Annotated in this window: 45 protein-coding genes and 2 tRNA genes (2 of these 47 cut by a window edge); 13 read left to right on the top strand and 34 right to left on the bottom strand. The window is 38.6% G+C overall.

The genetic code is table 11. The annotated features are described in order from the left end of the window. The 3 genes in view from ispD to LLF28_06120 are tightly spaced (at most 41 nt apart) and all read right to left on the bottom strand, a layout consistent with a single transcriptional unit that may run on beyond the window. Nucleotides 1-424, bottom strand: partial view of a 2-C-methyl-D-erythritol 4-phosphate cytidylyltransferase gene (gene ispD / locus LLF28_06130; protein MCE5195017.1) — the 5' portion only. Its footprint begins 284 nt before the window's first position; 424 of the gene's 708 nt are visible here — the first part of the coding sequence; the start codon lies at nt 422-424; its stop codon lies off the left edge, out of view. 41 nt (nt 425-465) lie between these two features. Continuing rightward, on the bottom strand, nt 466-1,452 hold the full coding sequence (locus tag LLF28_06125) for a TRAM domain-containing protein (protein MCE5195016.1): 987 nt from the start codon (nt 1,450-1,452) through the stop codon (nt 466-468). Between the two features lie 24 nt (nt 1,453-1,476). Then, the gene (locus LLF28_06120) at nt 1,477-2,940 is read right to left on the bottom strand and encodes a DegQ family serine endoprotease (protein MCE5195015.1); all 1,464 of its coding nucleotides are present in this window, start codon (nt 2,938-2,940) and stop codon (nt 1,477-1,479) included. 173 nt (nt 2,941-3,113) lie between these two features. Between LLF28_06120 and LLF28_06115 the strand changes: the two genes are divergently transcribed. The 3 genes from LLF28_06115 to LLF28_06105 all read left to right on the top strand — a co-directional run bounded on the left by LLF28_06115 (nt 3,114) and on the right by LLF28_06105 (nt 7,637). Continuing rightward, nucleotides 3,114-6,518, top strand: coding sequence for a DNA polymerase III subunit alpha (locus LLF28_06115; GenBank protein MCE5195014.1), 3,405 nt, complete (start codon nt 3,114-3,116; stop codon nt 6,516-6,518). A gap of 47 nt (nt 6,519-6,565) precedes the next feature. Further along, entirely contained in the window at nt 6,566-7,540 is a 975-nt protein-coding gene (locus LLF28_06110; protein ID MCE5195013.1) for an acetyl-CoA carboxylase carboxyltransferase subunit alpha, read from the top strand. A 10-nt stretch (nt 7,541-7,550) separates the two neighbouring features. Further along, nucleotides 7,551-7,637: transfer RNA gene (locus tag LLF28_06105), tRNA-Leu, on the top strand. A gap of 14 nt (nt 7,638-7,651) precedes the next feature. Here LLF28_06105 and LLF28_06100 read toward each other — a convergent pair. From LLF28_06100 to LLF28_06075, 6 genes are all read right to left on the bottom strand, one after another. Next, complete coding sequence (locus tag LLF28_06100; GenBank protein MCE5195012.1) at nt 7,652-7,873, bottom strand: hypothetical protein; 222 nt, start codon at nt 7,871-7,873, stop codon at nt 7,652-7,654. A 64-nt stretch (nt 7,874-7,937) separates the two neighbouring features. Next, the gene (locus LLF28_06095) at nt 7,938-9,185 is read right to left on the bottom strand and encodes an HD domain-containing protein (GenBank protein MCE5195011.1); all 1,248 of its coding nucleotides are present in this window, start codon (nt 9,183-9,185) and stop codon (nt 7,938-7,940) included. Between the two features lies 1 nt (nt 9,186). Then, nucleotides 9,187-9,537, bottom strand: coding sequence for an STAS domain-containing protein (locus LLF28_06090; protein MCE5195010.1), 351 nt, complete (start codon nt 9,535-9,537; stop codon nt 9,187-9,189). Beyond that, the gene (locus LLF28_06085; protein MCE5195009.1) at nt 9,530-11,206 is read right to left on the bottom strand and encodes an ATP-binding protein; all 1,677 of its coding nucleotides are present in this window, start codon (nt 11,204-11,206) and stop codon (nt 9,530-9,532) included. Before LLF28_06085 ends, LLF28_06090 begins: the two co-directional genes overlap by 8 nt. A gap of 4 nt (nt 11,207-11,210) precedes the next feature. After that, nucleotides 11,211-13,211 (bottom strand): diguanylate cyclase, encoded by a 2,001-nt coding sequence (locus LLF28_06080; protein ID MCE5195008.1) that lies wholly within the window; start codon nt 13,209-13,211, stop codon nt 11,211-11,213. Between the two features lie 53 nt (nt 13,212-13,264). Continuing rightward, a complete protein-coding gene (locus tag LLF28_06075) occupies nt 13,265-14,041 on the bottom strand; it encodes a DsbC family protein (GenBank protein MCE5195007.1) in 777 nt (258 codons plus the stop codon). Between the two features lie 91 nt (nt 14,042-14,132). Between LLF28_06075 and LLF28_06070 the strand changes: the two genes are divergently transcribed. Next, nucleotides 14,133-15,362: a GGDEF domain-containing protein gene (locus LLF28_06070; protein ID MCE5195006.1), complete on the top strand. Its 1,230-nt coding sequence runs from the start codon at nt 14,133-14,135 to the stop codon at nt 15,360-15,362. A 92-nt stretch (nt 15,363-15,454) separates the two neighbouring features. Here the strand turns inward: LLF28_06070 and LLF28_06065 are convergent. Then, nucleotides 15,455-15,530, bottom strand: a tRNA-Phe gene (locus LLF28_06065). 43 nt (nt 15,531-15,573) lie between these two features. Between LLF28_06065 and lnt the strand changes: the two genes are divergently transcribed. From lnt to gyrB, 5 genes are all read left to right on the top strand, one after another. Beyond that, the gene (lnt, locus tag LLF28_06060) at nt 15,574-17,124 is read left to right on the top strand and encodes an apolipoprotein N-acyltransferase (GenBank protein ID MCE5195005.1); all 1,551 of its coding nucleotides are present in this window, start codon (nt 15,574-15,576) and stop codon (nt 17,122-17,124) included. 1 nt (nt 17,125) lies between these two features. Continuing rightward, nucleotides 17,126-18,236 (top strand): peptide chain release factor 2 gene (gene prfB / locus LLF28_06055; GenBank protein ID MCE5195004.1). Its coding sequence is split into 2 segments (ribosomal slippage): nt 17,126-17,188 and nt 17,190-18,236, totalling 1,110 coding nucleotides; the frame shifts between segments, so codons are not numbered across the junction. 293 nt (nt 18,237-18,529) lie between these two features. Continuing rightward, a complete protein-coding gene (gene dnaA, locus LLF28_06050; protein ID MCE5195003.1) occupies nt 18,530-19,885 on the top strand; it encodes a chromosomal replication initiator protein DnaA in 1,356 nt (451 codons plus the stop codon). A 9-nt stretch (nt 19,886-19,894) separates the two neighbouring features. Further along, nucleotides 19,895-20,998: a DNA polymerase III subunit beta gene (gene dnaN / locus LLF28_06045; GenBank protein ID MCE5195002.1), complete on the top strand. Its 1,104-nt coding sequence runs from the start codon at nt 19,895-19,897 to the stop codon at nt 20,996-20,998. A gap of 34 nt (nt 20,999-21,032) precedes the next feature. Next, nucleotides 21,033-23,465: a DNA topoisomerase (ATP-hydrolyzing) subunit B gene (gyrB, locus tag LLF28_06040; GenBank protein MCE5195001.1), complete on the top strand. Its 2,433-nt coding sequence runs from the start codon at nt 21,033-21,035 to the stop codon at nt 23,463-23,465. 76 nt (nt 23,466-23,541) lie between these two features. Here gyrB and LLF28_06035 read toward each other — a convergent pair whose 3' ends face one another. From LLF28_06035 to tig, 11 genes are all read right to left on the bottom strand, one after another. Continuing rightward, a complete protein-coding gene (locus LLF28_06035; GenBank protein MCE5195000.1) occupies nt 23,542-25,776 on the bottom strand; it encodes a response regulator in 2,235 nt (744 codons plus the stop codon). Then, on the bottom strand, nt 25,773-26,606 hold the full coding sequence (locus tag LLF28_06030) for a hypothetical protein (GenBank protein MCE5194999.1): 834 nt from the start codon (nt 26,604-26,606) through the stop codon (nt 25,773-25,775). The genes LLF28_06035 and LLF28_06030 overlap by 4 nt, the downstream gene beginning before the upstream one ends. A gap of 52 nt (nt 26,607-26,658) precedes the next feature. Next, nucleotides 26,659-28,356, bottom strand: coding sequence for a thiamine pyrophosphate-binding protein (locus LLF28_06025; GenBank protein MCE5194998.1), 1,698 nt, complete (start codon nt 28,354-28,356; stop codon nt 26,659-26,661). 68 nt (nt 28,357-28,424) lie between these two features. After that, entirely contained in the window at nt 28,425-29,288 is an 864-nt protein-coding gene (locus LLF28_06020; protein ID MCE5194997.1) for a hypothetical protein, read from the bottom strand. 2 nt (nt 29,289-29,290) lie between these two features. After that, nucleotides 29,291-30,121 carry a hypothetical protein gene (locus LLF28_06015; protein ID MCE5194996.1) on the bottom strand — a complete coding sequence of 277 codons (831 nt, stop codon included), beginning with the start codon at nt 30,119-30,121 and terminating at the stop codon, nt 29,291-29,293. Beyond that, the gene (locus LLF28_06010; protein MCE5194995.1) at nt 30,121-32,229 is read right to left on the bottom strand and encodes a TonB-dependent receptor; all 2,109 of its coding nucleotides are present in this window, start codon (nt 32,227-32,229) and stop codon (nt 30,121-30,123) included. The genes LLF28_06015 and LLF28_06010 overlap by 1 nt, the downstream gene beginning before the upstream one ends. Nucleotides 32,230-32,325: 96 nt before the next feature. Then, nucleotides 32,326-33,858, bottom strand: coding sequence for a YifB family Mg chelatase-like AAA ATPase (locus LLF28_06005; GenBank protein MCE5194994.1), 1,533 nt, complete (start codon nt 33,856-33,858; stop codon nt 32,326-32,328). Nucleotides 33,859-33,950: 92 nt separating this feature from the next. After that, nucleotides 33,951-35,411, bottom strand: coding sequence for a DegQ family serine endoprotease (locus LLF28_06000; protein ID MCE5194993.1), 1,461 nt, complete (start codon nt 35,409-35,411; stop codon nt 33,951-33,953). 29 nt (nt 35,412-35,440) lie between these two features. Beyond that, entirely contained in the window at nt 35,441-36,682 is a 1,242-nt protein-coding gene (gene clpX / locus LLF28_05995) for an ATP-dependent Clp protease ATP-binding subunit ClpX (protein MCE5194992.1), read from the bottom strand. Between the two features lie 97 nt (nt 36,683-36,779). Continuing rightward, complete coding sequence (gene clpP, locus LLF28_05990; GenBank protein MCE5194991.1) at nt 36,780-37,373, bottom strand: ATP-dependent Clp endopeptidase proteolytic subunit ClpP; 594 nt, start codon at nt 37,371-37,373, stop codon at nt 36,780-36,782. After that, a complete protein-coding gene (gene tig, locus LLF28_05985) occupies nt 37,369-38,631 on the bottom strand; it encodes a trigger factor (protein MCE5194990.1) in 1,263 nt (420 codons plus the stop codon). The genes clpP and tig overlap by 5 nt, the downstream gene beginning before the upstream one ends. Nucleotides 38,632-38,786: 155 nt before the next feature. Between tig and polA the strand changes: the two genes are divergently transcribed. The 4 genes from polA to LLF28_05965 all read left to right on the top strand — a co-directional run bounded on the left by polA (nt 38,787) and on the right by LLF28_05965 (nt 45,303). Next, nucleotides 38,787-41,438, top strand: coding sequence for a DNA polymerase I (gene polA / locus LLF28_05980; GenBank protein MCE5194989.1), 2,652 nt, complete (start codon nt 38,787-38,789; stop codon nt 41,436-41,438). A gap of 71 nt (nt 41,439-41,509) precedes the next feature. Further along, a complete protein-coding gene (locus LLF28_05975) occupies nt 41,510-42,070 on the top strand; it encodes a DUF4912 domain-containing protein (protein ID MCE5194988.1) in 561 nt (186 codons plus the stop codon). A 54-nt stretch (nt 42,071-42,124) separates the two neighbouring features. Next, nucleotides 42,125-44,215, top strand: coding sequence for an acetate--CoA ligase family protein (locus LLF28_05970; protein MCE5194987.1), 2,091 nt, complete (start codon nt 42,125-42,127; stop codon nt 44,213-44,215). Between the two features lie 26 nt (nt 44,216-44,241). Further along, complete coding sequence (locus LLF28_05965) at nt 44,242-45,303, top strand: phosphotransacetylase family protein (protein ID MCE5194986.1); 1,062 nt, start codon at nt 44,242-44,244, stop codon at nt 45,301-45,303. 3 nt (nt 45,304-45,306) lie between these two features. On the opposite strand, the gene LLF28_05960 is transcribed toward LLF28_05965, so the two are convergent. From LLF28_05960 to kdsB, 13 genes are all read right to left on the bottom strand, one after another. After that, the gene (locus LLF28_05960) at nt 45,307-45,711 is read right to left on the bottom strand and encodes a DUF192 domain-containing protein (GenBank protein MCE5194985.1); all 405 of its coding nucleotides are present in this window, start codon (nt 45,709-45,711) and stop codon (nt 45,307-45,309) included. Continuing rightward, nucleotides 45,712-47,607 (bottom strand): GNAT family N-acetyltransferase, encoded by a 1,896-nt coding sequence (locus tag LLF28_05955; protein ID MCE5194984.1) that lies wholly within the window; start codon nt 47,605-47,607, stop codon nt 45,712-45,714. Between the two features lie 65 nt (nt 47,608-47,672). Beyond that, the gene (locus LLF28_05950; protein MCE5194983.1) at nt 47,673-49,016 is read right to left on the bottom strand and encodes a thymidine phosphorylase; all 1,344 of its coding nucleotides are present in this window, start codon (nt 49,014-49,016) and stop codon (nt 47,673-47,675) included. Between the two features lie 2 nt (nt 49,017-49,018). Then, nucleotides 49,019-49,756 (bottom strand): 7-cyano-7-deazaguanine synthase QueC, encoded by a 738-nt coding sequence (queC, locus tag LLF28_05945; protein MCE5194982.1) that lies wholly within the window; start codon nt 49,754-49,756, stop codon nt 49,019-49,021. After that, nucleotides 49,722-50,795, bottom strand: a complete 1,074-nt coding sequence (locus tag LLF28_05940) for a DUF4388 domain-containing protein (protein ID MCE5194981.1) — start codon at nt 50,793-50,795, stop codon at nt 49,722-49,724. The genes queC and LLF28_05940 overlap by 35 nt, the downstream gene beginning before the upstream one ends. Continuing rightward, a complete protein-coding gene (locus LLF28_05935; protein MCE5194980.1) occupies nt 50,786-52,465 on the bottom strand; it encodes a tetratricopeptide repeat protein in 1,680 nt (559 codons plus the stop codon). The genes LLF28_05940 and LLF28_05935 overlap by 10 nt, the downstream gene beginning before the upstream one ends. Then, the gene (gene plsY, locus LLF28_05930) at nt 52,462-53,052 is read right to left on the bottom strand and encodes a glycerol-3-phosphate 1-O-acyltransferase PlsY (protein ID MCE5194979.1); all 591 of its coding nucleotides are present in this window, start codon (nt 53,050-53,052) and stop codon (nt 52,462-52,464) included. Before plsY ends, LLF28_05935 begins: the two co-directional genes overlap by 4 nt. Continuing rightward, nucleotides 53,049-53,597, bottom strand: coding sequence for a CDP-diacylglycerol--glycerol-3-phosphate 3-phosphatidyltransferase (pgsA, locus tag LLF28_05925; protein MCE5194978.1), 549 nt, complete (start codon nt 53,595-53,597; stop codon nt 53,049-53,051). The genes plsY and pgsA overlap by 4 nt, the downstream gene beginning before the upstream one ends. Further along, entirely contained in the window at nt 53,578-54,135 is a 558-nt protein-coding gene (locus LLF28_05920) for an HAD-IIIA family hydrolase (GenBank protein ID MCE5194977.1), read from the bottom strand. The genes pgsA and LLF28_05920 overlap by 20 nt, the downstream gene beginning before the upstream one ends. Beyond that, nucleotides 54,132-55,112: a KpsF/GutQ family sugar-phosphate isomerase gene (locus LLF28_05915; protein MCE5194976.1), complete on the bottom strand. Its 981-nt coding sequence runs from the start codon at nt 55,110-55,112 to the stop codon at nt 54,132-54,134. Before LLF28_05915 ends, LLF28_05920 begins: the two co-directional genes overlap by 4 nt. Before the next feature lie 12 nt (nt 55,113-55,124). Continuing rightward, a complete protein-coding gene (kdsA, locus tag LLF28_05910; GenBank protein ID MCE5194975.1) occupies nt 55,125-55,946 on the bottom strand; it encodes a 3-deoxy-8-phosphooctulonate synthase in 822 nt (273 codons plus the stop codon). 10 nt (nt 55,947-55,956) lie between these two features. Continuing rightward, entirely contained in the window at nt 55,957-57,624 is a 1,668-nt protein-coding gene (locus tag LLF28_05905) for a CTP synthase (protein MCE5194974.1), read from the bottom strand. Beyond that, nucleotides 57,603-57,671 carry the end of a 3-deoxy-manno-octulosonate cytidylyltransferase gene (gene kdsB / locus LLF28_05900; GenBank protein MCE5194973.1) on the bottom strand. The gene runs 693 nt beyond the window's last position, so the window shows 69 of its 762 coding nt (coding positions 694-762); the start codon falls outside the window, past its right edge — the gene reads right to left on this strand; the stop codon is at nt 57,603-57,605. The genes LLF28_05905 and kdsB overlap by 22 nt, the downstream gene beginning before the upstream one ends.

The following is a 57,671-nucleotide window of genomic DNA, read 5'->3' as shown; positions in this document are numbered from 1 at the left end:
TGGTGTCTTTCAAGGGAACTCCTAAAACAGCTCCGTCGCAATCAGAAAATTCTTTCATTAAATTTTTAATTATTGATTCATCTGCCAACGGTCTTGCTCCGTCGTGTATCAATACAATGTCTGTATTGCCTTCAATTAATGTGAGGCCGTTAAAAACAGAATCCTGTCTTTCTTTTCCGCCAAGGGCAGCTCTCTTTACTTTAGTTAGAGCAGATCCCTTAATTATTCTCAATCCGTCTTCCACATCTTCTTTTTTGAAAACCGGGATCACCTCCGATATCTCATGAATATTCTCAAAAACCATTAGTGTAGTTAGTATCAGAGGTTGACCATTAAATTCATTAAATGTCTTGTTTATGCCAGCCCCAAACCTTTGTCCTAGTCCGGCAGCTGGCACAATCGCTATTATTTTTTTTCCACTCATCAGAAAAATTTTAATTAAATTTTTTATAGGGATTTATATCCCTACTCCCTATCATACTCCTCTTTAAGTTTTGCAAAAATCATTCTGCCTGCTGTTGTCTGCAGTACGCTTGTCACAGTCACATCAACATTTTTGCCAATAAGTCTCTTTGCGTTTTCTATGACTATCATTGTTCCGTCGTCCAGATATGCTACTCCCTGATTGTGCTCTTTCCCCTCTTTAATGATAAAGACCTTTATTGTTTCTCCGGGCAGCACAACAGGCTTCAACGCGTTGGCGAGTTCATGTATGTTAAGCACAGAAACTCCCTGCAGCTCAGCAATCTTGTTGAGATTGAAATCATTAGTAATGACCTTTGCATCAAGCAGTCTTCCGAGTGCAACAAGTTTTGCATCAACCTCTTTTATCTTTGGAAAATCCTCATCAACAATTCTTACGTTAACATTTGACATCTTCTGGAGTTTATGGAGGACATCAAGTCCTCTCCTTCCCCTTGCCCTTTTAAGCACATCAGGCGAGTCTGCAATATACTGAAGCTCCTGAAGTATGAATTGCGGAAGGATAAATGTCCCTTCAATAAATCCTGCTTCACACACATCTGCAATTCTGCCGTCTATGATCACACTGGTATCAAGGAGCTTAAGATTTTCGTCAAATCCTTGTCCCTTGAACATCTTTATTATTCCGTAGACCGTAAGCCCCTTGCCGCGTTTCAGTCCTACAAGCAGTCCAGCATATCCAAATAATGCATTAAGTACAAATGTTAAAGCCGTAATATTCTGTGAAACAAGAATGCTCAAGGGAAATAACAAAAGATTTGCGAACAGTATTCCAATTGTTAACCCTAATATCCCGCCAATAATCATTCCCAGTGAAACTTTTCTTAGTATCTCTTCGATAAAAAACGCCAGCCCGCCTACAAGCGCACCCCATGCCGCGCCTGTCATTTCTGCATTGTATTTGCTGCCTAGTAAATAACCTCCGGATATAAAAACAAGGAAAATTGCAACTCTAATAATAAAAAACATATAAATACCCCCTTTAAAAAATTATTATGATGCTTTGATTACAGCATAAAATTTATGACCTCCTCTGTTAATAAAAAGTAGAACTGTGTCTCCAGATTTTATGTTTGATGCTGCCTTTTTATAATCAGAAGTGTTGTTTATTTTCTTATTGTCTATTTCCTGAATCACATCTCCTCTTTTCAGCTTTGCCTCATCCGCAGCGCTTCCTGCAGCAACTTTTTCTATAACAACTCCTTTTTCATCTCTTTTTATTCCTAACTGCTGCGCAATGTCTTTTGTGAGATCGGCTACTTCAAGCCCTGCTAATGCCTCGCGCTTTGCAACTGCATCTGAAGGCTCAGCTGCCGAATCACTCGGTTCTTTTGGGTATTCAGTGACTGAAACTGCAATATCATATTCTTTGCCTTTTCTCAAAATCTTGGCCTGCACTTTTGAGCCCGCCTTGCTCTGTGCAACTATGTTTTTTAACGCATCAGCATTATTAACTTTTTTACCATTATATTCAATAATTATATCCCCTCGCATAATCCCAGCCTTTTCAGCAGGGCTTTCTTTTAGAACCTCGCCAACTAAAGCGCCTGTCATATCTTTAAGCCCAAATTTCTGCGAAAGCTCCGGTGTAAGTTTCTGAATCGATACACCAAGCCATCCCCTTATAACTCTTCCATACTTAATAAGTTCATCGATTACAAAACGCACAAGGTTGCTTGGTACTGCAAACCCTATTCCTTGATAGCCGCCTGTTTTTGAAAATATTGCCGTATTGATGCCAATAATTTCACCCTTTATATTTACAAGAGGGCCTCCTGAATTGCCCGGGTTGATTGCTGCATCTGTCTGGATAAAATCTTCATAATCTGCAATTCCAACGCTCACCCTTCCGATAGCGCTTATGATTCCCATTGTAACAGTATGGCTGAGCCCGAATGGACTGCCTATCGCAAGCACAAATTCGCCGACCTCTAATTTCTCCGAATTTCCCCATCTTGCAGTTATAAGGTCTTTTGCATTGATTTTTACCAATGCAATATCAGTCTTTGGGTCTGAGCCAACGACTTTACCGGTAAAACTTCTCTTGTCAAAAAGAAGCACTTTTATCTCATCAGCTTTTTCGACAACATGATTATTAGTAACAATATAGCCGTCTTCTGACACTATTACTCCAGAGCCCAGACTTTGCTCTCTCCATTTTTTTGGCGCACCAGGCTCATTTAAAGAAGGATCAAAGAGATTATAGAAAGGATCTTCAAATTGATAATTTTTTTTTACAACCTTTGTTGTTGAAATATTAACAACAACAGGAGATACTGCATTTGCTATCTCTGAAAATGCCTTTGATGTTTCTATTATCTGGCTTGGCACGCGCGGCGCTACCATAACAGATGAGCGGCCTATGCCTGCGGTTATGCCTAACAGAGAAAATATAAGCCAGCCAAGAAAAAAACCTATGAATAATATAAAAAATCCAATAAGAATGCGCTTTTTCATCTTCTAATTATAATCTCGAATTTCTGCATTGTAAAGGCTCATAACTAAAGTTAAAACAAATTTCTTATCTAACCTTTATCTTTGATTAATTTTCTTAGCTTTTGTTTTTTTCTAAAAAAAAGGCTTAAAATAACTTTGTTGACTTGCCTTGATTCATAGGGTTAAAATTTTCTATGCATTCACATTCAGATTATGTTCCCCTGCATCTTCATACTGAATACAGCCTTTTAGACGGGGCGCTGAAGATAAATGAGTTGATCGAACTGGCATCGGCTTACAGGATGCCTGCGCTTGCTATTACTGACCACGGCAACCTTTTTGGAGCAGTTGAATTCTACAAAAAGGTGTCCAAGGCAGGGATAAAGCCAATAATCGGCTGCGAGGTCTATGTTGCTCCTAACAGCAGGTTGGAAAAAGAGAAATCAGCCGACCAAGAGTCTTCTTTTCATCTTATTCTTCTTGCAAAAGACAATAACGGCTATAAAAATCTTGTGACTCTTGTAACAAAGGCATACCTCGAAGGATTTTATTACAAACCAAGAATAGACAAGGAACTGCTTAAACAGCACAGCGCTGGATTGATCGGTCTTACATCATGCCTCAAAGGCGAGGTTCCGTATTACATCCAGAAAAATATGCCTGAGAGAGCTAAAGAAATCGCAATAGAATATAAGAATATTTTGGGTCCTGAAAATTTTTACATAGAGATCCAAAACAATGATCTTTCTGAGCAGGAGAATGTGAATATAAAGCTTGTTGCGCTTGCCAAAGAACTTAATATCGGAGTGGTTGCAACAAATGACTGCCATTATCTTAAAAAAGAGGATTCAAGGGCTCATGACATACTAATATGCATCCAGACAGGTAAAACAGTCACTGAGATTAACAGATTAAAATTCAGTTCAGAAGGTTTTTATTTCAAATCCCCCGATGAAATGAAAAAATACTTTAAGGATATTCCAGAGGCGGTCACAAATACACGCCTGATCGCGGAAAAATGCAATGTTGATTTTAAGCTTGGAACAACACTTCTGCCGGAATATACGATCGAAACAGGTAAAACTCCTGATGCCTTTCTTGAAGAACTTGCCAGAAAAGGCTTAAAGAAAAAAATAGGGATTGATATACCAGATATATATGAGGAACGACTTAATCTGGAACTGGATGTTATAAAAAGAATGGGTTATTCGTCTTATTTTCTTATAGTCTGGGATTTTATAAGTCATGCCAGAGAAAAAGGCATTCCTGTAGGCCCGGGCAGAGGCTCTGCCGCAGGAAGTCTTGTTTCTTATGCGCTGGACATAACAGCCTTAGACCCTCTTAAATATGGTCTTCTTTTCGAGAGATTTTTGAATCCGGAAAGAATAAACATGCCTGATATTGATGTCGACTTCTGCAAGGACAGACGGCCGGAGGTCATATCATATGTTTCAGAAAGATATGGTAAAGAACATGTTGCGCAGATCATAACCTTTGGCACCATGGCTGCAAAGGCAGCAATCAGGGACGTTGGCAGAGCGCTGGACATGCCTTATGCTGAAGTTGATAAGATTGCCAAACTTGTTCCCAATACAATAAATATCACGATAGATGATGCTCTAAAAGCAGAACCGCAGCTGAAAATTCTCTATGACAATAATCCTCCTATAAAAGATCTTATTGATGTAGCAAAGAGGCTTGAAGGTCTTTGCAGACACGCCTCAACCCACGCTGCAGGCGTGGTAATATCGCCTGCTCCGCTCACAAATTACACTCCACTGTATAAAAACCCTACTGACGAAAGCATCACAACGCAGTTTGACATGAATGCAGTTGAGAACATTGGTCTGCTTAAATTCGATTTCCTTGGTCTGAAAACACTAACCGTAATAGATAAAACACTCAAGTACATTAAAGAAAGCGGCAAAGATTTATCTTTAAGCACTATTCCGCTTGAAGATAAGGAAACTTATAAACTTCTTTCTTCCGGCCAGACAACAGGAATATTCCAGCTTGAAAGTTCAGGGATGAAAGATATTCTTGTAAAAATGGAGCCTAACAGGTTTGAAGATCTGATAGCTTTAGTCGCTCTCTACAGACCCGGCCCTATTGGAAGCGGAATGATAGACGACTTTATTAAAGGGAAAAAAGGTCAGATAAAAGTTAAGTATGAGCTCCCTCAGTTAAAAGAAATGCTTGATGAAACATACGGAGTAATACTCTATCAGGAACAGGTTATGCGCATTGCCAATAAACTTGCTAATTTCAGTCTCGGGCAGGCGGATATTCTCAGAAAAGCAATGGGTAAGAAAAAACCTGAAGAGATGGAAAAACTTAAAGAAGCATTTATCAAAGGCGCTGTGTCAAATAATATTTCAGAGAAAAAGGCAACAAGACTTTTTGACCTTATGGCGCTTTTTGCAGAATACGGATTTAACAAATCACACTCCGCTGCATATGCATATGTTGCATATCAGACCGCTTATCTAAAAACTCATTTCCCTGTTGAGTTCATGGCAGCAACCCTGAGCGCTGACATGGATAATATAGACAAGATAGTTCATATGATAAACGAATGCAGGAACATGTCCATCGAAATCCTGCCGCCTGATATTAATGAAAGCGGAAGAGAGTTCAAAGTCATCGGCCATTCCATAAGATTCGGACTTGAGGCAGTAAAAGGCGTAGGCTCCGCTGCCATAGAGTCAATTCTGGAATCAAAAGAAAAGTTTGGTTCATTTACATCAATAGAAGATTTCTGCAAAAAAATAGATGCGCGAAAAGTTAATAAAAAAGTTATGGAAAACCTTATCAAGGCTGGAGCTTTTGATTCTATTGGAACAACAAGAGCTAAGACAATGTCAGTTGTGCAGGATGTATTGAACAACGGGAATTCAAAAGGATTTGGACAACAGACAATCTTTGGCAGTTCAGAAGAAGAGGGAACATTTAAAGAATGGGATGAACTGGAACTATTGAGCAACGAAAAAGATGCTCTTGGATTTTATATCACAGGCCACCCTTTGACTAAATACAGAAAGAGTTTATCTTCATTGAATATAAAAAAAGTTTCAGAGCTGATTGATCTTTCTGACAGGCAGGAAGTGCAGATAGCCGGCGTTATAACAAGCATAAAAAAATTTCAGAAAAGAGGCACAAAAGATACAATGGCATATTTAACCATTGAGGATGAAATGGGGCATATAGAGGGCATCGTATTTTCCGATCTATATAAAAACAATATCGGACTTCTGAAAAAAGACCTCCCGCTGATCTTCAAGGGGAGTATTGATAAAACAGAAAAAGGGATAAAGCTTATCCTCAAGGAAGTCTCAGAAATAGAAAAACTCTATGCAAGAAATGGCTTAAAATGTGAGATTAGTATAAAATATCCTGTTGCTGAAAGATTGAATCTTGAACAGATTAAAGGACTTCTTTCACAAAATCGAGGAACATGTCCTTTGTATCTGAAATTGGACAGCAATAATTCTCAGATCTTAGTAGCAACAGAATTCCAGATCGATCCCAGCAAGGTATTTATAAGTAAACTTGAAGGGATTCTCGGGAAAGGAGCTGTCAAAATAGTAAATGGTTTTTAAACCAGAGCGCTGGCTGTTCTGGTTATTGAGCACCAAAATTTTTTTCTATGAAATACTATCTAGAATTTGAAAAACCAATAGAAGAGCTTGAACTGAAGATAGAAGAGCTCAGGCATCTATCTGCAAAAAAAGATATCAATATAGCCTCTGCTGTAAGAAAGCTTGAACAAAAAGCAGAGGAGATGCGCACAGAAATTTTTTCAAGGCTCACTCCATGGCAGAAAACCCTTATTGCAAGACATCCTGACCGCCCCTACACTTTTGACTATATAAATTCTTTCTGCGAAGACTTTGTAGAGCTTCATGGTGATAAAAGATTTTATGATGATCCAGCAATAGTCGGTGGAATTGCAAAAATAAAAGGGATGTCTGTAATGATTATCGGCCATCAAAAAGGAAGGGGCACAACAAAGGAAAGAATCTACAGAAATTTCGGACAGCCCAATCCTGAAGGATACAGAAAAGCCCTGCGCCTTATGCAGCTTGCCGAAAGATTCAAAAAACCTGTTATAACGCTGATTGATACTCCGGGCGCTTATCCCGGTATTGGCGCTGAAGAAAGAGGACAGTCTGAGGCAATTGCAACTAATTTAATGGAAATGTCAAAGCTGAAGACCCCTGTTGTTTCGTTCGTAATCGGCGAAGGAGGAAGCGGCGGAGCAATAGCGCTTGGAGTCGCTGACAGGCTTTATATGCTGGAACACTCTGTATATTCTGTTATATCCCCTGAGGGCTGTGCAGCGATATTGTGGAAAAAGAACGGAGATCTGAAAACAGAGTCGTATTCAAAAGCTGCTGATGCCTTAAAACTTACTGCTCAGGATCTGCTTAAATTTAATATCATTGACAGTATAATTCCCGAGCCTCTTGGCGGAGCGCATAAAGACCCTGCTATAGTCGCGAAAAATATATCAGATATAATCATTAATTCAATCGGAGAATTAAGCGCAAAATCCGCAGAAGATTTAATTGAAGACCGTTATAAACGCATTCGCAGAATTGGTTTTTTTGAAAATTCTTAGTTAATAAACAGCCGGTGTGGTGGAACTGGCAGACGCGCCGGACTCAAAATCCGGTGGGGGCAACCCCGTGGGAGTTCGATTCTCCCCACCGGCACCATATTTATCATTTTGCTATCTGCGTCCCTCTTTCCAGAGCATAAACGCAAGTCCGCCTGCAATTATGAATCCCAGGGCGCTGAGCCATACAGGGATATTGATGCTATTGACCGTTATTTCCCAACAGAAAATAAATCTTATCAGATGTAGAATAGAAATAACCGAGAAAACTGCGATTGCGATTGAAGTGAAAACTCCGATGGTTTTTTTCCTTTTAAAGATGTTAAATATGCTCATCTTTCCCTCCTAACTGTTTCGAATATTTCTGTGCATCCATATTTATATCTCTGGAATCTGTTCATCATAACTTTTCAGGTAATGGCATTCTTAACTGCTCAATAAGGCTTTCAAGAAGCGCTGTAATGACCTTTGGATCAAAGTTCTTATCAAGATGCGGAATAATTTGAGCCTCTTTTGCGTGTCCGTTTAATTCTTTTTGGAGCACCTTGAAAAAAACCTTTGATATTTTTCTATCGAACTGTGTTCCAAGACAATTTTTTACTTCTTCCAGTGTCTCCAAAAGCGTTAGTTTTTTTCTATATGGTCTGTCAGTTGTCATTGCATCAAACGCATCAGCAAGCGCCAATATTTTCATCCCATCATTCAGCCCTGCGCCATTCAGGTGATCAGGATATCCGTTGCCGTCAATCCTTTCATGATGATGTTTAACAAAATATATCACATCCTCCCACGGCAGTTTGATCTTTGAGAGAATATCAAAAGAAAACCCAGGGTGTTTTTTAATCTCCTCTATTTCGAATTCAGTAAGATTGTGATCCTTGTTTATTACTTTCTTATCAATTACTATTTTGCCAATGTCATGAAGAAGTCCAGCAATATATATCCCTTCCACATCTCTTTCTTTCCATCTAAGTTCTTTTGCCACTGCAACTGAATATGTTGCGACTCTGTATGAGTGATTTCTCGTATATGGATCTTTTGCATCAATTGCAGCTGCAAATGCCTGTATTGTGTCATGGTATATCAGGCGCATGTTTTCATACATTTTTTCGTTTTCCTGCACTTTGACGGTGAGTTTCTTGAAAAGAGATAAATTATACAGCGCTATTGCCATCTGGTTCACAACAACCTTAAGAGCAGTTTTTTCACTCTTAAGAAATGTTGTTCTTGAAAGTCTCTTGCCAAGGCTTAGTGCTCCGACAAATTCGCCTTTTGCGAAAAGAGGTATGAATATTTTTGTTTTAAGTTTTTTAAAGTTATTTTCATTCTCTTTATAAAATCCGTTTCCAGAATAACCGTTTAAATTTACTGCCTCATTCTTCGCAAATTTCTTTATCTGCCCTAGTTTTATTTTTAAAAAAACGTTTTTTGCCTCTTTTAATCCTTTTGATGAATGCAGTTCCAGATCGCTTTTATTCGCATTATAAACCAGAAGCGCTGCCTCAGGCACTGAAAACATGCCTGTCACTACATAGAGAGAGCTTTTCATTTTGTCATCAAACCCCTTGGATGACGTAACCTCCTGACTAAGATCAACTAAAGATGATATGTTGAAAAAAAGCCTTTGTAGTCCTAGTTTTTCGAGCACTTTAGTCTCCGTTCAAAAAATTAATTGCTTCATGTTCATCCTTGAACACTTTTACATGTTTTGTTATTCCAAGCATATGAAAAACATCATTATGTATTTTTTTCATATTGGTAAAACAAATCTTTATATTGTTATCCAAAGTTTTTTTTATTATTCCTGTAAATATTGATGCGCCAATACTGTTAATAAATTGCATTTCTGAAAAATTTATAATAATCCTGTTAATTCCTTTCTCCAGATATCTATCACATGTGTCTTCTAGTCGTTCGGCTCCAAGATCATTCACATAGCCTTTTGGCAGAATAATCACTGCGTTTTTGAGGTTTTTTACAACTACTGAAAAATTATTCACCTGATTTATCCGCCTCCTGATTGATATTGATTTTTATCCCGCTTGGAAGATTTTTTACGAGCACAACTTTGGTGCCTCTGTCAGTTTTCTCAAACCGCACTGAATCTGCAAAATTCTTCATTAATTTTATTCCCCACCCCCTTTCTGTTTTTCCAGTCGGCGGCTTGCCGCTGAATGGCTCTCCAGTTTCTTGGGATATAAAATCTCTTCCAGAGCTTTCTATCCCCATCTCGAGATAACGTTCATACATGTCAAAAGTAATAAATATCTTTTTCTCTTGTCCTTTACTGTGTTCGATTGCATTGATGCACGCCTCTATTACGGCTAATTGTAGCTGCCCTATGAGTTCCTGATCCAAAAGCAGGTTCTTTCCTATCTGCTCAAGGCACTGGGCAGCAACGAGTTCTGCCTCTTTTTGCATGGGAATCGTTATCTCATAGGATAATTTTTTTGCTTCTCCGTCAATTGCTTTTAATAATAATTGTGTTTCGATGTCATTATAGGTTTTCCCTGTTATCTCTCTTTTGTAGATGCAGTCGACGAAATCTATGAGAACTCTGTCATCTGGTACTTTGAGAACGCCAAATTCCCCGTTTACAAATCCTGAGAGATACAGCTGTCTCATTATTGTGTCTATTTCCCTATTATCAAGAGAAAAGGCCTTTGCCAAACGCAGAGAATTAAGCTGTTCTCCTGTATGATAAATTTTGTTTATTATTTCGAGCGCTCTTTTCCTGTCATCTAGTTCTGGAAAATAGTTTTTCAAAACAGCTTCCCAATAACGACAGATACTGCCTTTTGTTATTTCAGTTATGTACGCCTTCCATAAATCCTTGCTCCCGGATTTTTTGCTGAATCCTGCTTCTCTGGCAACACATTTTATGTAAAAAGGATTTCCGCCAAGATGATTCAAAAGATTGCCCGGCAAGGAATCAGATCTTAGCTCATATTCTGAAAGAATCGAGGCAAACATTGCCTGTGTATCTCTTAACATAAGCGGACGCACATTGATCCTGGATTGACTGCTTATTACAGGCATTTCTTGTATCTCAGCCTGTCTTCCTGTAACAACGTATAGTGTTTTTCCAAAAGACATTTGAGGCTCAAATAGCGACACCAGCATTGGTTCGGCATGAGCATCGATGTGAAGGTTTCTGAATCTCTGAAATTCATCGAGCATAACAACAGCAGAAACACCTGTTGCAAGAGCTGCATATAGAGGAGCTCCTAATGCTACCCTGAGAAGATCAACAGGCTCCTTACACTGGCTGTACCTGTCAATAATCTCGACTGCCCAAGTTGCTTTTTTTCTTTCTAAAACCGACGTAAGACCTTCAAACGAAAGTCCTTCAATATTTATTAATTCTGATTCCTTGTCTTCAAAGGCAATTCGCTGGCATATGAAACGCATCAGATAATCGCGTGAAAAATCTGAAACTGCTAAGAGTGCATTATTTACCGCATAATAAAATGGAGCTATTCTGTCCTGTTTCCAAAACAAATAATTAAAAAGCTGTTTTAGTATCTCTGTCTTGCCTGTTCCGCTGTATCCGGAAAGGCATATACTCTGAGCCTTGCCTTTTTCAGTATCAAGCGCTTTACGGTATAAGGCTGACAGCTCGTTTTCTCTGCCAAAAAAATCTTTTTCCTGAAGTATCCTCAATGGCATACTGTTATGAGCTCAACTCTACTCTATTCCCTCCTTTCCCTTTAGAACGATAAAGAGCTTTATCTGCATTTTTAAGAAGCTGGTCTGCAGTATTATTATTTTCTGAGAAAGATGCGATCCCAATACTTACTGTCAGCGATAAATTTTCCGGCTCTATTTTTGTTTCTGCAACATCACTTCTTATTCTCTCTCCTATTGTTAGCGCCAGCGCACTGTCTGTCTCAGGTAGTATTACAACAAATTCATCGCCCCCATATCTGGCTACGATATCCATCGTTCTTACATTGTTGCAGAGTATATCCGAAATACCCTTAAGTACCATATCGCCAATATAATGTCCAAGTTTATCATTATAATCTTTAAAGCCGTCAATATCCAATAGCAATATGCTTAACGGCCGTTTGTATCTATTGGCGCGTGATAGTTCTTCTTCAAGTCTTTCATCCAGATATCTGCGATTTAACAGTCCTGTCAGAGAATCTGTTATCGCAAGTGTCTTGAGCTCCTCTGTCTGCTTGTAGAAAACATTCCGTTCAATAACAATAGCAGCATGAGATGTGAAAGACTGTATTAATTCAAGATCTTCTTCATTAAACACTTCACCTGTTGTCTTGTCAGAAAGATTAAGCACGCCGATTATGCGATTGCCTACTTTAATAGGCACGCTTATGAATGATTTTGTTTTGTAATTGTCTCTGTTTTTTTGCATTATGCGCGGGTCATTCTCAAGATCTCTTACAAGAAAAGGCTCCCCGTACTGAGCAACTCTTCCTGCTATCCCCTTTCCCTTTGGAATACTGTGCTGCACTGGAATTCCATTTTTAAAACCTTTATTTGATATTAACAAAAGATTTTCGGTCTCACGCTCTACCAGCATTAATGATCCCTGCTCTGCCTTAAGAAGTTCTGCTGATTTATCCAGCAGGATTTCCAGAAGTTTTTCATAACTAAGAACTAATTCTATATCTTTTTTTGCAGTTGAAATACTGGTGAATTTCGCAAGCTTGCTGTTAAGCTCGCCTCGCAATTTGTGATTTTCTATCCGCAGCGCGGCCTGTCTGCAAAAGCCGGTTATAATGTTAATGTCGCTCTCTTTCAAATGCAAATCAAAAATTCCAAGAATTGCTTCGAGCCTGTGACCTATAGTTATCGGAAAAAAATAGTATGTTTTTATTCCTTTAAGGAAATGTATTCTTGCAGCGATTGAAGCTTCTGTTGAGGAAATATGTGTCTTACCTCTTTTGAATTCTTGAACTATAATATCATTGCTTTTTATATGGAAAATCTCTGTTTTTTTATCTTTTTTAATAGTATGCTGGCTAATAAATTCTCCCCTTTCATAATCGAGGAGGAAAATAGTAGCATGCTCTAAGTCAAGCAGAGAAAAAAGATTGGTTACTATGTGTTTAAAAATTGTTTCTGATTTATCTTTTAAGCCCGTGTCCCACATCCCAAGGACTTCTTTTAGAACATCTATCTTTTTTTTCAAAATAATAGTTTCCTGGCTGCTCTTAAGAAGATGGTTTATAGAGCTGTCCACCAGTTTGCATACATTTGTAGCATGCTCGGAGCTGGTGAATTTTATAGGACCAACTATCGGCATTTCATTGACAAAAGATGAGAGTTGCTTTGTAAATTCCTTAAAATCTTCGTAATCAGAAAATGATCCCTGACCGAGAATTACTGCCCGCTCCTGCATATATTCCAGAGGAAGAACAAAACTCATCACTCCTGCATAACACTTATAAATTATACTGCTGTTTTTGCTGATTGCCTCAGATACATTGCTGTTGCAGTAAGAATTACATTTTGTTCTAAAACCATCATTTGCAAGCAATGCCCTGCATATTGAGGGATGACCTTCTGTGGAAAAAATAGATGTGCCTTGTTCTGACATGATGCTGAGATTAAAACCAGTAGTATCGGTAAGTGTTTTGAAGCGCCCCTTCCAGCGCGCTGAAAGAAATAAATTTTGGAGATAATCTAGCTTATCGGCTCCAAACATTTTGCCCTTGGTGGGTAAAGTTTATTAAAATCGCTTGAATGTTTTAAGTTCAATCAGATTTTACTGTCAATAATTTTTATTAATGTTTCTGCGTCTTTATACCCTGGGAGAATCCCGCCGTCAGGAAGAATTATAGCTGGAGTGCCTGTTATTCCGTATTGTTCTGCAAGCTTTATATTGTCATCTACCTCACTAGTATTACATTCTTTTTCAGGGATGCTTTTGCCTTCAAAATTATCTTCAAGAAGCGCTATTGATTTCTGGCATATAATTGTTTTTGATTTCTTATATGAGTCAGGATGTATTTTTACCAAAGGATAAAGCTTTAGATAAAACGCAATGTCCTTTCTTTTCTCTATAACTTTTTTTATTTCCTGATGAAGTTTTCCGCAAAAAGGACAATCAGGATCAGTAAAAACAATTATTTTATTTTTGGCATTCTTTTGCCCCATCACAAGCGCTTTATTAAGAGGGATTTTCGACATATCGATCTTATTCAGCTGATAATTTCTCTCTGCTGTCAGATTAGTTCCTGCTTTCAAATCATATATTGCAGGGGTTGCCAGCATCTTTGAATAATCAAGGTAGATTAATCCTTTTTTCCCGTTAGACTCGAAATCAACCTCCCAAACGCCTTTTATTGGAGACGCCAAAACTTCGATTATCTTTGCATCCGGGAATGGATTTTTCAGAGCATTTTTTGCTTCTTCTTTGGTTAAAACATGGCACTTTGTGCATTCATGTCCTGCGATTTCGGCGCTGAATGCATACGAGATTACTGCAAGATTTAACAATACAGCCAGCGTTATAATTATTCTAGTTTTTCGCATTTTGTAACTATAGCATTTTTGTCTTTATTTTTCTATCAAAATAAAAGTTGAATTATTTGTTTAATATTATATAATTTTTTAGGGGATAAATATGAACGAACTGGACTTTGAACTTTTACTTGTTTTCATCGGAATCTTAGCAGTAATCGCTTCGATAGCTTTTTTCTCAGGTAAAAAAATCGGTTCTTTTATTGAAAAAGAAAGTTTTGCTTCAGACCAAAAACGGATGCAGCGCGAGCTAATGCTTTCTGAACACCACAGAAAAGGTCTCCAGAGAGAAGTCGAGGACCTAAAGCAGAAAGCAGAAAAATATCTGGATTTTCTTATTAAACTTCCCGAGGCTGTAAAACATTTAAATTCAAATCTTACTTTTGACGAAATAATTTCTTCAATACTCAGACTAACAAAAAATCTTGTTGATACCGATGCTGTGGAACTCTATATATTCAATAAATCGAGCGAGAAGCTCGACCTTGTTGCTGCTTTTGGATCTAACAAGAAAAAAAGCATATCCGTAGATTTAGGCGAAGGAGTAATCGGAGAAGCAGCAGCAAGCAAGTTGATAACATCAAAAGAACAGATTCACAAGCCCCTCCCTGATGAAAACCTGGAACTAAGCATACCGATAATCTATAAAAATACTCTTCTTGGTGTTATAGGCGTGCTTGGCATTGGTAAAATTAAGGCTGCATCCCAGACAGGGAACGAAAAACGTTTTCTTGCAATGATATCAGATCTTGCTGCTGTTGCATTGCAAAACTGCGATTATCTGACAACCGCAAAGAAAGAGGCCATAACAGATTCGCTGACAGGTCTTTATAACAAACATTTCTTTTTGGAAAGAGCCGCTGAAATCGCGCAAAAATCATTGAGCTATAATTCAGTTTTATCCGTGCTTATTTTTGATATCGATTATTTCAAAAATTATAACGACCAAAATGGTCATGTCGAAGGAGATAAACTGCTAAAGCAGCTTGGAGTTATCTTAAAAGAAAATACCCGGGGAACTGATATTGTTGCGCGCTATGGCGGTGAAGAATTCATTGCTCTGCTCTCAAATACAGGAAAAATAAACGCTATGTTATATGCGGAAAAACTCAGAAAAATAATTGAATCATACCCTTTTGCCCATAGAGAAAAACAGTTTTCAGGTTTCATATCGATAAGCGGCGGGATTGCGGAGTTTCCGTCTGACGGCAAAACAATAGAAGCAATAATTACAAAGGCTGATCAGGCTCTTTATGAATCCAAAAAAGCAGGCAGGAACCGCATAACAAAATACGAACCTTTTCAATTTTCTTCTCCTGAAAATGCCGATTAATTCAGAAAGAATATTTTGTTATCAGTATTGAATATTATTCTGAGCTTATTTGAATGTCCTTGACTCTAAGACAGGCAGAAGAATAAAATTCATGGTGGGCAGTCGCAGAATCGAACTGCGGACACGAGGCTTTTCAGGCCTCTGCTCTACCGACTGAGCTAACTGCCCATGGATATAAACTATAAACTCTTGTTCTTTTCATTGTCAAGTTATGAGAACTATTAAAGAAATTTTCAATAACTATGCTTCTGCTGCAATATCAGGCACAGCGCTGATATTCTGCTTCCCATTATTTAATCTTTCATACTTGGCGTGGATAGCGCTGGTCCCTTTTCTTGTCTCGCTTCTTAACAAAAATTCTTCTGAGGCATTTCGGTCCGGCTTTGTTCTTGGAATATTTTATTTCTTCGGCACGCTGTATTGGATCTCTCATTCTATAAATCATTATGGCGGGATATCGTTAATACCAAGCCTTGGAATAGTCCTGCTCTTGTGTCTTTACCTGAGCTTATATCCAGCGCTCTTTGCAGTATTTTTCTCCTGGAAGATATCAACAACCAGATATCCTGCTCTTCTTCTTGGGCCTGTGTTCTGGGTTTCGCTTGAATATCTTCGCACATACGCAATAACTGGTTTCCCATGGTCCATCATTGGATATTCGCAGTACAGATTTCTTGAAGTGATACAGATTGCTGACATAACAGGTGTTTATGGCATCTCTTTCTTGATATTGGCTGTAAATGGCGCTATTGCAGACATATTTATTGTTAAAAAACGGCTTCGCCAGATGCCGTTGTTTTCCTTATCTCAGACAACTGCCGGAGTTTTTATATTGTCATTTTGTGTTTTTTTTGTATTTTTTTATGGTTATTTCCGTCTTGCAGAAAACCGTACTGATAAATCGGTTCGTGTAAGCATTGTTCAGGGTAATATAGAGCAGGACAGGAAATGGGATGCTGCATATCAGCGTAATGTCTTGGACACATACAAAAATATGTCCCTGACTGCTGCGGCAGAATCGCCTAATATTATCGTCTGGCCAGAATCTTCCATCCCTTTTTATTTTAATTATGACGTCACATTAACCCAGGAACTTATCGATTTTCAAAAAACTTTAAATGCCTATCTGCTATTTGGCAGTGTACTGATGAAAGAACAGTCTTCTGTCTCTTTTAAGCCTGCTTTATCAAACAGTGCTGTACTGCTTGCGCCTGATGGCAAGCCCAGTTTCATCTACGATAAAATACATCTGGTTCCTTTTGGGGAATATGTTCCGTTAAGAAATTTTCTGTTTTTTGTAGATAAATTAGTCGTAAGCATCGGAGATTTTGTTCCGGGAGATCATACACTTAGAGCTGAGACAGCTTATGGAAGTTTCGGCATAAGCATCTGCTACGAAATGGTTTTCCCCGGACTGATAAGAAAGTTTTTTGCAAAGGGCGGCGACTTTATGGTCGCTATAACAAATGATGCCTGGTTTGGAAGTACGGCAGGACCTCACCAGCATTTCAGCATGGCTGTTTTCCGTGCTGTTGAGAACAGAAAACCTGTTATAAGAGCAGCCAATGCTGGAATCTCCGGTTTTATTGACAGCAATGGTCAGATACTTGCGACTTCACAACTTTTTAAACCAGCAGTTATGACTATGAATATAGCAACAGACAAAACAAATAGTTTTTATTCGAGGTTTGGTGATCTATTTTCTTACATTTTTATTGTAATTGCTATTTTATTAATAACAAACTCGTCGAAACGGAGGTAGTATGTTAATACCAGCAGAACTAAAAGAAGATCTTTCAAATCTTAAGGCAAAGATCGAAGCACTCAGAGGTTATCTTTGACATACCTAAACTTAAACAGGAAATTGAAGATATAAATAAAGCGCTTTCGGATTCCGCTTCATGGTCTTCGCTTCAGAAGATGAAGGAACTGCAAAAACGTAAGGCATATATAGAAATCCTTCTCAATCCTTTTGCAGCTGTAGCGGAAAAATTTTCTTACCTTGAAGAATCCATGAAAATATTGGAAGAGGAAGAGGGAGCTGTTTTTCTTGCTGAAATTAATCAGGAACTTCAGACTCTCAGAACAACAATAGAAGAACTCGAGATAAAGCATCTGCTTTCTGAGGAAATGGATCCTAATAATGCCATCCTTACGATCCATCCTGGAGCTGGGGGAACCGAGAGCCAGGATTGGGCGCAGATGTTGATGAGAATGTATCTTAGGTGGGCTGAAAAGCACGGAGTTAAGACTGAAATTACTGATCTGCAGCCTGGTGAAGAAGCAGGGATTAAGAGTGCAACGATCATGTTCACTGGCTCCTATGCTTATGGATTTTTGAAGGGAGAGGTCGGTGTTCACAGGCTTGTCAGAATATCTCCTTATGATGCCAATAAGAGGCGTCATACCTCTTTTGCCGCTGTGCTTGTATATCCAGAGATAGAGGATAATATTGATATAGAGATAAATGAGGACGACATCCGTATTGATACATTTCGTGCATCAGGCGCTGGAGGGCAGCATGTAAATAAAACTTCTTCTGCTGTAAGACTCACCCATATCCCAACTGGCATTGTTGTTACATGCCAGAATGAGCGGTCTCAACATAAGAATAAGGCTTCTGCATTTAAGATTCTTAGGTCAAGGCTATACGATATTTCCATTAAAGATAAGGAATCCAAAATTAAAGGCATCGTTGGAGATAAAAAAGACATAGCATGGGGCAGTCAGATAAGATCTTACGTTCTTAATCCATATTGTCTTATAAAAGACCATAGGATTGGGTTAGAAATAGGAAATGTCAGCGCTGTTTTGGACGGTGAAATTGATAGTTTCATAACAGGGTATCTTAAAAATAAAAAAAATAAGCCTTAGACTTATACTTCTTTCTATATAAATATACTTTAATAGTAGTAGAAGTAGAGTTTGTTAATAACTAAAAAAACATTTAATATCAAGAAGTTAAACCATATAAAGGTGTTGGTAGTATTATGAGGAAGTCTTAAGGAAATGTCGAGTTAAAACACTTTCCAAGAAACACACAAAATATTAACAAATGTACCGACAGCATCCTTGCTTATGTGCAAACGTATCGGATATAATATGGCACCAACCGTAGGGAAATACTAACACTTGTTAATAATTTGTTGATAAACACTAAATTGAAAATGAATATAGATGAACTTTGGGAAAAATGCCTCACTACAATCGAAGAAAAGGTTGGAAATAACCTTTTTGAACTGTGGTTTAAACCGATTAAGCCATTGCAGCTCTCTGATTTCCGAAAGGGCGACAAAGAACAGCTAATTACTGTAGAAGTTCCAAATAGATTTTTCAAAGAATGGATAGAGGATTCGTACCCAGTGTTGATCTCGGATGTTTTAGAAGGAATGCTTGGTAATCCCATAAATATAAAGTTAAAGATCGCAGAGAAAGAGAAAAACATTGAAATAAAACGGATGGAGGCAAAGCTTGAAAACAGGAAGACAAAGCTTGCTAGCAAGGGAATCTATCTTAATCCAAAATACACTTTTGAAAATTTTGTAAGCGGACAAAGTAATCAGTTCGCTCAAGCAGCAGCAAAAGCAGTTGCCGATGCGCCAGGAAAGGTATACAATCCGCTTTTCATCTATGGCGGTGTTGGCTTGGGAAAAACACACCTTATCAGTGCGATAGGAAACGATACTATAGATACAAAAAAAGATGTTAATGTCCTTTATGTACCAGCAGAACAATTTACAAATGAAGTTGTCTCGGCAGTAAGACATGGAAAAACAGAAGATTTGAAAAAAAAATACCGTAACCTTGATTTACTGCTGATCGATGATATCCAGTTTGTAGAAAATAAAGCAGCAACGCAGGAAGAACTTTTTTATACGATTAACACTCTTTATGAAAAACAGAAACAAATTGTGATATCCAGCGATAGACCCCCAAAGGATATCAAGAATATTACAGACAGGCTGCGTTCACGTTTCAGTATGGGTCTGATTGCGGATATACAGCCCCCTGAGTTTGAGACAAGGGTGGCAATAATATACAAAAAGAGCGCAATGGAGAGAATAAATCTGTCAGAAGAAGTTGTGCATTTTATAGCATCGAAAGTAAAAACAAACATTAGGGAGCTGGAAGGCAGCCTAATAAGATTAGGCGCACAGGCGGCGCTAACAGGAAGCCCAATAGATGTAGAAATGGCCAAAAGCACACTAAAAGATTTTATTCATTATGATGAAAGGCCTGTCAATATTGAACAGATACAAAAAACAATCTGCGAATATTTTGGACTGAAGATGCAGGATCTCAAGGCCAGAAAAAGAACAAAAGAGATAGCGCTTCCCAGACAGATTGCAATGTATCTATGCAAACAAATAACACAGGCGTCATTAAGCGACATCGGCAAGAGCATGGGCGGAAAAGATCATTCGACAGTTATATATGCCTGCAAACAGGTGGACGAAAAACGTACAAAAGACGATAACTTTAACAGGATGATTGAAACCCTGTTGCATAAAATAAAACCGTAAGGAGGCTTTATGAAGCTGAGCGTTTTAAAGGAGGAGCTGCAGGAGAAACTTTCTGATATTCAGAATATTGTTGAAAAAAGAAATACAATGCCGATATTAAGCCATTTTCTCCTGGATGCAGGAAAGAAGGGTTCTTACATTATTGCAACAGACCTTGAGACAGCCATAAAAGAGCCTATAGAGATAAAAGTAGAAAAAGAAGGAAGGCTATGCATCCCTGCCCGAAAAATGTTCGAAATCGTCCGTGAAGTGGACGGAGAAATAAAAATGGATTCAGAAGATGGCCAATGGATGAAAGTACAGGCAGGCATGAGCAAGTTTAAGCTTGCATGCCTTACCGCAGACGATTTTCCTGCATGGCCCGGCATGGAAAACAGCGAAGAGATGCAGATTGAGACAAAGGGCTTTACAGAAATGATAGAAAAGAGCATTTATGCTGCAGGAGAAAGCGATACAAGATATACATTGAACGGCATTCTTTTTCATGTGCGCGCAAAGCAGGCTGATATTACCGTAGTTGGCACTGACGGACATAGACTGGCATGTATTACAAAAAAGCTGAGCACTAATCTAAAAGAAGATAAAAAAGTAATTGTTCCAAGAAAGGCAGCATCAGAGGTAAGAAAATTTCTTGACAAAGATGTAGATAAACTTACAGTTGTCATAGGTTCAAGCCATATGATGTTTCAGATAGAAGGCCTGCAGCTTCTTACAAGACTGATAGAAGGAACATATCCCAATTATGAACAGGTAATTCCTTCTAATAACGAAAAAAAGGCAAAAATCAACAGAAGCGAGTTCATAAAAGCTCTGCGCAGAGTTTCTGTAATGAGCAGGGAAAAAAGCAATGCTGTAAAAGTGGATGTTGCTGATGGATTAATGGCAATATCTGCATCAAACCCTGACCTTGGAGAGGCAAAAGATGAGGTAAAGATTGATTATAAAGGAGAAGAGTTGTCGCTTGGATTTAATGCAAAATATCTTATAGATTCACTAACCGCAATGGCTGCAGAAAAAGTTGTATTTGAGCTTCAAGATCCTTTGAGCCCAACTCTGCTTAAAGAAGAAGGCAATGAAAATTACAGATGCGTAATAATGCCTATGAGGGTTTAGGGATATTTATAGTTCAATCTAAAGAGAGGAAAGAATGGCTAAGAAGGAAGAGATAAATCAGACAGAGAACGAAGATAACATACAGGAAAAAGAATCCTATTGCGCTGAAGATATAAAAATACTAAAGGGTCTTAGCGCCGTAAGAAAAAGACCTGCGATGTACATAGGCTCTACAGGTCCTGAAGGGCTGCATCATCTTGTATATGAAGTGGTTGATAACAGTGTGGACGAATCTCTGGCAGGTTTTTGCAGCAATATTGAGGTCATACTGCATCATGATGGCAGCTGCACAGTCATAGATGATGGAAGAGGCATACCAACAGATCCTCATCCAGGAGATCCTGAAAAGCGCACAGCAGCCGAGATTGCGTTAACAGAGCTGCATGCAGGCGGCAAATTCGAATCAAAGGCATACAAAATTTCCGGAGGACTTCATGGAGTAGGTGTCTCGGTTGTGAATGCGCTTTCAGAATGGCTCGATCTTGAAATAAAACAGAATGGGAAAGTATTCCAGCAACACTTTGACAGAGGCAAACCTTCTGCGCCGCTTGCAGTTGTTGGCAAGACAAAAAGCAGAGGCACAAAAATAACTTTCAAGCCTGATTTTGAGATATTTGAGACAACAGATTTCAGCTATGATATTCTTTCTCAGAGATTAAGAGAGCTGGCATTCCTTAACAATGGTTTAAAGATTTCCCTTCATGACGAGAGAACAGACAAAACACAGGAATTCCATTATAAGGGCGGCATTGTATCTTTTGTTGAGCATCTTAATAAAAACAAAACTTCTCTTCATCCAAAGCCTATTTATGTAAAAGGCGAAAAAGAGAATATAGTGGCGGAGGTTGCTCTTCAGTACAACGACGGATATGCAGAAAACATTTTCACATTTGCAAACAACATTAATACAAAAGAAGGCGGAACTCACCTTGTAGGATTTAAATCAGCGCTTACAAGAACAGCAAACAGCTATGCAGCATCTTCTGGAATTATGAAGAACGGGAAAGATGCAGCGCTTTCAGGGGAAGACATAAGAGAAGGTCTCACAGCAGTGATCAGCGTCAAACTCTCGAACCCGCAATTCGAAGGACAGACAAAGATGAAGCTTGGCAACAGCGAGGCAAAAGGCATAGTTGAGTCGATAGTAAATGATGTGCTGGGAACATATTTTGAAGAAAACCCTTCTGTTGCAAGAAAGATTATAGAGAAGGCAGTACAGGCTGCAAGAGCAAGAGAGGCTGCAAGGAAGGCAAGAGAACTCACAAGAAGAAAAGGCGCACTTGACGATAGCGGTCTTCCTGGAAAGCTTGCTGACTGTTCTGAGAAAGACTCTGCGCTTTCGGAGATTTTCATAGTGGAGGGTGATTCAGCAGGAGGTTCTGCCAAACAGGGAAGAGACAGACGCAATCAGGCAATACTGCCGCTAAGAGGTAAGATCCTAAATGTTGAAAAGGCAAGATTTGATAAGATGCTTGCTTCAGAAGAGATAAGGATTCTCATAACTGCGCTTGGAGCAGGGATAGGCACCGAGGATTTTGATATTGCAAAAGTACGCTATCATAAAATTGTACTAATGACAGATGCTGATGTTGACGGCGCGCACATAAGAACACTGCTTCTTACATTTTTCTACAGACAGATGCCGCAGATAATAGAACAGGGCTATCTGTACATTGCCCAGCCGCCGCTTTTCAAGGTTAAGAAAGGCAAAGTAGAAAAATATGTGCAAAACGAATCAGAAATGCAGAGAATGCTCTTTGAGCTTGCATCCGATGATCTTGAGATATCTATAAAAGATCAGCAGGTAAGAGGCAAGGCATTGCTGCCTTATCTGAAAAGGCTTTCAAAGTTTGAAAAATTAATGGAGTGGTTCGAACGAAGAAGGAAGAACCCCGAGATATTAAAATCGTTTTTAAAGGCTGGACTCAACAAAGACATACTGAAGAATAAAAAGAATTTTGAAAAAGCAATAGCCTCAATTAAAAAAGATATTCCTGAAGTTGCTGCAGGCGAGATTTATACGGATGAAGAGCATGATACTTATGCTGTTGAGATTACATACAACGCCAGCAAAATAATCATTGACGCAAATTTCCTCTCATCTCCTGAGTTTAAAGAGCTTGAAAATTTATACGGCATCATAGATGAACTTGGCGAATCTCCATATAAAGCCGTGACAAAGGAAGGCGTCAGGGAAATTGAAACAAGCTCAGCCCTGCTTGATTATGTTTACAGCGTAGCCAGAAAAGGGCTTTCAATCCAGCGTTACAAGGGTCTTGGCGAAATGAATCCTACGCAGCTGTGGGAAACAACAATGGACCCTGAAAAGAGGACGCTGCTTCAGGTGTCAGTGGAAGATACGGTTCAATCTGATGAGATATTCACGATATTAATGGGAGATCAGGTAGAGCCAAGAAAGGATTTTATTACAAAACACGCTCTTGAGGCAAGAAACATAGATATTTAAAAACAAGACCTTGCTCTCATGCTGTGAAAAGCTAACAGCTAAAGCAGCAGGATAAAAAACCATACTGCTATTTATGTTAGCTTTTTTTCTTGTCCAGAATATCGCGCACTTTCATTAGAAGCACATTCGGGGAAAAAGGTTTTGAGATATAAGAAAAATCTTTTTCTGAAAAGCCTGCCCTTTCTAAAACATCCATAGGATATCCGCTTATAAAAAGCGCTTCAATATCAGGTTTTAATTCCCTTGCTTTGTCATGGACTTCCTTGCCGTTTAATTTTGGCATTAATACATCAAGAATAAGGAGTTTAATATTTTCTTTATGTTTTTGAAATTTATGGATTGCATCTTCTCCGTCTTTTGCAGAGATGACGGTATAACCTGATTTCTCCAATATATCTTTAAAAATTGTCCGAAGGGTTTCTTCATCTTCAGCGAGTAGAATTGTTTCATTGCCGCCTTTTGGCGTATCTATAGCCGCTGGACTTTTTGTATCAAACGCGCTTTCTATTAAAGGTATATATATTCTGAAAGTAGTTCCAATACCAATTTCGCTGTATACATTTATAAAGCTTTTGTTCTGCTTGATTATGCCATAAACTATTGATAACCCTAGTCCTGTTCCCTTGCCAAGCTGTTTTGTAGTGAAGAAAGGTTCAAAAATTCTGTCCCTTGTGGTTTTATCCATTCCTGATCCATTATCTGAAATGGTCAAAAGAGCATATTCGCCAGGCACACCATATCCATGAGCAAGGATAAAATCAGCTCCAATAGTTGTAGCTGATGTTGATATTGAAAGAAGGCCTCCCTTCGGCAGCGCATCACGTGCATTAGTAGACAAATTCATTATTATCTGCTCAAGCTGTGTAGGATCAAACATAATTGTGAAAGCTTGGTCTGTGAGTTTGATGTTGATCTCAACATCTTCTCCGATTATTCTTTCAATAAGTCTCAGGACATTTTTTATCGAATCATTAAGATCCAATGGTTTTGTCTGCATAACCTGTTTCCTACTGAATGCAAGGAGATTTTTTGTCAGATTTGCTGCTCTTTCCGATGAAGTAAGTATCCTGCTAACATAGGTATGCAGCTGCTGATCAGCAGGATTTAGTTTTGCGAGCAATAAATTCCCATATCCCACAATTGCTGTGAGTATATTATTAAAATCATGTGCAACGCCTCCAGCAAACAGTCCAAGACTTTCCATTTTTTGCGCTTGGACAATTGTTTCTTCAAGTCTTCTTTTTTCTGTTATATCAATAAAGTATCCATCAAAACCTGCAAGATTATTGTCTTTGGTAAATTCAGGATATAATGACATCAATACGATGAACAATGCATTATTTTTGCCTATGATTCTTACCTCTACATTTTTGAATTCTCCTGCAGCTGCATTTTTAAGCTGTCCTAAACTTTGACCGCCTGCCAATAGTTCATGAAATTTTTTAGTTTCTCTGCAAAACTCGTCAAATTTCCTATTGCTCTCTATGATGATGCTATCTTTATTAAGCCTGAAAATTGCATGTTCTGTTCTTTCAAATAAATTGCTTATTTTACGCTCGGATTCTATAAGCTTATCTTCTCTTTCTTTTATAGCATGACTCATTTTATTAAACTCTATAGTGAGTTCTGCAATCTCTACGGATGACTTAATGTCTTTTATTTCCTGATACTTTCCTTCCCTGAGCTTTTTTACCGCCTTTAAAAGTGTCGTAAGCGGTTTGATCGCTATGGTCATCAAGATATAGGCAATGATACTGCTCAACAATGTAAATATAAGGGCAAGGATCATTCCTCTTACTACTATTTTGTTTTCGGCTTCTTTCATTGAGGATTTTGAGAAGCCAATTCTTATCCATCCTATATTTTCTCTGATTTTTTTGGGAACAGCTTCAAATATTTCAATATCTTCTCCGGTCCTGACTGTAAAAACAGGAGCATAGAAAATAAATAAATCCGGTCTTTCATGAAAAACCAATGGTTCGGATAAAGACAGCTGAGGCATAGACATATCAAATGCTGCTCCATAATGAATAAGCTGCTTAAACTTTTTATCATACAGAGAGATGAAATTTACATCAGGGGTCTCTGCAATTGATATTGCAGCGTTCTTAAGAAGATTATTATTCCCTGACACAATAGGCAGTTCACTCGTTCTTGTTGCAAGAGTTGTTACAGTTTCACCTCTTTTTATAATCTCTTGTTTGAGTATTTCTTTTTCACTATTTATAGAATTATACGTATATATAGACGAGACTATTATCAGAACAGGTATGATAAAAATTAAGGTTTTTGTTCTTAGTGTAAGTCTCATGGGTAAACTCCCTTGGCTTTATTCAGAAGTTCAGGAGATATTTGGATGCCCATTTTCTTTGCGGTATCCGTATTTATATACAGGTCAAAATTATTTGGTGGAGACGCAGAGATATTTCTAATGTCCATTCCATTAATAGCTTTTAGTGCCAATTCGCCCAACTGTCGGCCTACGCTTTCAGGTCTGAAAACCAGCGCCAGCAAAGAGCCTTGTTTTACATATTTTTCAGAAATTCCCAATAAAGGAATTTTTTTCCTGAAGGAAATTAAATAAACTTCCTGCAATGCTGTTTCTGTCAGCATTGCAGTGTTCGGCAGTATAAGAATCGCGTGTGAAGAATCAAGCTTTTTTGCAACAGCCACAAACTCAAATGAAGTTTTTACAACAGAAGGAATAACCAGATTGTTATTAGCATTGTTTAATGTTTTTATCAGTTCGCTGCTTCCTATCACTGCAATCTTTTCTATTGATGTAAAATGTTTTTCAACTATATCCACATACTTGTTAACAGGAGTAGCCATATAAACGCCTGTTATATTCGGCCTGTTAGTCGATGGAGGAGTTATTACAAGAGCATAAACAACGGCAATAGAGGAGGGAAGCTGCAGCGCTTCTTCAAGGGCATCTCTGCCCAATGCAATAACAACCTTGGCGTTTTCTCTTTCCGCAATGTTTTTTAAAACTCCCTTGGCATCATTAGGCGAATATATTTTCACAGGCGAATCAAGAATGTCTTTTATTTCAGAAACAATGATATTTACAGGTCTCAGCTGAGTATCGCCAAGAATTATTACTTCAGCAGATTCAGATAAAGATACAGAAACAAACAATACGCATGAACAAGCTATAATTAAACAGAGCTTGCTAAGACTGAGCGGAATTTTATTTGTAGTGTTTTTTAAGCGTTTCGATGCGTCCATGAATGGGCGGTATTTCCTTTTCATCTATAATTACATCAAGCACTGTAGGCTTTTTCGATGAAATTATGTCATCAATAAGTTCTTTATTTAGTTCGCAGGGTTTTTCTATTCTCATTCCTCTTGCGCCAAGCCCTTCAGCTATTTTTGCAAAGTCTACACGCTTAAATCTTGACGGGATGCCTTCGTTACAGGAAAGAAGTTTCCACCCATAATGAACCGTACCGAGCATTGCATTATTCATAACAACCCATATTACAGGGATATCATAATTAACAGCAGTGGCTATTTCCATCCCGTTCATCTGGAATGCACCGTCGCCAGCGATCGAAATAACGGGCTTGTCAGGAGCTGCCAATTTGCCGCCTATTGCAGCGGCTGTGGCATAACCCATTGAACCAAACCCAAGTGAAACGTAAAAAGAATATGGTATCTTTATTTTCATGTGATGTATTGCCCATGTCATTGCATTGCCTATCTCGACAAAATATATGGAGTCTTCAGGGAAAAAACGCACAATATCCTCAATAAGTTCCTGAGGTTTATAAATATCGCTATTATTTTCTTTCAGCCATTCATTTTCTTTAAGTAATTCTTTCAATTCCGCTATTTGTTTTTGCTTTGAACGTCCGTTATGTCCCAAGCTGCCGTTCAAATTTCTTTTAAGCTCATATATTAGTTCTCTCAAAACAATTTTTGCATCTCCCGGGATCCCAACTGTTACCTCGTAATTTTTCCCTATCTCATCAGGATCTATATCTATTTGTATAATCTCTTTATGTGAGCACAACTCCTCATTCCAGCCCAATGTAGCTTCTTCATTAAAGCTCGTGCCCACAGCAATCATTAAATCTACATTTTCGGTCATGTATTCCTTTGCAACAGGAGAGCCTGCCAAGCCAAAAACTCCGAGTGAAAGCGGATGATGTTCATTGAAAATTCCCTTTCCTTTGGGTGTTGTCGCTACAGGAATGTCCATAAGTTCTGCGATCTCCAGAAGCTCTTGATGAGCTTTTGAAAGAGTTGTTCCCCATCCTGCAATTATCGCAGGATTTTTTGATTTAAGAAGAAGTTGTGCCGCACTCTTTACGCCGTCCCTGTCAAACACCATTGTTTTGTTAATATTGTTTATATGCTCATATTTTTCTTCTATCTCATGTTTCATTATGTCGCTTGGCATATTAAGGTGAACAGGGCCGGGTCTTCCGCTCAATGCTGACCTTAATGCTCTTGATACCATATCATTCGCTTTTTTATCACACAAAAGCACATCGCTGTATTTAGTTATTTTTCTAAACATATCCACTACGCATAAACTTTCATTTTCAAATTCCTGAGTTGCTCCCTTTCCAAATACAGTGGTTGCTACCTGTCCTGTAAGAACTACCAATGGAATAGAGTCGGCATACGCAGAAGCAACGCCAGTCATGAGATTCGTAGCTCCGGGACCTGATGTTCCAAAACATACTCCTACATTACCGCTTACACGCGCATAGCCGTCGGCAATAAAAGCCGCGCCTTGTTCATGTTTTGTAACAATTACATTCATCGCGCTTTTATATAACGCATTATTAAGACCTACCAAAGCCCCGCCCGGAACACCAAAAATATATTCTACTCCGTGATTTTCGAGACACTTAATTATAAGTTCCGCAGAAGTCATAATAACAAGCTCGGTAAAAGTTATAAAATATTAAGTGTTTCTTCAAGAATCAAAAAATTTATATTTATTCATCTAAACACTCTGAATGAATGACCAATATATTCTATGTCATCGCATGATAATGGAAGAAATTCTCCGGGTGGTCTCTCATAAGCTTCTGCGATATTTGCAACTCTTCCTATGATTGGTAAAAAAGTAATGAATAACATTATTTGAACAGGATTAAATCCCAAATCTAAAAGAATAGCAGATGCTAATCCGCCATAATTTAAATATATTTGCGAATTTTTATTTTTTTGAAGAAGATGTTCTATTTCAAAAGCCAACTTTAGATATTTACCTCTATGGAAATTACATTTTCTTGAGACTTTTAAGAGAGATGAATTTCTCTCATCCTTTCCTCTTGCAAACATTCTTCCAAAACCGCTAATAATTTCTCTATTATTGAGTTTTGATTTTATAATATTCTCCAGGTTTGCTTTTTTTTTTATTTCAGTTAAAGTAGCTTCAAAAAATTTTGAAGCATCATAAAAAGCTCCAGTTGCAAAAAATTCAGATTCATCAGTCAAAATTCCTGCTGCCATACATGCTGCAGGAGAAGTCTTCACAGTTGCGCCAAGACGCGCAACCCTGTTAAACCAGAATCTTGGATCAGCAAGCGCAGTATTAATAAACATTGCATTTAATAATCTGTCTTCTTTTTTGTTTGGAAGTCTGCCTGTTATTGCAAGAACCCATCCCTGAATAAAGGTTATCTTTCCTGTCATCTCTTTTATCATCGGGTATCCTCTTAAGAGCATCTCGCTCCTGAAACCTGATGCCAGTCCGCCTACTTCTGTTATTATTTTCTTTCTTCGGCCTTGCCATGTTTTGAGGTCTGTTTTATTCTTGGCATTTTGAGGATAGAGCTTGTCTTCCCATATCTTAAACATGATCAATACACTCTCTGGTCTTTCTTAAGGGTTTTTTTTACAGGATTTTTATATTCAGGAGGATCATAAAAAGGATATTCGTTCCAGTTTTTCTGCCGTTGTTCTATGAGATGGGCTAACAATCCCGGAGCAGAAGCAATCAGGAATATCCCGTGCCCTTCTTGAGGAGAAAATCCCAGATCCAGAAATACTGCGCTTACAACTCCCTGCAGAGTGAGCCGGATTTTTTTGTTTTTTGCCAGAAGTGGTTCAAGCTTAATGGCAAGGATTAGATGCTTGCCTGTAGAATGATCTTTTTTTATCAATTGGATCAGTCTCTTTGCCCTTGCATCCTGCTTTGTATAATAAAGTCCGTAACCCGGGAAATCAGGATGTTTTTTCCCCAGTATTTTATATAAGTTTTTAAGATTGGTTTTCTTAAGTATATCCAGTCCTTCGGATAACATTTCCATTGCTTTTTCTACATGCAGAGCTCCATTATATCTTCCCTGCAGAACTGCAAGACCTGTGAGCAGAGCATTCCCAACAGTGGTCTTAGTTACTCCAGATGTCATTGCAGCCTGAGTTGACCAGTCTCTGGGCCCGGGATTGATTATGCTGGTCATAACAAGATCTAGAACAGCAGACTGTTTTTTTGAAGGAAGCTCTCCTTTTAACAGCAGAAAAAACAGTTCAGTCCATGAAAGCTTGCCAAGAAGGTCATTATAAAAATCATAACCATGGCATAGGCTTTTCTTGCTGTAAAAGCGATCGATCTTGTCTGCCGGGATGTCAAACCATATTCTCGTCTTTATCTTTTCTGCAACAAGCCTGCTTGTTTTTTGTTTGTTCATCAGAATTTATATTGGAGATCAAATATGAATGATCTGTGATTAGTTGGATAATCATACTGGACTTTAACAGGGTATGGGCTTGGGTCCTTATATTCTTTATCGAAAATATTATACACAGAACCTCGTATCTCAAAATCTTTGTATAATCTTTTTAATATCATCGTTAGATCAACAGTATAAGTCGAAGGCAGGGGATATCTGGTGTCTCCTGCTGCCCTTGATCTTTCTCCGACCCAGTTAAGATTCAGGTTTGTATTGAGATGTTGCAGTATAAGAAAATTTATGCCTGCATTAGCCCTGTGAGAAGGAACAGCAAGAAGTTTTTTCCCTGTGTCAGCATCTATTGGATGCTGATAAGTATAATTTAGATAACCATAAATGTTTTTGCTGTAGTTATATATTAACTCAGTTTCTACTCCGTCAACCTTTGCCTTATTTTTGTTTATGTATGGAGCAGGATCTGCAGGTGAAGGTTTTTCCCCTAGGACTATTAGGTCTTTTATTTCATTATGGAAGTAATTGATTCGTGATGTGAATTTTTGCAGAAAGCGGTATTCTATTCCAACTTCGTATGTTTTTATTTTTTCAGGCTTGAGATCCGGATTGCCTCCTTCAACAGGATTATTTATCGAATAAAGTTCTGTAAAAGTCGGAGTCCTGAAAGCAGTTCCATAAAGAAGTTTTAATGAAAGGTCTTCTGCGAATTCCCAGACAAAACCAAGGCGCGGATTAATGGTGTCTCCGAAATCAGAATAATTGTCATAGCGAATTCCTGCTGTAAAAGATATGCTGTTAGAAATTTTCCATATATCCTGAAGATATAATGCTAATATTGTTCTGTCAACATTCTTATTCCAGTTGCCCCACGAGGTGATATCCTGAAAAGAGCCTAAGGGAGCATAAGTGTTAGGATTAAAATTAGTAAAATGTTTTGTTCCAAACTGTTCCGCGTATTCTGCTACTGTTCCAACAGTCAGAGTATGATTTTTTATTGTATAATCACCTGTTAATTCTACGCCCGTAGTCCTGTTTTTTGTGCTTGGACTCCCAAGAAGTCCATCAGGAAATAGTCCTGCATAACCTTCAGGAAATATTTCCCAGTAAAAATTCATATTAATTTGATTAACATAAGCTCTTGCTGTTATGTCTAGATTGCTATTTGCTTTTATCAGATAGCTGAGGTCAATAAAAAACTGCTTAAATTCCTGATAACTCTCATCATTAAGAGCATAAGCTACTCCCGTAAAAGAACCTTTCTTTTTTTCTATTAATCTGCCTTTTATACTTAAGTCGCCGTAAGACATATTGATACCTGTATCATATCTTCTATTCCATTCACTGGTATAACCGGGAGCCATAGAAGCATGTGTGCCGTGGGCAATATCATTTAATGTTTGGGCATCGCTTTCAATAAAAGATTTCGCTCCTTTTGTAGAAAAATAATCAAAAACACCTGCAATCTTTAAGTTGTCGCCGTCATAGCCTGACTGGAGATTGTAATGCTGCGTTCCATAACTTCCTCCTCCTGCTGTGATCTCTGCTTTTTTAATGTCAGAAGCTGTTTTTGTTACTATATTGATCACAGCGATGAAAGCATTGGCTCCATATAATGCAGAGCCAGGACCCCTTATAACTTCAACCCTTTTAATATTTTCTACTGAAATATCAGTAGCAGTATACATAGCTTCGCCAAGAACAAGATTGTTCATTCTCATCCCGTCTATCATGATAAGAACCTTTTCTGAATTTCTTGTTTTTATCCCACGTACTTCTATGGAATTCATAGTTGGCTGATCTGCGATTCCTACACCTATTCCTGGTATTCTTTTTAAGATATCGAGCAAATTTCTTGCGCCCATATTGCGTATTTCTTCTGCTGTGATGACTGTTGCGATGGCAGGGGCTTTTCTTAATGGAGTAGGTTTTTTAGTTGCGATTATAAGGTCTTTTTCTTCGTAGAAGAGAAGGAGTTCTTCTTTTGTAGTAGCATTCTGCGCAAGGTCTATCTTGCTGTTTTTGTTTTCTGCATTTACATCATCTGCATAATTTAAGGCTGAGACTAAAAGTGAGACAAAGACTAATGACAGCATCCATTTTTTTTCTGCCATCCATTCTCCTGAAAATATTTTTTAAAGATTATGTTTAAACAATATCATGAAATCCTTCATGCGTCAACAAAATGCGAATTTTTTTTTTAAAAATTTTTAAAAAGCGCCTCTGTCGAGAGTTCTGTATTGTATTGCTTCTGATACATGCTGAGGCTGGATCATTTCAGACAACTCAAGATCAGCTATCGTTCTTGATACCTTGAGAATTCTGGTATAGGCTCTTGCAGAGAGTCCGAGTTTCTGCATAGCTGCTTCGAGCAGAGACTGCGCATCGGAAGTTAATCTGCAGTATTTTTTAATATGTCTTGTCTTCATCTGACCGTTAGAATAAATCTTGTCGGCTTTGAATCTCTCAAGCTGAATGTTTCTTGCTTTGATTACGCGTTCTCTTATGCTCTCTGATCTTTCTCCAGAATGCTCTGTTGAGAGTTCTTTGTAAGGAACAGCAGGAACCTCTATATGAATATCTATCCTGTCGAGCAAAGGACCTGAGACTTTTGTTCTGTAACGGTGGATCTGTCCTGTTGTGCATGTGCACTGATGCCGTGAATCCCCTAAATATCCGCAGGGACATGGGTTCATTGCGGCAACGAGCATAAAATTAGCGGGATAAGTTATGGATGCAACAGCGCGCGATACAGTGACATCACCGTTTTCCAGAGGCTGTCTTAAGACCTCAAGAACATTTCTCTTGAATTCGGGAAGTTCATCGAGGAACAAAACACCGTGATGCGCCAGACTTACTTCGCCGGGCTTGGGGATCTGTCCGCCGCCGATTAACGCAACATCAGAGATGGTGTGATGAGGAGAGCGGAAAGTTCTGACTGCAAGCAAGGGCTGGCCTGGTTTCAGAAGTCCTGCAACGCTGTATATTTTTGTTGTCTCTAGCGCTTCGTCAAATGTCATATCAGGAAGTATTGTCGGAAGTCTTTTTGAGAGCATTGTTTTTCCGGAACCCGGCGGACCTATCATCAGCACATTATGACCTCCGGACGCCGAGATCTCCAGAGCCCTTTTTGCGTGTTCCTGTCCTTTTACATCAGAAAAATCATCTTCATAAAGAGAATTTTCTTTTACTGCTCTATCGAGGTCTATGAGATATGAATTCTGCTTGGTGCTATCTCTCATAAATTCTATTACCTCGGGCAGGCTCTTGATCCCAAAAACAGAAATGTTTTTTACAACTGCGGCTTCGGGAGCGTTTTCCTCCGGAAGTATCAGGCCTTTTAATCCAAGCGTCTTTGCGGCAACAGCCATCGGGAGGGCTCCGCGCACAGGTTTTATTCTTCCGTCAAGAGAAAGTTCGCCTGTGAACATATAGCCGTTGATTAAACCCGGATCAACGACTCCTTCTGCTGTTATTATTCCTATTGCTATTGGAAGATCAAATGACGAGCCTTCTTTTTTAATATCCGCTGGCGCCAGATTTACGGTTATCTGTTTCAGCGGAAAATTGAATCCGATATTTTTTAATGCAGCCCTTACCCTATCGCGGCTTTCTTTTACTGCGGCGTCAGGAAGACCCACCATCGAGAAATGAGGAAGGCCTCTTGATGTTATGTCAACTTCTACATCGACAGGATACGCATTGATTCCCACAACTGCAGAGCTTAGTATCTTAGAGAGCATGGATAGATTATATTTTGAAAAAGACTGAATTGCAAGAAAATGAAAAGGAGAACAGCAGACAAACTGTTCCCCCTTGATTTATCTATCAGTAATTATTTTACAGATAAAGTCAGATATATTGCTGAACCTTCTCTGTAAATACGAAGCAGTATGTCCTGATTACCTTTAATCTTCGAAACAATTGTCTCATATTCTTTCATGTTTGTTACTCTCTTTTTGTTTATCTCAAGAATAACGTCGCCTCTTCCAAGTATTCCTTCAGAAATACTGTCATCTGCAAAGTCAACAATCACAACTCCACGCACTTTTCCCGGTATCTCCAGCTGTTGTCTTATCTCAGATGTAAGGTTCTGGACAATAACACCTTTAAGCAGGTTATCAAACTTGCCTGCAATTTTTTGTTCTGCTGGAAGTTCGCCGATTGTAATTGAAATAGTTTGAGTATTTCCATTTCTCAGAATCTTGAGCTTTACCTCTTTATTTGGAGGTGTTGCTGCAACCAGATTCCTGAGATTTACAGGATCAGTTATCTGCTTGCCGTCATATTCTATAATAACATCTCCATTCTGCAGTCCTGCTTTTTCAGCAGGGCTGTCTTCTGTTATACCGCCAACAAGCGCGCCTTTGTCGTCCTTAAGATTGAATTGTTTAGCGAGTTCAGGGGTTATCGGCTGGATGCTTACACCAAGCCATCCTCTTGTAACCTTTCCTGATTTAATCAGTGTCTCCATCACATTTTTTGCCATGTTGATAGGGATCGCAAACCCAATTCCCTGATAACCGCCTGATGTGCTGAATATTGCTGTATTGATTCCAATGAGTTCGCCTCTGATATTTACAAGCGCACCGCCTGAATTACCGGGATTAATGGCTGCATCTGTCTGAATGAAATCCTCGTAATCTGTAATTCCGACATTTGCCCTTCCTGTGGCGCTGATTATTCCGGAGGTGACAGTCTGGTTAAGACCAAATGGGTTTCCTATTGCTATAACAGTCTGCCCCACTTTTAATTTTTCAGAGTCGCCAAGTTTGAGCACAGGAAGATTATTGGCATCTATTTTTACAACGGCAATATCTGTTTTGGGATCTGCGCCTATAATCTTGCCCTTAAATTCTCTTTTGTCAGAAAGTCTTACCTTTATCTCATCAGCGCCCTGAACAACATGACTGTTTGTGAGTATATAGCCGTTTTTATCGACTATGACTCCGGAGCCGAGTCCGAATTCTTTTCGTTCCTTTGGTTTATTGGGCGCTCCGAATTCATCTCCAAAAAATCTTTTCAAAAATGGATCATCAAAGGGAAATGCAAGCTGTCTTTGTTTTATTGTTTTAGATGAAGAGATATTTACTACAGCTGGTTTTACCGCGGATGCGATCTCTGACATAGCCTGATCGATTTTTGACAACAAATCAATCGTATCTTTCGATATCATCTGTTCATCAGTATGAGCTGTTGAAAGCAGATTGAAGTTTGACGAGATCCCTATGCCGATTATGATTCCAACGGAAATGAAAATAGTGGAAATAATAAGCGTCTTTTTTCTCAGTTTCATAGATTACCTCCCAGATAAGATAATTCTATTTATGCAGACTCTGCCTGCTTTTCATAGATGAGAATAGGCTTCTCTTTTTTTGTTATAGTCTCTTCATTTATAAGACATTCTCTTATGGTTTTCTGTGAAGGAATTTCGTACATAACATCAAGCATTGTCTCTTCAAGAATTGCCCTGAGACCGCGAGCGCCTGATTTTCTGTGCATTGCTTTTTGCGCAATTGCCTTAAGAGCTCCATCTGTAAAACGAAGCCTTACATTATCGAATGAAAGCAGTTTCTGATACTGTTTTATCAGAGAGTTCTTAGGTTCTGTGAGAATCTTTATTAATGTTGGTTCATCAAGCACATCAAGAGTTGCAACAACAGGAAGCCTTCCTACAAATTCAGGTATCAAACCATATTTTATAAGGTCTTGAGGTTCAATATGGCTCAATGCATCATCAGATTTTTTAATTTTACTTGTTGTGAGTGATGCGCCGAACCCAACGGTTTTCTTGCCAAGTCTTTGCTTGATGATATCATCCAGACCTATGAATGCACCACCGCATATGAAAAGTATGTTTGTTGTGTTTACCTGGATAAATTCCTGCTGAGGATGTTTTCTTCCGCCCTGCGGAGGGATATTCGCAGTTGTGCCTTCTGTTATTTTAAGCAGAGCCTGCTGGACTCCCTCGCCGGATACATCCCTTGTTATCGAGGGATTTTCTGATTTTCTGCTTATCTTGTCGATCTCATCTATATAGACGATTCCCCTCTGTGCCTTTTCAATATCATAGTTTGCCGCCTGAATAAGCTTGAGAATTATATTCTCGACATCTTCTCCAACATAGCCGGCCTCTGTCAGAGTTGTTGCATCTGCGATCGTAAAAGGCACATCCAGAAGTTTCGCAAGTGTCTGCGCAAGAAGTGTTTTTCCTGTTCCTGTCGATCCTATGAGGAGTATATTGGATTTCTGAAGCTCGACATCTGATTTTTGATTAGAATAGATTCTCTTATAATGATTATGCACTGCAACAGAGAGAATTTTTTTTGCCTTTTCCTGTCCTATGACATAATCATCGAGAAAATGATAAATCTCTTTTGGCGTCGGCAGTTTTGGCATTGCTGAACCGTCTGGAACAAAAGCAAGCTCATCAGCCATTATTTCATTACAAAGCTCTACGCATTCATTACATATATAAACAGCAGGACCTGCAATGAGTTTTTTAACCTCTTTTTGCTCCTTGCCGCAGAATGAACATCTTAGAGCAGTTTCTTCTTTTTTTACCATCAATCCTCCGAATTTATAGATAGTTGGGAAGTTAAAAGTTAAGTTTCTAAAAGATAAAAATATTTAATTTATTTTTCATCTTCTAACTTAGAACTTCTCATTTGTTCTTAATAGTGTATATTACCTCATCAACAATACCGTATTCTTTTGCTTCATCTCCCGACATGAAAAAGTCTCTGTCAGTGTCTGTCTGTATTTTTTCCAATGGCTGTTCAGTATGCTTTGCGAGTATCTTATTCAGATTTTCTTTTATCTTGAGTATCTCCCTTGCGTGGATTTCAATGTCGGTTGCCTGTCCATGAAAACCGCCCATAGGCTGATGGATCATTACCCTTGAATGGGGAAGTGCAAATCTTTTGCCTTTTGTTCCAGCAGCCAGAAGCAGCGCACCCATACTTGCTGCCTGTCCTATGCAATAAGTCGCAATATCAGACTTCACATATTGCATTGTGTCATATATCGCAAGACCTGAGGAGACAGCGCCTCCTGGTGAATTTATATATATGTGTATATCTTTCTCCGGATCTTCTGACTGAAGGAAAAGAAGCTGTGCTATTACTGTATTGGCAACGATATCATCAATAGCTGTTCCTAAAAATATTATCCTGTCTTTCAGAAGCCTTGAATAAATATCATAGGCACGCTCTGATCTTCCTGTTTGTTCTATGACTATTGGTACCAGCACGTTAATCTCCTCTCTCTATAATAGCATTGGAAAGCACAAGGTCTAACACTTTCTGTCTGTACAGGGCGTTTCTTAGCCCCTCAATAGATCCCTCGCGATTTAGATATGTCCTGATAAGGTCATCAGGAGACATTGAGAGTTTCTCAGACATTTCTATTATTTGATTTTTCATTTCCTCTTCTGTAACATCAATATTTTCTTCGTCTCCAATTGTGGAAATAAGCATGAGCGCTTTAGCGTTTTTTGTGGCGATCGGCTTCAATTCTTCTTCAAGTTCCAGCTCATCTTTACTGTTTGTTTCTTCAGAAAACTTTTTTTCATGAGCCAGCGCATTTAGTTCTCTCCGCAATACTATCTCAGGGACCTCGAAATCATGAGACTCGACAAGTTTTGATAATAATTCGTTTTTTTGTATTATTTTAGTGTTATCTTTTTTTGCCAGCTCCAGCTGTTTTTTCAGCGCTTCACGGAGAGAAGAAAGGCTGTCATAGCCTGTATCTTTGGCAAAATCTTCATCTATTTTTGGCAGAATTTTTTTCTTTACGGTCTTGATAGTGTTTTTTGCTTGTACTTTTTTCCCGGCGAGCTCTTTCATGTGAAAATTAGCCGGCATAGTTACATCAACCTCTAATGTATCTCCTGCATTTTTCCCCTTGAGGCTTTCAGATATTTCTTTTATCAGACCTTTATGACCAGCCTGTACTGTCTGATCTTTTGCTGCTATTTTTTCATTTTCACTTTCTCCGTAGACGATCTCATAATCCAGCGTTACAAGATCTCCATCTTCGACAGCCTTGTCTGTAGGTTCATAAACAGCTCGTGTATCCTGAAGATGTTTTAATGCCGCATCTATATCTGATTCAGCTACATCTGAAGGAGTATCTTTTATTTTCAGTCCTTTGTAATTCAGATCAGCGATCTTAGGTCTGATCTCAACGGTGAGAGAGAAAAAAAGAGGATTATTCCTCTTAAAGTCAATAGCGCCATCAAAGGCGGGCTGTGAAACCGGCATGATGCCAGCTTCTTTCAATGACTTTTGATAGAATTCAGGAACTATTTTCTCTAAAGCTTCATCTTCAGCTTTTTTGCCGTAATACTTTTCGACAATGTTGAGCGGAGCCTTTCCAGGCCTGAACCCAGATATCGTTGCCTTCTGTTTAAAATTCTCTAAGCAGCCTTTAATTTTTTCTTCGATAGCATCAATTGGAATCTCTATCGTAAGCCTTTTCTTAGTCGGGCTTATATCTTCTACTGATTTTAACAAGAAAACCTCCTAATAGTTAATTCTGGTAAGTGTTTTACTCTAAAATAATATAGAAACTTTGTCAATTTAAGGTAGAATGTATGTACTTCGTGAAAAATCAAATGGTAAATGAATTTTTGAAAATATTTGAAGATCTTATGAAAAAATAACCTCCAATGAATCTCTATCTTATAGACGGTAATTCATATGTGTACAGGGCTTTTTTTGCAATAAGAGGGCTCACGAATTCAAAGGGCTTTCCAACGAATGCTATATATGGTTTTACAAACACACTGCTAAAGATAATACGCGAAAAAAAACCTGATGCGGTTGTTATCTCTTTTGACTCTGCTGCTCCAACTGAAAGGCACAAAATTTTTGAGGATTACAAGGCGCACAGACCTGAGACACCCAATGAGCTTGTACAGCAGAAACCTTACATAAGAGAGATAGTAAGGGCGTTCAATATCCCCATATTTGAGGTCCCGGGATATGAGGCGGATGATCTTTTAGGCACAATTGCAAAAAAGACAGCTGAACAAGGAATGGAAGTATTTATTGTAAGCGGCGACAAGGACATGCATCAGCTGGTTGATGACAGGATAAGGATATATGATCCTGTGAAAGACAGAATTCTGGATAAAGAATATGTAATGGAGAAGTTTGGGGTTCCTCCGGAAGTGGTTCCTGATGTTATGGCTTTAACAGGAGATGTATCTGACAATATTCCAGGCATAAAAGGAATTGGCGAAAAAACAGCAAAAGAACTATTTACAGATTTTAAAAGCCTGGAAGATCTTCTTAGTAATACAGAAAAAATTAAAAAAGACAGATTGAGAAAACTTGTTGAAGAAAATGCAGATATTGCAAGGCTCAGTCAGAAACTGGCAACAATAGACAAAGATGTTCCTGTTGATTTTGATGTTAATGAATTCAGCTTAAAAGAGCCTGACTGGAGTAAACTTTTTGTTTTGTTTAAGGAGTTTGAGTTCAGCTCTCTTTTGAAGCTCGTACCATCGGTTTCAACATCAGATAAGAATTATGAAACTTTACTTTCGACCGAAAAGCTGAATGAGATTATATCTGAAATTCAGAGAACACAAGAAGAGTTTGCATTTGATGTAGAGGCAACCGGAACAAGTCCAATGAAGGACACTTTAATTGGATTTTCAGTAAGCAATTCAAAAGAAACAGGATACTATATTCCTCTAAGGCATTCATATCCAGATGCTCCGAAACAGATAGATGCCAAGACTGCACTCGGTAAATTCGCTGTCCTTTTTGAGAACACGGATATTCCAAAGATAGGACACAATCTAAAATATGACATGATGATGTTAAAACAAGAAGGCATAAATACTCATGGCGCTCTTTACGATACAATGATAGCGTCATATCTTCTTAATCCAAACAAATCAAATCATAGCCTTAATGATGTTTCTTTCGAGAATCTTTCACGCAGGAAAAAGACTTTTAAAGAGGTTTTAGCAAAGAGAAACTCATTTGCAGAGGTTCCAATTGAAGAGGCAACAGCGTATTCAGCAGATGATTCAGTCCTTGCATATGAACTGAAAAATGTATTGTTCACTAAACTAAAAGAAGAAGGATTGGAGAATATTTACTTTGACATAGAAATGCCTCTTATATATGTGCTTGCTGATATGGAAGAAAGAGGCATAAAAGTTGACATTGATAAGCTAAGCGGCATATCCAAGGAACTGGAAAAAGAACTTGATTCTATCCAGAAAAGAATTTATTTTCTTGCCGGAGAGGAATTCAATATAAACTCGCCAAAACAGCTTGCAAAGGTTTTATTCGAAGGAATGGGGCTTAAGACAGGGAAGAAGACAAAGACGGGGTTTTCAACAGAGGTATCAGTTCTTGAAGAACTGGCTCAAACTCATGAGCTCCCCGGCGAGATACTCAGCTGGAGAAGTTTGACAAAATTAAAAACAACCTATGTTGATGCGCTTCCTGAACTTATAAACAATAAGACAGGCAGGATTCATACGTCTTTTAACCAGACTACTGCAGCAACAGGAAGACTCTCAACAAGCGATCCTAATCTTCAAAGCATTCCCATAAAAGGCGAGTGGGGAAAAAGGATCAGGCAGACATTCATTCCGGAAAAAGGATGTGTCTTGATATCAGCGGATTATTCACAGATAGAACTCAGAATATTAGCCCATCTTTCCCATGACAAAACCCTTATAGATGCCTTTGACAAAGGGATTGATGTTCATTCAAGGACAGCAGCAGAGATTTTCGGTGTTTCGGTGGATTCTGTTACTGATGTTATGAGACGGACTGCAAAGACAGTAAATTTTGGGGTTATATACGGGATCTCGCCTTTTGGCTTGTCAGAAGCGCTTTCCATACCAAGAGAAGAGGCTAAAAAATACATAGAAAAATACTTTGAAAAACATAAGGGCGTTAAAAAATATATAGAATCAGCTCTGATAGAAGTAAGAAAAAAAGGCTATACAAAAACATTTGCAGGCAGAAAAAGGCCTATCCCTGAATTGAAAAATTCAAATACTAACATACGCTCTCAGGGGGAAAGGTTTGCAATAAACTCGCCGATACAGGGCGCTGCTGCGGACATAATAAAAAGCGCAATGATAAATATCTGGAAACACTTGAAACAAGAGAAGTTTAGTACTAAAATTATACTTCAGGTACATGATGAGCTGTTACTTGAAGGACCGGAGTCGGAAGCAGAGGTAATGAAAAGTATTATCAAAGACAAGATGGAAGGCGTTGTTAAACTTGTTGTTCCCCTAAAAGTCGAGATAGGTTCAGGCAGAAACTGGTCGGAAGCGCACTAAACTCTTCCATGATATTATTAGTAGATTTTTTTAAAATCTGATACGATATGTTTAGTAAGGAGTGTGATATCATGAAAAAATCAAAGTCAGGGGTAAAGAAGACTACTAAGGCTGGTTCAAAAAAGAAATCATCCAAAAATGCAGTTAAGAAAAAAACAGTCGCCTCGAAGAAAAAACCGACTAAAAAAATAGCCAAAAAAGTCTTAACTAAACCTAAAACAAAACAAGAGAAGAAAACCAGAACTGTTGTTGCAAAAAAAGCAGTCACGCCAATATCAGAAGATAATAAAATCGTTTTAATGACTGTTGACCCGTGGAAACTCTTTGCTTACTGGGAACTCAAGCAGGAGATGCTCTTAAAGACAAAAGGCGTTTTTGTATTAAGAGTCTATGATATTACAGGAGTTAAATTCGACGGCAGGAATGCCAACATTGTATTTGATATTGCAATACATGAAAGAATAGGCAACAGCTATATAGGAGTTGGTCCCGGCAGGGCATTCATAGTTGATTTAGGTGTAATTTTACACGGTGGAGGTTTTTTAACAGCAGCAAGATCAAATAAGGCAACAACTCCTCCATTGAGTGTGAGTCCTGAAGAGATGGCAATCTTCTCGGTGGGATATTTTTAATGAGTTAAAATAAAAATTATAAACTCTTTTTTAATAAATCAAAAAATCTAAATTATGCTAGAGACCCTTTTTAATCCAAAGGCTATCGCTGTTATTGGAGCATCAAGGGATCCCCAAAAAGTTGGTCATGCTGTCCTTAAGAATCTTATAAGGTTTAACTACGCAGGAAGAATATTTCCTATAAATCCTTCTGCTGGAGAAATTGAGGGTATAAAAACATTTCCAAGTGTCTCTGCAATCCGGGAAAAGATTGACCTTGCGGTCGTAACTGTTCCTAGCCATTCAGTGCCTGATGTATTAAAAGATTGTGCAAAGGCCGATATAAACACAGTTGTTATTATCAGTTCAGGCTTCAAAGAGTCAGGAACTGAGGGAATGAAGCTTGAAAAGAAAATAAAAGAAATCAGCGCAGAACACGGGATACGAATGCTAGGTCCTAACTGCCTTGGTGTTATTAACACATTAAATAATATGAATGCTACGTTTTCAGCTGGGATGCTTCCAAGTGGACGGATCGCATTTTTCTCTCAGTCAGGTGCGCTTGGGATTGCAATACTTGACTGGGCGATCGGTAATAAAATCGGGTTTTCAAAGTTTATAAGTCTGGGCAACAAAACAGATCTAAATGAGACTGATTTCATCGAGTATTTTGTTAACGATTCTGAAACAGATGTCATTCTCGGATATATTGAGGATGTTATAGACGGGAAAAAATTTCTGGATACTGCAAAAAGAGCAGCAAAGGTAAAACCTATCATTCTCTTGAAATCCGGAGGAAGCGAGGCAGGTGCGCGAGCCGCTTCATCCCACACAGGTGCGCTTGCAGGGTCTGATAAGGCGTTTAATGCTGCATTCAAACAGTCAGGAATAATAAGAGCAGAAAGCCTCCAGGAACTTTTTGATTCTGCGATTGTTTTTTCTGCTGGAAAATTTCCAAAGGGAAACAGGTTATTGATCATCACTAATGCAGGAGGACCTGGAATTATTGCAGCAGATACAGCCGAAAGACTTGGCCTTAAGCTTACATATATGACAAAAGAGAGTATTGATCAGATTGTTAAACTGCTTCCTTCAAATGCATCGCTTTACAATCCCATAGATTTAATCGGTGATGCATCATCAGAGAGATACGATATTGTTCTTGAGAGGGCGGTAAAAGATTCAGAGGTTGACGGGATACTAGCAATCCTTACCCCACAGGCAATGATTAATGTAAAAGACACAGCAGAGATAATTATTAATAAAACAAAACAGACAGACAGGCCGATTATTACGTCATTTATGGGTGACATCAGTATTAGAGAGGGGGCAGAGAAACTGAAGGATAATTCTGTCCCTAATTTTTTATATCCTGAAGCTGCTGTAAATGCATACAAAGAACTATGCGATTATAGTGAGTGGAAAAATCTTGAAGAAGAGCATATGTACAAATCCACTATTAACCGTGATTACGTTAAGCAGCAGATAGACAGCATACTTAAAGAAGGCAGGTTTAAGGCTGGAGAAGAAGACGCAGTAAAAATTCTTGCTTCATACGGGTTTGTTTTTCCTGAAAGGGCGCTTGCAAGGACTTCGAAAGAGGCAGCTAACATTGCATCAAAAATAGGATTTCCTGTTGTGATGAAAATATCATCTCCTGACATACTTCATAAGACAGAAGTCGGCGGAGTTAAGCTGAATATAAATTCAAAGGAAGCAGCATCAGACACATTCACAGAACTTACCACGAATGCAAGCCGTCTTATGCACGATGCATACATAAAAGGCGTTATGATTTATAAGATGATAGAAAAGGGAAGGGAAGTAATACTTGGGATAACGTATGACAAGACTTTCGGTCATATGGTTATGTTCGGGCTTGGTGGGATTTATGTGGAAGTTTTGAAAGACATTTCCTTCAGGATATTGCCGATAACAAGAAGAGATGCATTATCAATGGTTAATGAGATAAAAACAGGTGTGCTTCTTAAAGGTGTTAGAGGAGAAAAGCCTGCTGATATGGATGCAATCATTGAGGGAATATTGAGACTTTCTGATATTGCTGCGGATTTTCCTGTTATACATGAGCTTGATATAAATCCGCTTGTTGTAATGGAAAAGGGTGCAGTAGCGCTTGATGCAAGAATAATCTTTGAGCACCCTTAAAAAAATATTATCAAGGGAGGGACTTTATGATTCCAATATTTATAGCATCAACACGGAGCTATTCAGGAAAAACATTTATTGCGCTCGGCATTGCACTTAAGCTTATGGAGCTCGGTTACAATGTCGGCTATATGAAACCTTTTGGCAGAGTGCCTGTAAAAAAAGAGAGTGCTTTGTTTGATGCCGACGCAGTGTTTATAAAAGAGGCATTATCATTGAACGAATCGTTCGAGGTCATCTCGCCTTTTGTGCTCGAGTATGAGACACAGAATCTAATCTTTGATAATAAAATAAAAAATATTAAACCCAGAATAATCAAGGCATTAAATTCAATGAAGAAGAAGGATTTTATTATCATAGGCGGAGGCGCTGATCTCTTTGACGGAGCTGTACTAAATATCGACGCATTGAGCATTGCGAAAGAAATAAAGGCGCGTGTCTTGATGGTCGAATCATGGATTGGAGATATGTCTGCGGACTCACTATTAGGAGCCGCAAGGCTTTTAAAAAAGGATTTCATGTGCGGAGTAATAAACAGGGTTCCTGTAAATTCTTTTGAGCATGTTGACAAAACTGTCAAGCCGTTCCTTGAGAAAAAAGGAGTAAATATATTCGGTGTGTTTGAAAAAGACAGCGTCCTCGAGTCGTTTACAACAAGACAACTTACTGAAATTTTGAATGGTAAAATTCTTTGCTGTGAAAATAGGCTTGATGAATTTATTGAAAACTTTCTGATTGGTGCAATGGATGTTGACAGCGCACTCAGATATTTCAGGAGAGTTCCTAACAAGGCTGTAATTACAGGGGCACACCGCTCTGACATACAGCTTGCTGCCATGGAAACATCAACAAAATGCATTATAATCACAGGCGGTCTTTATGCCAATGATGTTGTCATAGCTAAGGCTGAGGCAGAAGGCGTTCCAATAATCTCTGTTGCAGAAGACACTTTCACGGTGATTGACAGAATAGAGGCGATAATGGGAAAGACAAGAATAAGAGGGAAGCAGAAAATTCAGCGTGCAAAAGAACTGATAGACAAAAAATTTAATATTAATGCGTTTTTGGAAAACGCAGGAAAGGCATAAGCATTATTTGCGAGGATTCCTGACCAGTTCAACAACCTGATCAACATACTGGGGAGCTTCTTTAACAACAAGTCCTACATTATCTTCTTTGGGCAGAAAATCTCTTCCGACAATTTTACCTTTGTAAAGCCAGATTAGCTCTAAATCAAGATGTGTGTCTTTATTCCAGAACACAACCTTTTGCGGATGGCTTAAATAAAAAATCATTCCATCAGCTCCTTTGAGCGTTCGAATAGTTGAGAGTCCTTTAGTTTTTTCAGCTGTGGTGCGGGCAGTAAGCAGGGTATAGCGTTTGCCATCCAGCAGCATTGTGATTTTTTCCTGGCTCTCTGGAGATGAGGTGTTAGTTATAAACAAAAAAAATATTGCAGCAGTAATAATGAAAAAAGAAAACTTTCTTGTTCTCATTTATTCTCTAAAGGACATTCTCAGGTCGTAGACCCCTGCTTCTGTGTGTTTGTCAATAACAAAACCCATTTTCTCAAATAGATGAAGCATTGAGGTATTTTCCAAAAGCACCTCTGCAGTAAATCCATGCAGACCGCTTCTTTTTGCGAGGTATGTCAGATATGACAGAAGCTCCAGTCCTACTCCTTTGTTCTGATAATCATCGCGAACAACAAATGCAACGTCTGCTATGTGATTTGTATCGTCAATAATGTATTGCCCCATCCCGGCAATAATTTCCTTGTTGTTATCCTGTACGATTGCAAGAATTACCATTTCTTTTGTGTAATCAATGATCACAAATTTCTGGAGTCTCTCATGCGGCATATCTCTACGGGTAGATATAAATCTGCTGTACATGCAGTCCTGAGAAAGCGAATAGAAAAAACTTTTTAATGCATGTTCATCGGTGATCTTTACAGGACGCAGAAATATTTCAACTCCGGCCTTTGTGGTTCTTCTTGTTTCTATGGCTTCAGGATATTCTCCCCCCTGTCCTTTAATGAAATCCTGGTCTTTGTAGATTAAATTAAGTTCCTTTGCCTGTTCTACAAGCATTTGCCTGAATTTGGGATGTGCAATCGATATAAGATCCATTGCGCGTTCTCTTATATTTTTCCCGTGAAGATAAGCAATGCCGTACTCTGTTACTACATATTGGATATCACCCCTTGTTAATGTGACGCCTGCTCCTGATCTTAATGTTGGTACTATTTTTGATAATTCTCCGTTTTCCGCTGTAGACTGCATTGCGAGTATAGTCTTGCCCCCCTGTGAAAGTACTGCGCCGCGCATGAAATCTGCCTGTCCTCCTATGCCGCTGTAGAACATTGTGCCTAGAGATTCTGCGGTAGACTGTCCTGTCAGATCTATCTCCAGTGCGCTGTTGATTGCGGTCATGTTTCTGTGGCGCGCTATTACAAGAGGATTGTTTGTATAGTTTACAGGCCTGAACTCTATTGAAGGATTATCATGGAGATATTCATATGTTGCTTTTTTCCCCATACAAAATGATGCTACGGTCTTCCCTTTATTGAGTTCTTTTTTAGAATTATCAATTACACCTTGCTTCATAAGTTCAACAATTCCATCTGTTAATAATTCTGTATGTATGCCCAGATTTTTCTTGTTCTTAAGATGTCCCAGGATCGCATTTGGTATTGCTGCATATCCTACTTGAATTGTGTCTCCGTCTTCGATAAGACGAGATACATAAGTTCCGATTTTTTCAACAATATCATCAGGTGCCCCGAGTGAAAATTCCAGCAAAGGCTCGTTGTAAGGCACAATAAAATCAACCTTGTTTATATTTACGAAAGCCTCTCCATGCACACGCGGCATTGCAGGATTAATTTGGGCAATAACAAGAGCGGCAACATCAACGGCGGCTTTAACAATATCAACGCTTATTCCAAGGCTCAGGTATCCATGCTCATCAGGCATTGAGGTCTGTATAAGAGCTACATCAATAGGCACCATTTTTTTATAAAAAAGATCCGGCACCTGTGACAGGAAAATAGGCGTGTAATCTGCAACTCCTCTGTTTACTGCCTGCCTTGTGTTGTTCCCGATAAAAAAAGAGTTGTGTCTGAAATAATCTTTAAACTTGGGGTCAGCATATGGAGCAACTCCGAGTGTCCAGACATGCAATATTTCTGCGTCGTATAATGCCTTTGGATGTGACTGCACATATTTTATTAGTGCATTTACGAGATATTGCGGTTCACCGCACGCAGTACCTATAAATATTCTCTGCCCGGGATGAATATGGCTGAAAATCTTATCTTCTGATAAAAATTTAAAAGGATACTTTTGTCGAAGCTCAATAATTTTTTTCTCAATATCATTGGATGCCATATGAATGCTCCTTCTATTGAAAGTATATCAAATCTATGGCTAATTCGATATAACAAAGACATAATTCACAATATCACTTCGATAATTATTGATTTTTTTTCAGGTTTTAAGTCATTAATTTCTATACCTGAAAGAAACAGATCTGCCGCCTCTTTTAGAAGAATCTTATCATCATTATTATAGTAAAAAACTGCCGCAGGTTCATTCTTATCAATAAAGTCGCCGATTTTTTTGAGGAGGAGAATTCCCGCAGAATAATCAATCGGTTCTCCTTGTTTTTTTCTGCCTGCACCAAGGAGCATAGATGCTGTTCCGACCTTTTCAGCATCCATTTTTGTTATGTAGCCCATAATGCCTGGTTTTATTTCTCTTGTTTTGACTGCAGATGCTATCAATTCCGGATTTTCTATCACAGAAGGATCACCGTTTTGTGCTTTAATGAATTCAGAAAATTTTTTGAGAGCTGAGCCGTCTTCTATTAAACGTAATAATTTTTCACTGTATTTTTCCATTCTGTCACTGGAAGGCATTAATAAAGATTTTTTCTCTCTTACACAGTCGGCTAAATACAGCATCCACGATCCAAGTATCAAAATATTTTCTTTTATATCTTCTGACATAGTTCCTTTTAATGCTGTGATGCATTCTTTTATCTCAAGCCCATTGCCTACTGTATTTCCGAGAGGCTGACTCATATCAGTAATGATCGCTGCTGTCTTTACTCCAGCAGAATTTCCAACATCAACCATTGTTCTGGCAAGTTTTTTAGCATCATGAATATTTTTCATGAAAGCTCCTGAGCCGCACTTAACATCAAGAACAAGTCCGTTAATGCCTTCTGCGAGTTTCTTTGACATGATACTTGCTGCGATCAAAGGAATGGATTCAACAGTTGCTGTTACATCCCTCAGACCGTAAAGTTTTTTGTCAGCAGGCGCAATATCATCTGTCTGGCTGATTATCGAAAAACCAATATTTTTCAAAATCTTTATAAAATTTTCCACAGAGAGATTTGTTCTTAATTCAGGAATTGATTCGAGCTTGTCTATTGTGCCTCCTGTATGGCCGAGCCCTCTTCCTGCTATCATTGGTATTGTTATTCCGGAAGAAGCAACCAAAGGTGCGAGTATAAGGCTTATTTTATCGCCTACTCCTCCTGTAGAATGCTTATCGATCTTTGGCAAACTGATATCTGACAAATCCAGCTTTCTTCCTGAGTTAAGCATGTGTTCGGTTAATGCAGATGTCTCATTAACACTCATGCCATTGAAATACACTGCCATTAAAAACGAAGATATTTGGTAATCGGGTATTTTATTTGTGAGAAAGCCTGTGATAAGAAATTCTATATCTTCTCTCGTGAGTTCTTTATTGTCTCTTTTCTTTTTTATCAGGTCATATGCGCGCATAGTTATTTATATGACAACGGATCTTTTGTTCCTGCTTCCTTAAATCCTTTTAGCCTGAAGGTGCAACTGTCGCATTTCCCGCATGGAATTATTTTATTATTAATTTGAGATGTCTGTGGATCATAGCAGCTCCATGTAAGGGCATAATCAAGTCCAAGAGCCAGCCCTTTTCTGATAATCTCTGCCTTTGTCATGTTGATAAGCGGAGCGTGGATTTTGAATTTTAAATTTCCTTCAACTGCTGCTTTTGTTCCAAGATTGGACATCTCTTCAAATGCCTTGAGATATTCCGGTCTGCAGTCAGGATAACCGCTGTAATCAACAGCATTTGCGCCTATAAAAATATCAGCGGCTCCAAGGACTTCTGCCCATCCAAGCGCAAATGATAGAAAAATCGTATTTCTTGCTGGAACGTAAGTTATTGGAATCTGGGAAACAGAATTTTTTATCAATGAGGTTTTTTTCGGCACTTCTATTCCAGAGGTAAGAGCTGAACCTCCAATCTCTCTTAGGTCAAATTTTACTGTAAGATGTTTTTTTGTTCCTAATAGGGAGGCGATTTTTTTGGCTGCTTCAAGTTCGTTTATGTGTCTTTGATTGTAATTAAAGCTGATAGCATGGATATCGAATCCGTTTTCTTTAGCTATTGCGAGTGTTGTTGAAGAATCAATGCCGCCGCTTAGAAGGACAACAGCCTTTTTTTTTTCAATAGATGTCATCCTCTGTGCCTTCTTTGCCATCAGGCCCCAGACTGTAGATGACAAAAGTATTCGAATCTATCTTGTAAACATAAGGGTTACCCCATTTATCTTTTATTTTAGTTATTTGATCAAGTGTTGAGGGATAAGAGCCTTTTTCATATTTATATACTTCGACTAGGAATCTTATGGAATCAATATCCTCGACTGTTTTTATTTTGTTAAGCGCATAAGCGTTTTTATGTGCAGGAAAAGCAGCAAATGCCAATAAAGCGCTTATGACAAATATGATTGTTGTGAATATCCCTGCAAATGATACGGACGGCCCTGTTTTTTTAAGCGGTCGAATTTCATATTGTGTTATTTGAACAGGCTCGACAGGTGCAGTCTCTTTTGGCTCTATCAGTCCTTTTTCTAATAAAGAAACAAAAATTTTCGATGCCTGCAGATTTTCCATATGGCTGGCATCAATAATTGTGCTGACATCATTTTCACCGTCAATAAGCTCAAGTATCGATGCTTCGTCAGCTGTTAAAGAAATTCCGGGTTTTTCCATTCTGTCAAAAATAGTATCGAGAGAAAGTTTTCCTTCTATAAGCGACCATTCATCAATTATGCGCAGTCCTTCCATAAGCAGATGCTGCGTATCTATGGTTATTGGCAGATCTGCATCGATAGGCACGCCGTGCTGTGTAAATTCATATGTGCCTTCTTTCCAGTTGAATATTTGAACAACCGTCTCTGTTACCTGAGAAATGATTATTGCCTGTATCTGTTCTTTTGTAATAGTCCCTTTTTTGACAAGCAGGGTTCCTATTTTTTCACCTGTTGTGTTCTGAACTTGCATTACCTCCTGAAGTTCCTGCTCTGTAATCAACCCTTTTTTGACAAGTACCTTGCCAAGACGATTTGCTTCATTCCTGCGTTTTGATTCTGCAGATATAATATTGCCCTGATAAAAGATCAGGCGGATCTTGTCCATTCTGCCTTCGAGAGAAAGAACACCTGTCTTTCTTTGCAGATGTATCAGCTGAAGAATGTCAGCAAGCCCGAAATCTTTTAAAGAGCCTTCTAGAGCCATCCTCTATTGAGCCTCCTTCTTATGCCGATAAATGTAGCCATATAAATAATAGCCATTATTGTCAGGCTTGGAATATTAATCCATGTGTGAGTGAAGGTTGACAGCCCGATACTTATGAATGGATTTAAAATTAGCATGGCAAGAAAGAAGAAAAAAATCCAAAGATATATACATCCCTCAAGAATCCTTCCTGCAAATATATGCGCAAATCCAGGCGGGGCATAGGAGATAAGTCTTACAATGCTGTATTTCCTTGCCTGAATGCTCTGGATATCGAGCAGTTTTGCGATCCTTTCTCTTGCATCAAGTCCTTCAGGTTTTACAACAGAACTATAACATACAGAACACATCTGTCCCCAGTGCTTTCCTCTTGTGCATTTTCCGCATATGACTGTTCCGCATCTTGAGCAGATATATGATTTGTTTTTTGAAGAATTTAGATAATAAAAAAGAACTATGAGTATTAGTGCGATTATAAATGTTAATCCAGAACCTATGGTGGAAATATTTATATTCATTGTATTATTGGCGCCGGTATTTGCATAGTTCCATATCTCAGACATAGAGAGGGTTTCGTCAATCAGAACTCGATTAGGATTCTTGCCGGTTTTTTCTGCTGTTTCTGAGAATTGTGTAATTTTTCTGCTGTCTAGTTTTGTTGCTTCAAGAAAATATTCTCCGCCTTTCTGGAAATCCAATTTTTCACGAGAGACCAGACTCAGATTATAATATGCTGATGCAAGAGGTTTTATCTCAATAGCTTTTTTATAGGCCTCGGATGCATTGTTAATATCATTCATGCTGAAGTATATATTGCCTAAATTTACATATGCCTTTGGTTCCGAGTTGGTTGAAAGCAAATTTTTGTACACGGCGATTGCTTCTTCATAGCGGCCTTCTTTTTTTAGAGCTAAACCGTATAAAAATTGTGGAACATAAGCATTTTTATCTTTTAGCAAGAGAAGCGCATATTTGCTTTCACGGCTCTCATTAATTGAGACAACTGCTCTGAGATCTGGGGAATTTGCCGAGATAAAGCTATTGGTTATTTTTAAAAAAAATGGCGAAGCAAGCAGAAAAAGCAAAGCAGCATAGACGATAATTTTGTCTTTTTTTTCAAAATAAATTCCAAAGAATGCAAGTAGTGCCGTTATAAAAAATAAAGGCCCAAAGATGGAAAATATAATTAAGGAAAGAACCATGAGGATTTTCTTTTTATCTTCTTTAATATCATGAGATAATAATCTGATATCTTTAAAGGATTTTAAAAAAACCAGGCCTAAAAGCATTAAAGCAAAAGAAAGAACAACACTGGCAATTATAAGTCCAGTGAGGCTTCTAAGCCACCAGAAGTTATTGCTGTATTCTTCAAAACCCCTTAATGCATAATCAAGACTTTCGAACACTGCCTTGTCTTCAGTCAGTTTATGCCATGCCATATTAAAATAAGAAATAGGAAGATTGGGAGAATATTGTATGGCTTCTTTAAGCAATAATTCTGCTTTTGCAGGATTGTCTTCTGCATTTTTTATCAGAATGTATGAATAAGGTTCGGTATTTTTTAAACCTTCATTAAGACGGGTTTCATAGACATCTTTAGAAAAGGATATTACAGGGTTGCATAAAGCCAGGAGAAGAACTGATGCATATAAATATAAATATTTCTTCAAGCTCTTTCCCCTATCTTTTTTTCTTTTCCTTTTACAATTCTTTTTATGTTGCCAATATGTTTTGCAAAAATCAAGATTACAATCAAAACTGTGACAAACAATTTAATATTTTCATTATCAAATAGTATTATATTAATTGGCAGCAGAGCAAACGCAACTAGCGCACTCAGAGATGATATCCTTGTTAAGAGAAGCACTGCCAGCCATATTGCTAATGTAAGTATAGCAGTCTGCGGAGAATAAATTAATAGTACTCCAATGCTTGTGGCAACTCCCTTTCCTCCTCGAAAATTAAGGAAGAGAGAAAAACTATGTCCAAGTATTGCGGCTAGTCCGATAATTCCCTCATATAAAGGGTCAATCTCAAAAAGGCGGGCTATTGCAACAGCAGCTGTTCCTTTGAGCATGTCTCCCAGCAGTGTTATTATGGCAGGGCCTTTACCGAGTGCACGGAGTGCATTTGTTGCTCCGATATTTCCGCTGCCAGTTTTTGTCAGGTCAATGCCTTTTGTCTTTGCACTAACAACGCCGAATGGAATAGAGCCAAGAACATATGCAGCAATTGCAAGAATAAGTATCTTTATCATATTCTCTTCCAGAATGATACTGTGTATTTAATTCCTGAAACCATTGCCAGAACTAATGATATCCATATAAAAACAATTCCAATATCATTCAGGTCTATGCTATGTACGCTTAAGTTAGCTGCACTGTCGCTTATCAGGAGGCAGAGTATGGCTGCAATCTGTGCACATGTTTTTAGCTTTCCGCCCATCTCAGCAGGAATCACGATATCTTTTGAAAGGGCAACTACTCTAAGGCCTGTAACAAAAAATTCCCTCACAATTATAACAATAGCGATCCAGGCTGAGAGTTTATCCATATCAACCAGAACTACGAGAGCGGATATTATCAGAAATTTATCTGCAAGCGGATCAAGTATAATCCCGAATTTTGTTATTTCTCCTGATTTTCTTGCGAAATAACCATCAAAAAAATCAGTAAGTGAAGCAATTATAAATACTGCTGTTCCAAGCAATGGATGCTGATAAGTAACAATTACAAAAACAGGTATAAGCACAATCCTGCTGAGGGTCAGGATTGTCGGCAGATTAAGCTTCAAGATACTCATCTATAATTCCATTCCAAAGATTTTTTGCTTTTAGAATAAAATCTACAGCCTCACGCACTGCACCTCGGCCGCCGTCATTCTTTGTTACTATTGTTGCATTAGCCCTTACGTCTTCCGGCGCATCCGCAACAGCAAAGGAAAGTCCTGCTCTTCTGATAAGAGGCAGATCAACCACATCATCAGCGATACAGATTATCTCTGCGTCTCTGAGGGAAAATTTATTTTTTATAATTTCATATGCATCAAGCTTTTTAAAATAATTCTGATATACCTCAGTGATCCCCAGTTCTTTTGCTCTTCTGTCTACTACTTTTGATTGTCTCCCTGTGATTATCGCTACCTGTATGCCTGCGCGCATAAGCATCCTTATGCCGTGACCATCTCTGACATGGAAGGCCTTGAATTCATTGCCATCATTATCGAGGATGATTCTTCCGTCAGTCATTACACCATCGACATCAAGTATCAGGAGCTTTGCATTTTTTGCTGTTTTTTTTATGTTTACAGTCTGTTTTTCTGACTTTGATTTTTTCTTCATACTATTCCCTGTCTTAAAATATCATGCAGATGTATGATCCCTACGACTTTTCCTTTTTCATCAGGAACGGCAAGGGAAGTGATTGATCTTTCCTCCATGATAGAAAGCGCTTTTACTGCAAGCTCATCTTCGGTAATCATTTTGGGATTTTTTGTCATGACTTCCTCTGCCTTCATATCAAAAAAAGGTTTCCCCCATTTTTCTATTCCACGGCGCAGATCTCCATCCGTGATAATTCCCAACAGCTTTTGATTTTTATCAGCAACAATAGTGACACCCAGTCTTTTTGAAGATATTTCAAAGACTGCCTTTATCATTGATTTATCAGGTGCAATTATCGGCAGAGCATCGCCTGTATGCATAAGGTCTTTTACTTTAATGAATAATTTTTTGCCCAGACTGCCGCCTGGATGAAAGGAAGCAAAATCCTCTTCTTTAAAGCCTCGTTTTGTTAGAAGCGCTACTGCGATTGCATCACCCATTGCCATGGTTGCAGTTGTTGATGCGGTTGGAACAATTCCAAGGGGACAGGCCTCTTCTTTTATAGAAACATCAAGATTAGCATCTGCTGCTTTTGAAAGTGTTGAACCAGAATTTCCTGTCATTGTTATAAGGCTCACATTAAACCTTTTTAGAAAAGGAATCAGTCCTGCAATTTCATTAGTCTCTCCACTGTTTGATATTGCAATCACAACATCATCAGAAGTTACCATGCCAAGGTCTCCGTGACTTGCTTCAGCAGGATGCATAAAAAATGCAGGCGTGCCTGTTGATGCCATTGTTGCAGCTATCTTTTTTCCAACAAGGCCTGACTTACCCATTCCTGTTACAACTACCTTGCCTTTGCTTGTGTAGATAATCTCTACTGCTTTTTCAAAATTGCTGTCGAGCTTATCCCTTAGCGCAAGCACTGCATCAGCTTCTGTTTTTAAAACCTTTTTCGCTATCTCGATTATGTTGTATTTCAAATCAGCCATAATATTTTTTTCTTATTCCTTCACAAGTTCATGTAAAGATTTGATAGTTTTAAACAGCTTTGGAAGTGCGCTCAGGCTTATCATGTTCGGCCCATCGCAGAGAGCCTTATCTGGGGCAGGGTGAACTTCCATAAACAATCCATCAACACCGCATGCTGTTGCTGCCCTTGCAAATGACTCTGCAAACTCTCTCTGTCCGCCTGACGAACTTCCCTGTCCGCCGGGGAGCTGCAGGCTATGCGTTACATCAAAGATAACAGGATAACCATAAGATCTCATTATCGGAAATGCCCTGAAATCAACAACAAGATTGTTGTATCCGAAGGATGCGCCTCTTTCAGTAATGAAAAGATCATGATTGCCTGTGGATGTGAATTTATCAATAATATTTTTTATATCCCATGGCGCAAGGAACTGCCCTTTTTTGATGTTCACAGGCTTTCCTGTTTTAGATGCAGCAAGGATCATGTCAGTCTGCCTGCAAAGAAAGGCTGGTATTTGCAATGCATCAAGTACTTCTGAAGCAGGTTTTATTTCATCAATAGAATGAACATCCGTTATTACAGGGATGTCTAATCTGTTTCTGATGTCTGATAAAATCCTGAGGCCTTTTTCGATCCCAAGTCCTCTGAAAGATTTTATTGAAGTCCTGTTAGCCTTGTCGTATGAACTTTTAAATATAAACGGCAGTCCTGTTTTTTTGCAGAGTTCTTTTAATGTCTTTGCTGTCTCAAATGTGATGTCTTCGTTCTCGATGACGCACGGCCCTGCAATAATAACAGGCAGATTGTTTTTACCAATTTTTGTTCTGGATATTATTATTTCTCTTGTCATTTAAATATATTCAGGATATGTTTTGTTTTATTTTATTTTTTTCGGTAAAGAGTTCGTTTTTGCCTTTCAATGAAGCGCCGATGAAATCTTTAAACAAGGGATGCGGCGCTAATGGTCTGGATTTAAATTCAGGATGGAACTGACATCCGAGGAACCAGGGATGATCTTCGATCTCAATAATCTCGACGAGTTCTCCGTCAGGGCTCGTTCCGCTTATCTTCATACCATGTCTTGAGAGGATTCCTTTGAATGCATTATTAAATTCATATCTGTGTCTGTGCCTTTCGGAAATTTCTTTTAAATCGTATGCCTTGAAAGCATTTGTCCCTTCTTCGAGGATGCATGGGTAAGCGCCCAGCCTCATTGTTCCGCCCTTGTCTGATGTGTCTGTGCGTTCCTCTATCTTTCCTTTTCTGAAATCGAACCATCTTTCCATCAAATAAATAACAGGATCCTTTGTGTTCATATCGAACTCAGTGCTGTTTGCCTGAAGTCCGCATACATTTCTTGCGTATTCTATTACTGCGCACTGCATGCCAAGGCATATTCCAAAATATGGGATCTTTTTCTCTCGTGCATATTTGACAGCCTGAATCTTTCCTTCGATTCCTCTGTTTCCAAATCCGCCTGGAACAAGAATACCGTCAACCTCTGCTAGAAATTTCTCAGGGCCATGAATCTCAATTTCCTCTGAATCAACCCACTGGAAATTAACTCTTGTGTTATTTGCAATCCCGCCGTGTATCAATGCTTCCATAAGGCTCTTGTAAGAATCCTTTAGTCCGACATACTTTCCTGCTATTGCTATTGTTACTTCATTTTCAGGTTCTTTTATTTTTTTAACTATGTTTTGCCATGGAGAAAGATCAATCTCTTTTGAAACAAGTCCGAGTTTTTTTATTACAAGCTGATCAAGTCCTTCAGCGTTAAATGCAAGAGGCACTTCATATATCGTATCCACATCTAAAGCATTTATGACTGCATCAATATCCACATTGCAGTGAATAGCAATTTTTTTCTTTGCATCAGAAGGCAGCGGCCTTTCAGTTCTACAGAGAAGCACATCAGGCTGAATACCAATTTCACGCAGATCCTTAACACTATGCTGAGTTGGTTTTGTCTTGAGCTCGCCTGCGCTTTTTATAAAAGGAACAAGCGTAAGATGGGCATACATTACGTTTTCCCTGCCGGCATCATACCGCATCTGCCGTATTGCTTCTAAAAACGGCAGGCTCTCTATGTCGCCGATTGTTCCGCCTATCTCAACTATTACAACATCGTATTCATTGCTGACTGATTTTATGGCAGTTTTTATCTCATCAGTCAAATGCGGGACGACTTGGACAGTCTCACCAAGATAATCTCCATGTCTTTCTTTTGAAATTACGTTGTAGTAGATTTTTCCTGTAGTGAAATTGTTAGATTTTGAAGTTCTGTTTTGAATGAATCTTTCATAGTGGCCGAGATCAAGATCTGTCTCAGCGCCGTCATCTGTAACAAAAACTTCGCCATGTTGAAACGGGCTAAGAGTGCCGGGATCAACATTAATATACGGATCAAGTTTCTGTATCGTAACCTTTATTCCTCTTGCTTCAAGAAGCGCGCCAATTGCAGCAGCAGAAATTCCCTTGCCAAGCGATGATACAACACCGCCTGTTACGAAGATATACTTAGCCATTTTTCAGCCCTTTCCAAATCTTTTGGTGTATCTATTCCAATTGTCAC

The organism is Nitrospiraceae bacterium (assembly GCA_021373015.1).
Taxonomy (GTDB): domain Bacteria; phylum Nitrospirota; class Thermodesulfovibrionia; order Thermodesulfovibrionales; family UBA1546; genus JAJFTJ01.
The sequence above is the reverse complement of the archived record's forward strand: the minus strand, read 5'-3'. Positions and strand labels throughout refer to the sequence as shown.

What these genes read in the sequence shown, in the direction of transcription:
- polA (MCE5194989.1), top strand. Translation starts at nt 38,787, where the DNA reads ATGAATCTCTATCTTATAGACGGTAATTCATATGTGTACAGGGCTTTT.
- LLF28_06115 (MCE5195014.1), top strand. Translation starts at nt 3,114, where the DNA reads ATGCATTCACATTCAGATTATGTTCCCCTGCATCTTCATACTGAATAC.
- LLF28_06100 (MCE5195012.1), bottom strand. Translation starts at nt 7,873, where the DNA reads ATGAGCATATTTAACATCTTTAAAAGGAAAAAAACCATCGGAGTTTTC.
- LLF28_06080 (MCE5195008.1), bottom strand. Translation starts at nt 13,211, where the DNA reads ATGTTTGGAGCCGATAAGCTAGATTATCTCCAAAATTTATTTCTTTCA.
- LLF28_06000 (MCE5194993.1), bottom strand. Translation starts at nt 35,411, where the DNA reads ATGAAACTGAGAAAAAAGACGCTTATTATTTCCACTATTTTCATTTCC.
- dnaN (MCE5195002.1), top strand. Translation starts at nt 19,895, where the DNA reads ATGAAGCTGAGCGTTTTAAAGGAGGAGCTGCAGGAGAAACTTTCTGAT.
- LLF28_06125 (MCE5195016.1), bottom strand. Translation starts at nt 1,452, where the DNA reads ATGTTTTTTATTATTAGAGTTGCAATTTTCCTTGTTTTTATATCCGGA.
- gyrB (MCE5195001.1), top strand. Translation starts at nt 21,033, where the DNA reads ATGGCTAAGAAGGAAGAGATAAATCAGACAGAGAACGAAGATAACATA.
- LLF28_05950 (MCE5194983.1), bottom strand. Translation starts at nt 49,016, where the DNA reads ATGCGCGCATATGACCTGATAAAAAAGAAAAGAGACAATAAAGAACTC.
- LLF28_05975 (MCE5194988.1), top strand. Translation starts at nt 41,510, where the DNA reads ATGAAAAAATCAAAGTCAGGGGTAAAGAAGACTACTAAGGCTGGTTCA.
- LLF28_05970 (MCE5194987.1), top strand. Translation starts at nt 42,125, where the DNA reads ATGCTAGAGACCCTTTTTAATCCAAAGGCTATCGCTGTTATTGGAGCA.
- dnaA (MCE5195003.1), top strand. Translation starts at nt 18,530, where the DNA reads ATGAATATAGATGAACTTTGGGAAAAATGCCTCACTACAATCGAAGAA.
- kdsA (MCE5194975.1), bottom strand. Translation starts at nt 55,946, where the DNA reads ATGACAAGAGAAATAATAATATCCAGAACAAAAATTGGTAAAAACAAT.
- LLF28_06020 (MCE5194997.1), bottom strand. Translation starts at nt 29,288, where the DNA reads ATGTTTAAGATATGGGAAGACAAGCTCTATCCTCAAAATGCCAAGAAT.
- LLF28_06070 (MCE5195006.1), top strand. Translation starts at nt 14,133, where the DNA reads ATGAACGAACTGGACTTTGAACTTTTACTTGTTTTCATCGGAATCTTA.
- LLF28_06085 (MCE5195009.1), bottom strand. Translation starts at nt 11,206, where the DNA reads ATGCCATTGAGGATACTTCAGGAAAAAGATTTTTTTGGCAGAGAAAAC.
- LLF28_05955 (MCE5194984.1), bottom strand. Translation starts at nt 47,607, where the DNA reads ATGGCATCCAATGATATTGAGAAAAAAATTATTGAGCTTCGACAAAAG.
- LLF28_06015 (MCE5194996.1), bottom strand. Translation starts at nt 30,121, where the DNA reads ATGAACAAACAAAAAACAAGCAGGCTTGTTGCAGAAAAGATAAAGACG.
- plsY (MCE5194979.1), bottom strand. Translation starts at nt 53,052, where the DNA reads ATGATAAAGATACTTATTCTTGCAATTGCTGCATATGTTCTTGGCTCT.
- LLF28_06025 (MCE5194998.1), bottom strand. Translation starts at nt 28,356, where the DNA reads ATGACTTCTGCGGAACTTATAATTAAGTGTCTCGAAAATCACGGAGTA.
- LLF28_06005 (MCE5194994.1), bottom strand. Translation starts at nt 33,858, where the DNA reads ATGCTCTCTAAGATACTAAGCTCTGCAGTTGTGGGAATCAATGCGTAT.
- pgsA (MCE5194978.1), bottom strand. Translation starts at nt 53,597, where the DNA reads ATGAGTATCTTGAAGCTTAATCTGCCGACAATCCTGACCCTCAGCAGG.
- clpX (MCE5194992.1), bottom strand. Translation starts at nt 36,682, where the DNA reads ATGGTAAAAAAAGAAGAAACTGCTCTAAGATGTTCATTCTGCGGCAAG.
- LLF28_05960 (MCE5194985.1), bottom strand. Translation starts at nt 45,711, where the DNA reads ATGAGAACAAGAAAGTTTTCTTTTTTCATTATTACTGCTGCAATATTT.
- LLF28_05965 (MCE5194986.1), top strand. Translation starts at nt 44,242, where the DNA reads ATGATTCCAATATTTATAGCATCAACACGGAGCTATTCAGGAAAAACA.
- LLF28_06110 (MCE5195013.1), top strand. Translation starts at nt 6,566, where the DNA reads ATGAAATACTATCTAGAATTTGAAAAACCAATAGAAGAGCTTGAACTG.
- LLF28_05905 (MCE5194974.1), bottom strand. Translation starts at nt 57,624, where the DNA reads ATGGCTAAGTATATCTTCGTAACAGGCGGTGTTGTATCATCGCTTGGC.
- LLF28_06120 (MCE5195015.1), bottom strand. Translation starts at nt 2,940, where the DNA reads ATGAAAAAGCGCATTCTTATTGGATTTTTTATATTATTCATAGGTTTT.
- LLF28_05940 (MCE5194981.1), bottom strand. Translation starts at nt 50,795, where the DNA reads ATGGCTCTAGAAGGCTCTTTAAAAGATTTCGGGCTTGCTGACATTCTT.
- queC (MCE5194982.1), bottom strand. Translation starts at nt 49,756, where the DNA reads ATGGCAAAGAAGGCACAGAGGATGACATCTATTGAAAAAAAAAAGGCT.
- lnt (MCE5195005.1), top strand. Translation starts at nt 15,574, where the DNA reads ATGAGAACTATTAAAGAAATTTTCAATAACTATGCTTCTGCTGCAATA.
- LLF28_06035 (MCE5195000.1), bottom strand. Translation starts at nt 25,776, where the DNA reads ATGAGACTTACACTAAGAACAAAAACCTTAATTTTTATCATACCTGTT.
- LLF28_05920 (MCE5194977.1), bottom strand. Translation starts at nt 54,135, where the DNA reads ATGAAGAAAAAATCAAAGTCAGAAAAACAGACTGTAAACATAAAAAAA.
- LLF28_05915 (MCE5194976.1), bottom strand. Translation starts at nt 55,112, where the DNA reads ATGGCTGATTTGAAATACAACATAATCGAGATAGCGAAAAAGGTTTTA.
- LLF28_06075 (MCE5195007.1), bottom strand. Translation starts at nt 14,041, where the DNA reads ATGCGAAAAACTAGAATAATTATAACGCTGGCTGTATTGTTAAATCTT.
- LLF28_06010 (MCE5194995.1), bottom strand. Translation starts at nt 32,229, where the DNA reads ATGGCAGAAAAAAAATGGATGCTGTCATTAGTCTTTGTCTCACTTTTA.